Source organism: Mycobacterium lehmannii, assembly GCF_002245535.1.
GTDB classification, from domain to species: domain Bacteria; phylum Actinomycetota; class Actinomycetes; order Mycobacteriales; family Mycobacteriaceae; genus Mycobacterium; species Mycobacterium lehmannii.
In genome coordinates this window covers 1-56,671 of sequence record NZ_NKCN01000018.1, presented here as the reverse complement: position 1 = coordinate 56,671, position 56,671 = coordinate 1, and the positions used below count along the sequence as shown (strand labels likewise).

At 67.9% G+C, this 56,671-nt stretch carries 55 protein-coding genes, 1 pseudogene and 1 riboswitch (1 of these 57 cut by a window edge); of the genes and pseudogenes, 35 read left to right on the top strand and 21 right to left on the bottom strand.

Translation table 11 applies throughout. The features are described from left to right. Positions 1-578, bottom strand: partial view of a metal-dependent hydrolase gene (locus CEX87_RS18950; RefSeq protein WP_064427457.1) — the 5' portion only. The gene continues 376 nt to the left of window position 1, outside the view; only the first 578 of its 954 coding nucleotides appear in the window; it begins with the start codon at positions 576-578; its stop codon lies beyond the left edge, outside the window. An 87-nt stretch (positions 579-665) separates the two neighbouring features. Between CEX87_RS18950 and CEX87_RS18945 the strand changes: the two genes are divergently transcribed. After that, the gene (locus CEX87_RS18945) at positions 666-1,511 is read left to right on the top strand and encodes a lysophospholipid acyltransferase family protein (RefSeq protein ID WP_064393679.1); all 846 of its coding nucleotides are present in this window, start codon (positions 666-668) and stop codon (positions 1,509-1,511) included. Between the two features lie 5 nt (positions 1,512-1,516). After that, positions 1,517-1,951: an SRPBCC family protein gene (locus CEX87_RS18940; protein ID WP_064393680.1), complete on the top strand. Its 435-nt coding sequence runs from the start codon at positions 1,517-1,519 to the stop codon at positions 1,949-1,951. A 3-nt stretch (positions 1,952-1,954) separates the two neighbouring features. On the opposite strand, the gene CEX87_RS18935 is transcribed toward CEX87_RS18940, so the two are convergent. Both CEX87_RS18935 and malQ read right to left on the bottom strand, forming a co-directional pair. Continuing rightward, the gene (locus CEX87_RS18935; RefSeq protein ID WP_064393681.1) at positions 1,955-2,368 is read right to left on the bottom strand and encodes a hypothetical protein; all 414 of its coding nucleotides are present in this window, start codon (positions 2,366-2,368) and stop codon (positions 1,955-1,957) included. Positions 2,369-2,445: 77 nt separating this feature from the next. Continuing rightward, the gene (gene malQ, locus CEX87_RS18930; protein WP_094288640.1) at positions 2,446-4,587 is read right to left on the bottom strand and encodes a 4-alpha-glucanotransferase; all 2,142 of its coding nucleotides are present in this window, start codon (positions 4,585-4,587) and stop codon (positions 2,446-2,448) included. 120 nt (positions 4,588-4,707) lie between these two features. Here malQ and CEX87_RS18925 point away from each other — a divergent pair, with 120 nt between their 5' ends. Continuing rightward, entirely contained in the window at positions 4,708-5,907 is a 1,200-nt protein-coding gene (locus tag CEX87_RS18925; RefSeq protein WP_094288638.1) for an MFS transporter, read from the top strand. On the opposite strand, the gene CEX87_RS18920 is transcribed toward CEX87_RS18925, so the two are convergent. Continuing rightward, positions 5,876-6,199: a DMT family transporter gene (locus tag CEX87_RS18920; RefSeq protein WP_064418520.1), complete on the bottom strand. Its 324-nt coding sequence runs from the start codon at positions 6,197-6,199 to the stop codon at positions 5,876-5,878. The two genes, CEX87_RS18925 and CEX87_RS18920, sit on opposite strands and share 32 nt — an antisense overlap. Next, on the bottom strand, positions 6,199-6,534 hold the full coding sequence (locus CEX87_RS18915) for a DMT family transporter (protein WP_064393685.1): 336 nt from the start codon (positions 6,532-6,534) through the stop codon (positions 6,199-6,201). Before CEX87_RS18915 ends, CEX87_RS18920 begins: the two co-directional genes overlap by 1 nt. Positions 6,535-6,643: 109 nt before the next feature. On the opposite strand from CEX87_RS18915, the gene CEX87_RS18910 reads away from it, so the two are divergent. From CEX87_RS18910 to CEX87_RS18895, 4 genes are all read left to right on the top strand, one after another. Beyond that, complete coding sequence (locus CEX87_RS18910; protein WP_082694134.1) at positions 6,644-8,233, top strand: carboxylesterase/lipase family protein; 1,590 nt, start codon at positions 6,644-6,646, stop codon at positions 8,231-8,233. A gap of 70 nt (positions 8,234-8,303) precedes the next feature. Further along, on the top strand, positions 8,304-9,191 hold the full coding sequence (locus tag CEX87_RS18905; protein ID WP_064394138.1) for a sterol desaturase family protein: 888 nt from the start codon (positions 8,304-8,306) through the stop codon (positions 9,189-9,191). Positions 9,192-9,228: 37 nt separating this feature from the next. Next, the gene (locus tag CEX87_RS18900; protein ID WP_067394843.1) at positions 9,229-10,647 is read left to right on the top strand and encodes an NAD(P)/FAD-dependent oxidoreductase; all 1,419 of its coding nucleotides are present in this window, start codon (positions 9,229-9,231) and stop codon (positions 10,645-10,647) included. 185 nt (positions 10,648-10,832) lie between these two features. Next, positions 10,833-11,528 carry an Rv1815 family serine proteinase gene (locus CEX87_RS18895; RefSeq protein ID WP_064418517.1) on the top strand — a complete coding sequence of 232 codons (696 nt, stop codon included), beginning with the start codon at positions 10,833-10,835 and terminating at the stop codon, positions 11,526-11,528. Here CEX87_RS18895 and CEX87_RS18890 read toward each other — a convergent pair. After that, entirely contained in the window at positions 11,525-11,968 is a 444-nt protein-coding gene (locus CEX87_RS18890) for a nitroreductase/quinone reductase family protein (RefSeq protein ID WP_064425177.1), read from the bottom strand. The genes CEX87_RS18895 and CEX87_RS18890 overlap by 4 nt on opposite strands. Before the next feature lie 102 nt (positions 11,969-12,070). Here CEX87_RS18890 and CEX87_RS18885 point away from each other — a divergent pair, with 102 nt between their 5' ends. The 5 genes from CEX87_RS18885 to CEX87_RS18865 are packed head-to-tail and all read left to right on the top strand — an operon-like array spanning position 12,071 to position 15,785. Then, complete coding sequence (locus CEX87_RS18885) at positions 12,071-12,757, top strand: TetR/AcrR family transcriptional regulator (RefSeq protein ID WP_064393690.1); 687 nt, start codon at positions 12,071-12,073, stop codon at positions 12,755-12,757. Between the two features lie 31 nt (positions 12,758-12,788). Further along, positions 12,789-13,127, top strand: a complete 339-nt coding sequence (locus tag CEX87_RS18880; RefSeq protein WP_064393691.1) for an ArsR/SmtB family transcription factor — start codon at positions 12,789-12,791, stop codon at positions 13,125-13,127. Next, positions 13,124-13,762 (top strand): SRPBCC family protein, encoded by a 639-nt coding sequence (locus CEX87_RS18875; RefSeq protein WP_094288636.1) that lies wholly within the window; start codon positions 13,124-13,126, stop codon positions 13,760-13,762. Before CEX87_RS18880 ends, CEX87_RS18875 begins: the two co-directional genes overlap by 4 nt. Before the next feature lie 50 nt (positions 13,763-13,812). Continuing rightward, a complete protein-coding gene (locus tag CEX87_RS18870) occupies positions 13,813-14,283 on the top strand; it encodes a VOC family protein (RefSeq protein WP_064393693.1) in 471 nt (156 codons plus the stop codon). Further along, positions 14,280-15,785, top strand: a complete 1,506-nt coding sequence (locus tag CEX87_RS18865) for an FAD-binding protein (RefSeq protein ID WP_094288634.1) — start codon at positions 14,280-14,282, stop codon at positions 15,783-15,785. The genes CEX87_RS18870 and CEX87_RS18865 overlap by 4 nt, the downstream gene beginning before the upstream one ends. Here the strand turns inward: CEX87_RS18865 and CEX87_RS18860 are convergent. Further along, the gene (locus tag CEX87_RS18860; RefSeq protein WP_064393695.1) at positions 15,782-17,695 is read right to left on the bottom strand and encodes an ABC transporter ATP-binding protein/permease; all 1,914 of its coding nucleotides are present in this window, start codon (positions 17,693-17,695) and stop codon (positions 15,782-15,784) included. The genes CEX87_RS18865 and CEX87_RS18860 overlap by 4 nt on opposite strands. A gap of 205 nt (positions 17,696-17,900) precedes the next feature. Here CEX87_RS18860 and CEX87_RS18855 point away from each other — a divergent pair, with 205 nt between their 5' ends. The 13 genes from CEX87_RS18855 (at position 17,901) to gcvP (ending at position 32,170) form a co-directional block, all read left to right on the top strand. Continuing rightward, on the top strand, positions 17,901-19,547 hold the full coding sequence (locus CEX87_RS18855) for an acetolactate synthase (RefSeq protein WP_094288633.1): 1,647 nt from the start codon (positions 17,901-17,903) through the stop codon (positions 19,545-19,547). 131 nt (positions 19,548-19,678) lie between these two features. Further along, on the top strand, positions 19,679-20,539 hold the full coding sequence (locus tag CEX87_RS18850; RefSeq protein ID WP_067394834.1) for a GNAT family N-acetyltransferase: 861 nt from the start codon (positions 19,679-19,681) through the stop codon (positions 20,537-20,539). A 90-nt stretch (positions 20,540-20,629) separates the two neighbouring features. Continuing rightward, entirely contained in the window at positions 20,630-22,954 is a 2,325-nt protein-coding gene (gene secA2, locus CEX87_RS18845) for an accessory Sec system translocase SecA2 (protein ID WP_094288631.1), read from the top strand. A gap of 9 nt (positions 22,955-22,963) precedes the next feature. Further along, positions 22,964-23,590: a CDP-alcohol phosphatidyltransferase family protein gene (locus tag CEX87_RS18840; RefSeq protein WP_064393699.1), complete on the top strand. Its 627-nt coding sequence runs from the start codon at positions 22,964-22,966 to the stop codon at positions 23,588-23,590. Then, positions 23,587-24,504: a DUF881 domain-containing protein gene (locus CEX87_RS18835; protein WP_064393700.1), complete on the top strand. Its 918-nt coding sequence runs from the start codon at positions 23,587-23,589 to the stop codon at positions 24,502-24,504. Before CEX87_RS18840 ends, CEX87_RS18835 begins: the two co-directional genes overlap by 4 nt. A gap of 21 nt (positions 24,505-24,525) precedes the next feature. Further along, positions 24,526-24,858: a small basic family protein gene (locus CEX87_RS18830; protein ID WP_064393701.1), complete on the top strand. Its 333-nt coding sequence runs from the start codon at positions 24,526-24,528 to the stop codon at positions 24,856-24,858. 15 nt (positions 24,859-24,873) lie between these two features. Then, a complete protein-coding gene (locus CEX87_RS18825) occupies positions 24,874-25,725 on the top strand; it encodes a DUF881 domain-containing protein (RefSeq protein WP_094288629.1) in 852 nt (283 codons plus the stop codon). 47 nt (positions 25,726-25,772) lie between these two features. Then, positions 25,773-26,168, top strand: coding sequence for a glycine cleavage system protein GcvH (gene gcvH, locus CEX87_RS18820; RefSeq protein ID WP_064393703.1), 396 nt, complete (start codon positions 25,773-25,775; stop codon positions 26,166-26,168). Between the two features lie 132 nt (positions 26,169-26,300). Then, entirely contained in the window at positions 26,301-26,780 is a 480-nt protein-coding gene (gene garA / locus CEX87_RS18815) for a glycogen accumulation regulator GarA (RefSeq protein WP_064393704.1), read from the top strand. A 31-nt stretch (positions 26,781-26,811) separates the two neighbouring features. Continuing rightward, positions 26,812-27,561, top strand: a complete 750-nt coding sequence (gene ftsR / locus CEX87_RS18810; protein ID WP_067394799.1) for a transcriptional regulator FtsR — start codon at positions 26,812-26,814, stop codon at positions 27,559-27,561. 60 nt (positions 27,562-27,621) lie between these two features. Next, positions 27,622-28,116 (top strand): bifunctional nuclease family protein, encoded by a 495-nt coding sequence (locus CEX87_RS18805; RefSeq protein ID WP_059098552.1) that lies wholly within the window; start codon positions 27,622-27,624, stop codon positions 28,114-28,116. Positions 28,117-28,339: 223 nt separating this feature from the next. After that, entirely contained in the window at positions 28,340-28,975 is a 636-nt protein-coding gene (locus tag CEX87_RS18800) for a MerR family transcriptional regulator (protein WP_064418507.1), read from the top strand. 66 nt (positions 28,976-29,041) lie between these two features. After that, positions 29,042-29,140: riboswitch (glycine riboswitch) on the top strand. Positions 29,141-29,323: 183 nt separating this feature from the next. Further along, the gene (gcvP, locus tag CEX87_RS18795; protein ID WP_094288627.1) at positions 29,324-32,170 is read left to right on the top strand and encodes an aminomethyl-transferring glycine dehydrogenase; all 2,847 of its coding nucleotides are present in this window, start codon (positions 29,324-29,326) and stop codon (positions 32,168-32,170) included. Positions 32,171-32,250: 80 nt separating this feature from the next. Here the strand turns inward: gcvP and CEX87_RS18790 are convergent, their stop codons facing one another. From CEX87_RS18790 to CEX87_RS18745, 10 genes are all read right to left on the bottom strand, one after another. Beyond that, the gene (locus CEX87_RS18790) at positions 32,251-33,456 is read right to left on the bottom strand and encodes an IS30 family transposase (protein WP_094288625.1); all 1,206 of its coding nucleotides are present in this window, start codon (positions 33,454-33,456) and stop codon (positions 32,251-32,253) included. Between the two features lie 120 nt (positions 33,457-33,576). Further along, positions 33,577-35,625, bottom strand: coding sequence for a substrate-binding domain-containing protein (locus CEX87_RS18785; RefSeq protein ID WP_094288624.1), 2,049 nt, complete (start codon positions 35,623-35,625; stop codon positions 33,577-33,579). 37 nt (positions 35,626-35,662) lie between these two features. Next, positions 35,663-37,903 (bottom strand): malate synthase G, encoded by a 2,241-nt coding sequence (locus tag CEX87_RS18780; protein WP_064394139.1) that lies wholly within the window; start codon positions 37,901-37,903, stop codon positions 35,663-35,665. Positions 37,904-37,968: 65 nt separating this feature from the next. Beyond that, positions 37,969-38,862, bottom strand: coding sequence for a 3-methyladenine DNA glycosylase (locus CEX87_RS18775; protein ID WP_082694858.1), 894 nt, complete (start codon positions 38,860-38,862; stop codon positions 37,969-37,971). Then, positions 38,855-39,907, bottom strand: a complete 1,053-nt coding sequence (locus CEX87_RS18770) for a hemolysin family protein (RefSeq protein WP_064393709.1) — start codon at positions 39,905-39,907, stop codon at positions 38,855-38,857. Before CEX87_RS18770 ends, CEX87_RS18775 begins: the two co-directional genes overlap by 8 nt. Then, positions 39,900-41,270, bottom strand: coding sequence for a hemolysin family protein (locus tag CEX87_RS18765; protein ID WP_094288622.1), 1,371 nt, complete (start codon positions 41,268-41,270; stop codon positions 39,900-39,902). Before CEX87_RS18765 ends, CEX87_RS18770 begins: the two co-directional genes overlap by 8 nt. A 196-nt stretch (positions 41,271-41,466) precedes the next feature. Further along, a complete protein-coding gene (locus CEX87_RS18760; protein ID WP_094288620.1) occupies positions 41,467-42,903 on the bottom strand; it encodes a GuaB1 family IMP dehydrogenase-related protein in 1,437 nt (478 codons plus the stop codon). A gap of 52 nt (positions 42,904-42,955) precedes the next feature. Continuing rightward, a complete protein-coding gene (gndA, locus tag CEX87_RS18755) occupies positions 42,956-44,422 on the bottom strand; it encodes an NADP-dependent phosphogluconate dehydrogenase (protein ID WP_094288618.1) in 1,467 nt (488 codons plus the stop codon). A 53-nt stretch (positions 44,423-44,475) separates the two neighbouring features. After that, positions 44,476-45,417 (bottom strand): M56 family metallopeptidase, encoded by a 942-nt coding sequence (locus CEX87_RS18750; protein WP_064393713.1) that lies wholly within the window; start codon positions 45,415-45,417, stop codon positions 44,476-44,478. A 14-nt stretch (positions 45,418-45,431) separates the two neighbouring features. Beyond that, a complete protein-coding gene (locus tag CEX87_RS18745) occupies positions 45,432-45,848 on the bottom strand; it encodes a BlaI/MecI/CopY family transcriptional regulator (protein ID WP_064393714.1) in 417 nt (138 codons plus the stop codon). A 219-nt stretch (positions 45,849-46,067) separates the two neighbouring features. On the opposite strand from CEX87_RS18745, the gene CEX87_RS18740 reads away from it, so the two are divergent. Beyond that, a complete protein-coding gene (locus CEX87_RS18740) occupies positions 46,068-46,844 on the top strand; it encodes an iron reductase (protein WP_094288616.1) in 777 nt (258 codons plus the stop codon). 154 nt (positions 46,845-46,998) lie between these two features. Here CEX87_RS18740 and CEX87_RS18735 read toward each other — a convergent pair whose 3' ends face one another. After that, on the bottom strand, positions 46,999-47,391 hold the full coding sequence (locus CEX87_RS18735) for a rhodanese-like domain-containing protein (RefSeq protein ID WP_094288614.1): 393 nt from the start codon (positions 47,389-47,391) through the stop codon (positions 46,999-47,001). A gap of 63 nt (positions 47,392-47,454) precedes the next feature. Between CEX87_RS18735 and CEX87_RS18730 the strand changes: the two genes are divergently transcribed. Genes CEX87_RS18730 through CEX87_RS18700 form a run of 7 tightly spaced genes read left to right on the top strand, consistent with a single transcriptional unit; the run spans position 47,455 to position 52,277 of the window. Then, complete coding sequence (locus tag CEX87_RS18730) at positions 47,455-47,859, top strand: PaaI family thioesterase (protein ID WP_064393717.1); 405 nt, start codon at positions 47,455-47,457, stop codon at positions 47,857-47,859. 50 nt (positions 47,860-47,909) lie between these two features. Further along, a complete protein-coding gene (locus CEX87_RS18725) occupies positions 47,910-48,212 on the top strand; it encodes an urease subunit gamma (protein ID WP_064393718.1) in 303 nt (100 codons plus the stop codon). Between the two features lie 8 nt (positions 48,213-48,220). Then, on the top strand, positions 48,221-48,553 hold the full coding sequence (locus tag CEX87_RS18720) for an urease subunit beta (RefSeq protein ID WP_094288700.1): 333 nt from the start codon (positions 48,221-48,223) through the stop codon (positions 48,551-48,553). 28 nt (positions 48,554-48,581) lie between these two features. Further along, positions 48,582-50,315 carry an urease subunit alpha gene (locus CEX87_RS18715; protein WP_094288612.1) on the top strand — a complete coding sequence of 578 codons (1,734 nt, stop codon included), beginning with the start codon at positions 48,582-48,584 and terminating at the stop codon, positions 50,313-50,315. 5 nt (positions 50,316-50,320) lie between these two features. Continuing rightward, complete coding sequence (locus tag CEX87_RS18710) at positions 50,321-50,956, top strand: urease accessory protein UreF (protein ID WP_094288610.1); 636 nt, start codon at positions 50,321-50,323, stop codon at positions 50,954-50,956. Positions 50,957-50,976: 20 nt separating this feature from the next. Then, positions 50,977-51,651, top strand: coding sequence for an urease accessory protein UreG (ureG, locus tag CEX87_RS18705; protein ID WP_094288608.1), 675 nt, complete (start codon positions 50,977-50,979; stop codon positions 51,649-51,651). After that, positions 51,651-52,277, top strand: coding sequence for an urease accessory protein UreD (locus CEX87_RS18700; RefSeq protein ID WP_094288606.1), 627 nt, complete (start codon positions 51,651-51,653; stop codon positions 52,275-52,277). The genes ureG and CEX87_RS18700 overlap by 1 nt, the downstream gene beginning before the upstream one ends. On the opposite strand, the gene CEX87_RS18695 is transcribed toward CEX87_RS18700, so the two are convergent. The 3 genes from CEX87_RS18695 to CEX87_RS18685 all read right to left on the bottom strand — a co-directional run bounded on the left by CEX87_RS18695 (position 52,274) and on the right by CEX87_RS18685 (position 55,427). Beyond that, on the bottom strand, positions 52,274-53,647 hold the full coding sequence (locus tag CEX87_RS18695; protein ID WP_064393723.1) for an NAD(P)/FAD-dependent oxidoreductase: 1,374 nt from the start codon (positions 53,645-53,647) through the stop codon (positions 52,274-52,276). The genes CEX87_RS18700 and CEX87_RS18695 overlap by 4 nt on opposite strands. A 112-nt stretch (positions 53,648-53,759) precedes the next feature. Further along, positions 53,760-54,689 carry an LLM class F420-dependent oxidoreductase gene (locus CEX87_RS18690; RefSeq protein ID WP_094288604.1) on the bottom strand — a complete coding sequence of 310 codons (930 nt, stop codon included), beginning with the start codon at positions 54,687-54,689 and terminating at the stop codon, positions 53,760-53,762. Positions 54,690-54,755: 66 nt separating this feature from the next. After that, positions 54,756-55,427, bottom strand: a complete 672-nt coding sequence (locus CEX87_RS18685) for an SDR family oxidoreductase (protein WP_064393725.1) — start codon at positions 55,425-55,427, stop codon at positions 54,756-54,758. A gap of 138 nt (positions 55,428-55,565) precedes the next feature. Between CEX87_RS18685 and CEX87_RS18680 the strand changes: the two genes are divergently transcribed. Beyond that, positions 55,566-56,369, top strand: a complete 804-nt coding sequence (locus CEX87_RS18680; RefSeq protein WP_064393726.1) for an ABC transporter permease — start codon at positions 55,566-55,568, stop codon at positions 56,367-56,369. Further along, positions 56,366-56,530: pseudogene (locus CEX87_RS18675) on the top strand (ATP-binding cassette domain-containing protein); the annotation flags it as partial. The gene CEX87_RS18680 and the pseudogene CEX87_RS18675, both read left to right, overlap by 4 nt. Positions 56,531-56,671: the final 141 nt, after the last annotated feature.

Here is a 56,671-nt window from a genome sequence, read left to right as displayed (position 1 = left end):
TCGACCAGGGTCGGGTCCGCGCCGTGGTCGTCCCAGGTGGAGTTCAGCGCGAAGTCACCGAGCACCGCGGTGTAGTGCTCGATCGCCGCGATCAGCCACAGCCGCTCGCACAGGTTGCTGAGGCGCCGTTCGGGGTCGTCGAAATGCTTTGGCGCCAAGACCTTTTCGAACATGTATCCGACGAGGTCCAGCATCGGCTTCGGGTCGACCCCGTTGCCGATGAGGAAGTCGGAGATCACGTCATCGTGGGCTGCGGCGTGCGTCGCCTCCTGGCCGATGAAGCCGCGGATGTCGTCGGCGAGCTTGGGGTCCCTCACCAAGGGCAGCGCCTCGTTGTAGGTGCGGACGAACCAGTGCTCGGCGGCGGGCAGCACCACGTTGAACAGGTTGATCATGGTGGAGGCCACCGGATGGCCGGGGATCCACTCGAGGGGCACTCCGGACAGGTCGAAATGCACCTTGCGGGCCTGGATCTGGACCGGGCCGGGGTCGACCTCGTGTGCGAAACGGCGTGGACGTAGGGCTTCCACCGGCTGAGCCGGCAAATGGCCCCCAGGGCGGGCCGGCGATAGTGCCATCTCGGCTCCTCCTTCGTGCCGCACAGTCTACGTGCGGTAGGTCAGAAGGCAGGTTTGCGGTAGGCGGGGCGCGTCTATAACACGTTCATGGCTGCGATCGACGACGTTCTCGGATGGGCCAAGCAGCAGGTGGCCGACCGGGTTCCGAAGGCCGACCTGGACCAGCGCGATCCGGATTACATCCGTGAGCAGCTGCCGGGGTTGTGGCTGCTGGCTTCGTTGTACTTCCGCGCCGACGTCCGCGGCCTGGACCGCATCCCCGCCGACGGTCCCGTGTTGTTGGTGGGCAACCACAGCGGTGGCAATCTCCCGCCCGACACGTTCGTGTTCACGCTGGCGTTCAGCTCCTACTTCGGCGTCGAGCGGCCGTTCTATCAACTCGCACACAATCTCGTCGTCTCGATGCCGGGCCTGGGTTCGCTGCGCAAGTTCGGCACCGTGGCCGCCAACCACGAGAACGCCAAGCTGGCGCTGGAGTCCGGCGGGGCGCTTCTGGTGTACCCGGGCGGCGACTACGAGGTGTTCCGCCCGTCGTGGCACCGACACGAAGTCGATTTCGGCGGTCGCAAGGGTTACGTGAAACTCGCCCGCGACGCCGGTGTGCCGATTGTGCCCGTCGCCAGCGTCGGCGGTCAGGAAGCCGCGTTGTTCCTCGACCGGGGCCAGTGGTTGGCGCGACTGCTGAGGGCCGACCGGCTGGCCCGCCTCAAGAGCGTGCCCATCCTGCTGGCGCCGCCGTGGGGGCTGACCGTCAGCGACTTCATCCCGCGGCTGCCCCTGCCGACGAAGATCGCGATCGAGGTGCAGGATCCCATCGATGCCGACGACATCGCGGCCAGCGACGACGACGTCATCAACGACAAGGTGTTGAGCAGCCTGCAGGCAGGAGTCGACAAATTGGCCGCCACACGACGCTTCCCGGTTCTGGGCTGACGACGATGAGAGTTCAACGCCAATGCGTCATCGACGCCGACCGCGACCAGGTGTGGAAGGTGGTCAGCGACCCGGAGTGCTATCCGGACTTCATGGCCAGCCTGGAGCGCTGGGAGACGATGACCGATCCGCCCGCCGGCCTCGGGTCCCGCTACACCGTGCACTGGAAGGTCGGTTCGGTGCCGATCGGCGGCACCGTGGAGGTCGTCGAGTTCGACGCGCCGCGTGAGGTGTCCTGGATCGGCCTCACCGGGGTCTCACAACGCGGCCGGTTCCGGTTGCGCGAAACCGGGGACGGCCGCACCAAGGTGACGTTCCGGTTGTCCTACGAGTCCGCGGGCAACGTTTTGGGCCTGATCGCCGACCGGGTGGCCGCGCGCCAGGTCGGCCGCACGATGGGGCGGACGCTGACCAATCTGCGCAAGATGGTGGAGGGCTGACCGTTAGCCGGCCGGGGCCGGCGGCGGGGTGCCCGCGCCGGGAGCGCCCTGGATCGGCACCACCGGGGTCGGAGTGACGGTGGTGACGCCGTTTCGACCGACCGTCGGACCGCCCGAGGGACCTTGTTCGGCGATGAAGTCCGCCGCCTTCTGGCTGCAGTCCAGCATCAGCAGCATCCGGCCGCCCGAGGTGATCTTCTGCTGGTCGACCAGGCACTCCGCCTGGGGGAGCACGCTGCCGACCGAACCGCCGAAGTAGGCCTTGACGCCCTGGGACTTCAGGATCTGCAGCGCCCGGTTGTACGGTTCGCCGACCACGTTCAGACTGCTCGGTTGCGACATCGCGATGCCGGCTCCAACGAGCGCCGCCGAACCGACAGCCACGAACCCGCCGCTGAGCACAACAAGCTTGTTCACGTGATCTCCTCAGGTCGGTGCGGTGCGAACATATCGCAGCCGTGACGAATGTGAAACCGGAGCAGACGGCGTCGGCGTTACACCGCCGGGCGCACCGCTTTCCGCATGACCTCGCCGAGCCGCGCCGCGGTGACATCGTCGAAGACGTCCTCGAGCAGCAGTTTCTTACCGTCCGGCCCGGCCAGCGGCACTCGCCAGTTCGGATACTCGTCGGTGGTGCCCGGCTGATTCTGGGTGCGCAGGTCGCCGACGGCGTCGGCCAGCGACAGCGACAGCAACCGCGACGGCGTGCGACCGAGATAGCGGTGCAGGGCCTCGACGATCTGCGCGGCGTCCGCCTCGGTGTCGCCGTCCAGGAGCCCGACGCGGCGCAGCTCGTCCAGCCAGCTGTTCTGCTGCTCGCGGTCGTCGGCCAACTCCTCGGCGGCCGGCCGCGTCAGCAGCCCGAGTTCGTCGCGCAGGCGGACGTGCTCGCCGGCCAGATAGCCGGCGGTCGGAGGCAGGTCGTGCGTGGTGACGGCCGACAGGCAGTACTCGCGCCACCGCTCGGCGGCCAGCGGGGCCCCCGCCGGTCCTTGGGCGCCGTCGCGGTCGGCCTCGAACCACAGGATCGAGGTGCCGAACAGACCGCGCTCATTGAGGTAGTCGCGGACCCACGGTTCGACGGTGCCGAGGTCCTCGCCGACGACGACGGCTCCTGCCCGGTGGGCCTCGAGCGCCACGATGCCGATCATCGCCTCGTGGTCGTAGCGCACATACGTGCCGTCGGTGGGCCGCGCCCCGTTCGGAATCCACCACAGCCGGAACAACCCGATGATGTGGTCGATCCGCACGCCGCCCGCGTGCCGCAGCACCGAGTTGACGAGTGCGCGGAACGGCTCGTAGGCGAGCTGCTCGAGTTGGTCGGGCCGCCAGGGCGGTTGCGACCAGTCCTGGCCGAGCTGGTTGAACTCGTCGGGAGGAGCGCCCGCTGTGACGCCGAGCGCGAGCACATCCTGCAGGGCCCACGAGTCCGCGCCGTTGGGGTCCACGCCCACGGCGAGATCGTGCATGATGCCCAGGCTCATCCCGGTCTGTAGCGCGGTGGCCTGCGCCCCGGTGAGCTGGTCGTCGAGCTGCCACTGCAGCCAGCGATGGAAGTCCACGGAGTCGGCGTGCTCGGCGGCGAACTCAGCGACGGCCTCACCCGCAGGATGCTGCAGTTGCCTCGGCCACTGGTGCCAATCGGCGCCGTACCGTTCGGCCAGCGCGCACCAGCGGGCGAAGTCGTCGAGGCTGCGGCCCTCGCGCTCCCGGTAGGCGGCGTAGGCCAGGTCCCGCCCCGCCGAGCGGGGTACCTCGTAGACCGCTTCCAGCGCCGAGCGCTTCGCCTTCCACGCCGCATCACGGTCGACCTTCTCGGCGCGGTCGGCACGCGACTGCACGGCCTCGCGCAGTTTCCGTAACCGGTTGCGGCGGCGGATATAGGCGTATTCGGGAATCGCTTCGACCCGCAGATAGATCGGGTTGACGAACCGGCGCGAGGTCGGCAGGTACGGCGAGGGCTCCATCGGCGCGACCGGAGCGGCCGCGTGCAGCGGATTGACGAGGATGAATCCCGCGGCATGTCGGGCGGCCGACCATATTGCCAGGTCGGTCAGATCGGTCAGATCGCCGATACCCCAGGACTTTTCGGACCGCACGCTGTAGAGCTGGGTGGCCAGGCCCCAGTTCCTGCCGGAGGGGGGAACTAGCGACGCTGGGGAGACGATGACCGGGGTGCTGAACTCCGCCCCGTCGGCATGCAGCTCCAGGCGGTGGTATCCGATCGGCAGGTTGGCGGGTGTCTCGAAGGTCGCCTCGCCGACCAGTCGTCCGTCCAAATCGTAAGGGGACCTGTTGTTTTCGAGTTGGGTCAGGTTCGTCCGCATCGACCCGTCCTCCAGTCGGATCCGCAGCGACACCGGGTTTCCGTGCGTGACGTGCACCCAGAACGTCGAGGCGGCACCGGTGCGCCCGATGACCGTCGGCGGAAGGTGGCGTGACCAGTACTCGCGGTCGTGGGCGATGAGTGCGGCGGCGCGGTCGTCCTCCGTGCCCGCATCGACACCCAACGCGGCCAGCACCGAGATCAGCGTCGAGGAGGCCACGGCGATGCGCGTGCCCGTCCAGTCTTCGTAATCGGTTGCGACACCGTAGCGTCGCGCCAACTCCACTAGCGACGCGGCGGGCCCTGTCATGTCGCCAATCTTGCCCGGAATCGGTCACCACGTCTCATCACAGGCTCGCTCATACCCGATCTGCGCGAAGTCAACCGGCGCTGAATCCGGGCTCGGACCTGGTGGGTAGTGTCGGCCGGTATGGCGCCCGACCGACAGGAGACGGCGGAGCCGCAGAGTCGACGGGCCCGAACCGCCGTGGCAACCCTGTTCTTGACCAACGGCGCCGTGTTCGCGAACCTGCTGCCGCGCTACCCCGAGATCAAGACCGAGCTGGGTATGTCCAATTCGGCGTACGGGGCCGCGGTCGCGGCGTTCTCGGCGGGGGCGCTGGCGGCGGGACTGACCGCGGCCGCGCTCATCCGGCGCTACCGATCGTCGCGGGTGGCCGTCGTCGGCACCGTCGGAATCGGCGTCTTCGTGGCGCTCGCGGGCGTGGCGACGTCTCCGGTGTTGCTGGCCGCGGGGTTGTTCGCGGCGGGCGCCTGCGATGCGGTGACCGACGTCGCCCAAAACGCACACGGCTTGCGGGTTCAACGCATCTACGGTCGGTCGATCATCAACTCGCTGCATGCGGTGTGGGCGGCGGGCGCGATCATCGGCGGTGTGATGGGCGGGACGGCGCTCGCGTTGGGTATTCCGCGTGCGCCGCATCTCGGCTTCTCGGCGGTGTTGTGCAGCGTGGTCGTGCTCGTCGCGTACCGCTTTCTACTCCCCGGATCCGATCACGACGACCACCGGCAGGCGCGCGCCGACCGTCCGGGCCCTGCCGGCGGCGCGGTGTACGCCGCACTGCTCGCGCTGGTGCTGATCGCGGTGGCCGGTGCGATGGTCGAGGACGCAGGCAACTCCTGGGCCGTGCTGTATCTGCGCGACGCGCTCGGTGCGCCCGGGCCGATCGCGGTCTCGGGCTACATCGCCGTCGTCACATTCCTTTTCATCGGGCGATTGGTCGGTGACCGCCTAGTCGACCGGTTCGGGGAACGCACCGTGGTACGCACGGGTGGCTCGATCACCGCGATCGGTATGGGCCTCGCCCTCGCGTTCCCGTCCGTTCCGGGCACGATCGCCGGTTTCGCGATGGCCGGCCTCGGCGCGGCCACCCTGGTGCCGTCGGCCATGCACGCCGCGGATCAGCTGCCGGGCCTGCGACCGGGCAGCGGCCTGACGATCCTCACCTGGCTGATGCGCATCGGGTTCCTCGTCGCCCCGGTGCTCATTGGGGTGATCGCGGACGCGACGAGCCTGCGAACCGGCCTGCTCGTCGTGCCGATCGCCGGCATCGTGGTCGTGTTGTTGTCGGGTGTGCTCAGTGCGCGACGCCGGCAAATTCGATCGTGAGCACACCGCCGACGACGAGCGCGATACCCAGAGCCATCATCCACGTCAGTGGTTCGGTGAACACGAAGCGCGCGATGACCGCGACCAGCGCCACGCCGCACGCGGTCCACACGCCGTAGGCGATGCCGACCGGCATCCCGAGCGCCAGCGTCAGCCACAGCAGATAGAACGACGCCAGGTAACCCAGGACGATCGGTGCGATCCAGGCCTTCTTGCGGAACCCCTCCGAAGCCCGCAGCGACAGCGTCGCGAACACCTCGAAGACGATCGCGCCGGCCAGTGTCCAGTACATCACCGCTGTTCGACCGCCCCGTGCGAACCGAACTCGATCAGCAGCACACCGGCGATGATCAGGCCGATGCCGGCGACGATCGGCCAGGTGAACGGGTCACCGAACAGGACAGCGGCCAGAACCGCGGTACCCGCCGTGCCGACCGCTCCCCAGATTCCGTACGCCACCCCGACCGGCACTCCGGCGCGCAACACCAGCGTCAGGAATGCGAAGGCCGCGAGGTAGCCCCCGACGACGACGAGAAGCCACGCCGAATGATCCTGGGACGCCCGCAGCGACAGCGTCGCGGCGACCTCGACGATGATCGCACCGGCCAGCAGCGCCCACTTCTGCACGCGATCAAGTTAGCCGACCGGTGGGCTTTGCCCGTGCGGCGAGAGCGGAACCGCTGACCAGACGGCTCGGTCGGACGCGCGCGTAGCCTGAACTCGCTGTATTCCATCGATGGAGGAGTCCCATGCCGTACGACGTGGAGTTGCGGTGACCGCAGGGGCACGGGGCAGCGACGACGCGCTCGTCGTCGACACCGCGTATGGACCGGTCCGCGGCCTCGACGACGGCACCGTGAGGGTGTGGAAGGGGATTCGGTTCGCCGCCCCGCCGGCGGGTGAGCTGCGGTGGCGGGCGCCCGAACCGCCACAGCGCTGGTCCGAACCGGTGGACGCCACAAGGCTCGGCCCGGTGTGCCCGCAGCCGACGGACCCGCGCATCCCGATCGACCTCGGCGCTCCGCAGAGCGACGACTGCCTGAGCTTGAACGTGTGGGCGGCATCGAACATCGAGCCAGGCGCGGGCAAACCGGTGCTGGTGTGGGTGCACGGCGGCGCCTACGTGCTCGGTTCGTCGGCGCAGCCGCTGTATCACGGCCGCACGCTCGCCGCCGACGGCGACGCCGTGATCGTCACGGTGAACTACCGCCTCGGGGCGCTGGGCTTCCTGGACCTGTCGGCGGTGAGCGACGACTTCGCGACCAACCTCGGCCTGCGCGACGTACTGTTCGCGCTGCAGTGGGTCCGCGACAACATCGCCGGTTTCGGGGGAGACCCGAACCGCGTCACCGTCTTCGGAGAATCCGCCGGTGGCGGGATCATCACCACACTGCTGGCCAGCCCGGCTGCCGCCGGCCTGTTCGGCGCGGCGATCGCGCAGAGCTCACCGGCGACCTCGGTCTACGACCGCGAGCGCTCGCAACGGGTGGCGGCGCTGTTGCTCGACCGGCTCGGGCTGAGTCCCAGCGAGGCCCAGCAGTTGGTTTCGGTGCCCACTTCCGCGCTGATGACCGCCTCCAAGCACGTGTTCGACCACATCCCGGTGAGCACCCCGGGCACGCTGGCGTTCGCGCCGATCATCGACGGCGATGTGGTGCCTGCGCATCCGGTCCAGCTCGCCCGGGATGGGCGCACCCTCCCGGTGCCGCTGATCATCGGCACCAACAAGCACGAAGCCGCACTCTTTCGCTGGATGAAGTCGCCCCTGATGCCGATCACACCCAAGGCGATCCGGGCGATGTTCGCGGAGATCGCCGCCGAACAACCCGACCTGGAGCTGCCCGACGAACAGCAGATCCGCGCCGCATACCGGGGCCGAGGAAAGACCATCGGTATGGGCGTCGCGCGCGATATCGGGTTCCGGATGCCGTCGGTCTGGTTCGCCGAGGGTCATCGCGAGGTCGCACCCGTGTACCTCTACCGATTCGACTTCGCCACCCCGATGTTGCGGCTGCTGCGGCTCGGAGCCGCGCACGCGACCGAATTGCCGTACGTCTGGGGCAATCTGGTCGCCGGCCCCAAGGACCCGACCTTCAAGCTCGGCGGGCTGAAAACGGGGAAGGAGGTCTCGGCGCGCATCCGGCGGCGCTGGGTGAACTTCGCCGTCGACGGCACACCCGCGGGCTTCGCCGGCGACCCGGTGTGGCGGCCGTACCGCACCTCCGATCGCGCCACCTTGCTCATCGACGCCGAGGACAGGGTGGTCGACGACCTCGACCACGATCTGCGTACCGCGTGGGGCGATCAGGTGCTGAGCTTTCGCTGAGACGTATGCTGGGCCCGGAGGTTTCGAAGTGGATGTGAGTGGCGCCTTCTCGCACGTATTGCCACCGTTGATGCACGATCCCGTGGTCTTTGCGGTGCCGTTCTTCTTGTTGCTGCTGGTCATCGAGTGGGCGGCCGCCCGCAAACTGGCCCACGAGGAGGCCGAGCGTGCACCGGCCGGTGCGTACCAGCGCTCCGATGCGTGGGCGAGCATCTGGATGGGCGTGGTCTCGATCGGCACGAGCGGGGTGCTGAACTTCATCGCGCTGCTGGGCTATGCGGCGTTGTTCGTCTACGTCGCGCCGTGGCAGCTACCCGCGAACGCCTGGTACACGTGGGTGATCGCGATCGTCGGGGTGGACCTGCTCTACTACGTCTATCACCGGATGGCGCACCGGGTGCGGCTGATCTGGGCCACCCATCAAGCGCATCACTCCAGCCAGTACTTCAACTTCGCCACCGCGCTGCGCCAGAAGTGGAACATCAGCGGTGACGTATTCCTGCGGGCGCTGCTGCCGCTGTTCGGCGTACCGCCGTGGATCGTCTTCGCCAGCTTCTCGATCAACCTGATCTACCAGTTCTGGATCCACACCGAACGCATCGGGAAGCTCTGGGGCCCCATCGAATTCGTCTTCAACACGCCGTCGCACCACCGGGTGCACCACGGCATGGACCAGCAGTACCTCGACAAGAACTACGGCGGCATCTTCATCCTGTGGGATCGGCTGTTCGGCAGCTTCCAGGCCGAGACGGTCCGCCCGCACTACGGGCTGACCAAGCAGGTCGACACCTACAACATCTGGACGCTGCAGACACACGAGTACGTGGCCATCGCGCGCGACGTCCGCCAGGCGCGGCGGTGGCGCGACAGGCTGGGCTACATGTTCGGCCCGCCCGGTTGGACGCCGGCGCGACCGCCGCTCGTGGCGGAGCAGCCGTCGGCCCCCGTCAGCGCCTGAGCCACGCAGCACCTCTGCGCGCCGTAGTCTGCGCTGTGTGAAAACCGTCTTCGACGCCCCGGTCGACGCCGGTCTGGTCGAACGTTCGCTGGCGACAAGCACGTTGGGCTCGATGTGGCTGGACGAGCGCGTCGGCCCGCCGCGGCCGCAGTTCCCCGCCCTGACGAAGCCGGTCACCTGTGACCTGATCGTCGTCGGGGGCGGATACACCGGCTTGTGGACCGCGCTGCACGCCGCGCGACGCGACCCCGGTCAGCGCATCGTGCTCATCGAGGCCAACCGGGTGGGCTGGGCGGCCTCGGGCCGCAATGGAGGCTTCGTCGAGGCCAGCCTGACGCACGGTGCTGCGAACGGAAAGGCACGCTGGCCCAACGAATTCGACGTTCTCGAAGACATGGGCTTGGACAATCTCGACGGTATGCAGGGCGAGATCGCCGAGCTGGGCCTCGACACCGACTGGCAGCGCACCGGCACGCTGACGGTGGCCACCGAACCCCATCAGGTCGAGTGGTTGCGCCAGGCCGCGGCCGACGGCGAGGGGGAGTTCCTCGACACCACCCAGGTTCGCGACGAGGTGGCCTCACCGACCTACCTTGCCGGCCTGATCGACGCACAAACCTGCGCGATCGTGCACCCGGCCAAGCTGGTGTTCGAGCTCGCCAGGGCATGCGAGAACGCGGGCGTGCGTATCTACGAGCACACCAACGCCGCCCGGCTGGATTCCGGTGGCGTCGGGTTGCGCGTGCAGACCGGTCAGGCCGTCGTCACCGCCCGGCAAGCGGTGCTCGCGACCAACGCCTATCCGAGCCTGCTCAAGCGCAACCGGCTGTACACAGTGCCCGTGTACGACTACGTACTGGCCACCGAACCGCTCACCGACAACCAGCTGGGCCGCATCGGCTGGCGCGGCAGGCAGGGAATCGACGACTGCGCCAACCAGTTCCACTACTACCGCCTGACCGCGGACAACCGGATCGTCTGGGGCGGGTACGACGCCGTCTACCACTTCGGGCGCAAAGTGCGGCCCCGCTACGAGAACCGGCCCGCGAGCTACCGCCGGCTGGCCGAGCACTTCTTTCTGACCTTCCCACAACTTCACGACGTCCGATTCAGTCATCGGTGGGCCGGCGCGATCGACACCAACACCCGGTTCTGCGCGCACTGGGGACTGGCCAGGGACGGCCGCGTCGCATACGTCAACGGCTTCACCGGACTGGGCGTTGGCGCTTCCCGGTTCGCCGCCGACGTGTGCCTGGACCTGCTCGAGGGCAGACCCACCCCGCGCACCGAACTGCAGATGGTGCGCGAGCGCCCGCTGCCGTTCCCTCCTGAGCCGCTGGCCAGCGTCGGCATCCAGGCGACCCGGTGGTCACTCGACCGCGCCGACCACGCCGCCGGACGCCGGAACGCCTATCTGCGGACACTGGATGCGTTAGGCCTCGGTTTCGATTCGTAGCTGTCCCGTGCCGAAACCGCGGCCGGGGCGTAACGTCTCTGTGACCTTCACCGATGGGCAAGTGACGGGACCATCGTCGAGTGGTTGCTCCTGGTCGGGCGGTGATTGTCAGCTCTCCCGACCCGGTAGGCGGCTCGCAACGCGCCGGTTCCGAACCTTTATCGGCTCGACGAGCGGAGACGAGAGTGCGCCGACATTCGCTACGGGTACTGGCGGCGCTGGCCGCCCCGATCACTGCGGTCGCGCTGATGTCGGCGCCCGCGCAGGCCAACCCGGGCGTCCTCGTCTACCCCGGCATGGAGATCCGCCAGGACAACAACGTTTGCACGCTGGGTTATGTCGATCCGGCGACCCGCATCGCATTCACCGCAGGCCATTGCCGAGGCAGTGGGCCGGTGCGCGACCGCAACGGCAATCTCATCGGGATGCAGACGGTGTACCGCGACAACACCCCCAACGGTGCGACCGTCGACACCAATCACCAGATCGCCGATTGGGAGGCGATCGCGCTCGCACCCGACGTCGCGGTCAACAACGTGCTGCCGGGCGGCAAGGTGCTGGTGGCCGACCCCGGTGTCGTGCCGACGGCCGGGCAGCCGGTGTGCCACTTCGGCGTGGTCACCGGTGAGAGCTGCGGCAACGTCGAGGCTGTCAACAACGGCTGGTTCACGATGGCCAACGGTGTGGTCAGCCAGAAGGGCGACTCGGGCGGCCCGGTGTACGTGATCACCCCCGACAACCGGGCGGTGCTGATCGGCATGTTCAACAGCACCTGGGGCACGTACCCGGCCGCGGTGTCCTGGCAGACGGCGAGCCAGCAGGCCAGCGAGGCCGTCATCTCGGCCGCATCCGCCAACGTCGGCTCCGTATCCCTGCCCTAACGCACGAGCTCGAACACCGGAATCGACGGCGCCGCAGCGCGCAACTCCTCCGGTGAGGACGTCGGCGTCAGGCCGCCGACGTGTCCCTTGACCTCCCAGAACCAGCGGTCGAGGTAGCGGCTGAGCAGCTCGGGCTTGACCTCGTCGGGCACCTCGGCGATCCGCACCTCGCGGCGGCGCCACCGGGGACCGACGTCGACGACGCCGGCCGCCCTTGCGTTGCGGGCCCACTGGGTGTGACCGCGCGGGGAGACGAGGTAGTCGCGACCGCCGACCGTGAGCACGTTGACCACCACGCTTCGGCGCTTGCCCGTCTTGCGGCCTCGCACCGAGAGCGCCTTCGTCCCGGCGACACTGACACCGGCCTCAGCCAGCCAGCGGAAGACGTGGTTGACGACGCGGGCGGCCCGCGTCGGTTTGTCGTAGCGCGTTGTAGTCACAGGGGACCTCCTCAATCAGAGAGCGGTGCTCTCGTACTCAGAGTGCCACCTCGCGACGCCGAATTCAAGAGCACTGATCTCGCTTTGTGTCACACTCGGCACATGGGCAAACGGGCCGAGAGCCGGCAGCGGATCGAGGCGCAGATCATCGAGTTGGGTCGGCGTCACCTCGTGACCGACGGCGCGGCCGGGCTCTCGGTCAGGGCGATCGCCCGCGACCTCGGCATGGTGTCGTCAGCCGTGTACCGCTACGTGTCCAGCCGCGACGACCTGCTGACGCTGCTGCTGGTCGATGCATATTCCGAACTCGCCGATCACGTCGACCACGCCCGCGGCGAAGGCGCACCGTGGCACGAGCAGTTACGCGCGATGGCGCACGCCGCACGCGGATGGGCGGTCGACCGACCCGCCTCGTGGGCGCTGCTCTACGGCACCCCGGTTCCCGGATACCAGGCGCCCCGAGAACGCACCGTGGGCCCGGGAACCCGCGTCGTGGGCGCCTTGTTCGACGTGGTCGACGCCGGTATCGCCGCCGGCGACATCCCCTCGTCGAAATCGGTTGTCGACGAACCGTTGTCGTCGGATTTCGAGGCGTTGCGCGTCGAGTTCGACTTCGGGGGCGACGACGGTGCGATCGCCAGGAGCTTCCTGGCATGGGCGGCACTGGTCGGTGCGATCAGCCTCGAGGTGTTCGGCCAGTACGGGCCCGACACGCTGACCGATCCCGCGGCGCTCTTCGATCTGCAGATCGGCCTGCTGATCGACGCACTGCAATCGGATAAGTATTGACTTATATAAGTAGAGGCTTTAATTTGTAGGGGTGCACGCGTTCGACGTCCTCGGCGATCCGGTGCGCCGCCGGATCCTCGAGCTGTTGGCCGACGGCGAGCAGCCCGCAGGAGCCATCGCCGAGACCATCGGCGACGAGTTCGCGATCACCCAGCCCGCGGTCTCGCAACATCTCAAAGTGTTGCGCGACAACGGGTTCACTTCGGTGCGGCCGGACGGTCAGCGCCGTCTCTACGCGGTCAACGGGGCAGCGCTGCGCGACGCCGACGAGTGGCTCGCCGGCTTTCGGCGGTTCTGGTCACCGAAGCTCGATGCGCTCGGCACCGAGATCGCGCGCGGTAAGCGACAACGACGAAAGAAGGCAACATGACCGAGATCGACGTGGACCACCAGATCAGTGCCGTCGCACGCACGGTCGGGAAACGCACGATCGACGCGGGCGAGGCACACGTCGTCACCATCAAGCAGACCTACGACACCGATCAGGCGGATCTGTGGGATGCCGTGACCAACATCGAGCGCATCCCGCGGTGGTTGATGCCGATCTCGGGCGATCTGAAGGTCGGTGGCAGCTATCAGTTGCACGGCAACGCCGGCGGAACAATCCTGACGTGCGACCCGCCGAAGAGCTTCACCGCCACCTGGGAGTACGGCGGCAACACCAGTTGGATCGAGGTCAGCGTCGGCGACCAGGGCGCGGACCGGGCACAGTTGGTCATCGAGCACATCGCCGTCGTCGGCGACGAGATGTCGCTGCAGTTCGGCCCCGGCGCCGTGGGCATCGGCTGGGACTCGATGGTGCTCGGGTTGGCGCTGCATCTGTCCACCGGGGAGGCGGTCGACCCGGAGTTCGGGGAACAGTGGGTCACCACCGCCGAGGGTCGACGCTTTCTGGCGTTGTCCAATGACGCCTGGCACGAGGCGAACATCGCCTCCGGCGCCGAGCCCGCCGCCGCGCGGGCAGCCGCCGACCGGTGCCTGAAGGCGTACTACGGCGAGGCCTGAACTAGAACACGTTCTAGCCAAGTGAGCAGCCCGCGGATATTCTCGACGCGATGCTTGCCCAGACACCTGTCCAGATCGCGTGGGTGACGCGGGACCTCGAGGCCACCGAGAGCGCGCTCACCTCGATGTTGGGCGCCAAGAAGTGGGTGCGCATGCCCGGCGTCCACTTCGCCCAGGAGGCGTGCACGTATCGCGGCGAGCCCGCCGATTTCGTGGCCGACATCTCGCTGAGCTATGCAGGCGACATGCAGCTCGAACTGATCGCACCGGTCTCCGGGCGCAACATCTACTCCGACTTCCTCGATACCGCGGGCCCCGGCATGCACCACATCTGCATCGAGGTCGACGACGTGGAAGCGGCACTGGCCGAACGGAAAGCCGAGGCGGTGCAGCGCGGCGTGATGCCCGGCGGCATGGAGTTCGCCTACATCGCCGCCGCCGGCGTGCCGTACCTGGAGATCGCCCACATCCCCGACGAGATCAGGGCATTCTTCGACTACATCAAACAGGAGCAGCAGTGAGCACCATTGAAATTCCCGACACCGTCGACGCCGCCGATGTCGCGTCGTGGTCCGACGAATTCGATGTCGTGGTGGTCGGATTCGGTATCGCAGGCGGGTGTGCAGCGGTCAGCGCCGCCGCTGCGGGCGCTCGGGTGCTGGTGCTGGAGAAGGCCGCCGACGCCGGCGGGACCAGCTCGCTGGCCGGCGGACACTTCTATCTGGGTGGCGGGACCGCGGTGCAGCAGGCCACCGGTCATGAGGACAGCGCCGACGAGATGTACTCCTACTTGGTCGCGGTGTCGCGTGATCCGGAGCTCGACAAGATCCGCGCCTACTGCGACGGCAGCGTCGAACACTTCAACTGGTTGGAGGACTTGGGTTTTCAGTTCGAGCGCAGCTACTACCCGGGCAAGGTGGTGGTGCCGCCGGGCACGGAGGGCCTCTCGTATACGGGCAACGAGAAGGTGTGGCCGTTCTGCGAACAGGCCAAACCGGCACCGCGCGGCCATTCGGTGCCGGTGCCCGGTGAGCTCGGGGGAGCCGCGATGGTCATCGACTTGTTGGTCAAGCGCGCCACCGAGCTCGGTGTGCAGATCCGCTACGAGACCGGGGTGACCAACCTGGTCGTCGACGACGGGTCGGTGGCCGGCGTGCGTTGGAAGCACTTCGGCGAGACGGGCGCGATCAAGGCGAAGGCGGTGATCATCGCCGCGGGCGGATTCGCGATGAACCCCGAGATGGTCGCCGAGCTCACGCCGGCGCTCGGCCAGAAGCGCAAGACCAAGCACCATGGCGAGGTGGAGCCCTACATCCTGGGCAATCCGAACGACGACGGCCTGGGCATCCGGATGGGCATCTCGGCGGGCGGCGTCGCCAAGAACATGGATCAGCTGTTCATCACCGCCGCGGCGTATCCGCCGGAGATCCTGCTCACCGGTGTGATAGTCAACAAGTACGGCCACCGCTTCGTCGCCGAGGACTCATACCATTCGCGCACTTCGGCTTTCGTGCTCAAACAGCCTGAGCAGACGGCCTATCTCGTCGTCGACGAGGCCCACATGGAGATGCCCGAGATGCCGCTGATCAAGTTCATCGACGGTTGGGAGACCGTGGAGGAAATGGAAGCGGCGCTGGGTATTCCGCAGGGCAACCTGGTCGCGACCCTGAATCGGTACAACGAATTCGCCGCTCGCGGTGAGGATCCCGACTTCCACAAACAACCCGACTACGTCGCACCCCAGGACACCGGCCCGTTCGCGGCGTTCGACCTGTCGCTGGGGCGCGCGATGTACTCGGGGTTCACCATGGGCGGGCTTGCGGTGTCGATCGACGGAGAGGTCCTGCGCGAGGACGGCTCCGCCGTCTCAGGCCTCTATGCGGCGGGAGCGTGCGCGTCCAACATCGCCCAGGACGGCAAGGGCTACGCCAGCGGAACCCAACTCGGCGAAGGGTCGTTCTTCGGGCGGCGGGCGGGTGAGCACGCAGCCAGGCGCGCGGGCGCACACGCTGTGGCGCGTTAGACCTTCGCCGGTTCGTCACCCTCGACGCGACCCAGTCGCCAGTCGCCGTCGCCCAGCAGCTCGAGTTCGTGGGTGTGGTGCTGTTCGACCGTGCTGCGGTGGCTCACGCTGACCAGGATGGTGTCGGGCAGTTCGGTGCGAACCAACTGATAGAGCATGAACTCCAGGCCCTCGTCCAGGGCCGACGTGGACTCGTCGAGGAACACGGCCTTGGGTTTGGTCAACAGGATCCTGGCGAACGCGATCCGTTGCTGTTCGCCGGGGGAGAGCACCTTGGCCCAGTCGTCGACCTCGTCGAGGCGGTCCGCCAGATGCGGCAGCGCCACCTTGTGCAGCGTGTGTTTCAACGTCCTGTCATCGATCTCGCCGACTTCGTTGGGGTAGCTGACCACGGTGCGTAGATCGCCCAGCGGCACATACGGCATCTGCGAGAGGAACATCGTCTCGTTGGGCCCACACGGGCGAGTCAGTCGGCCCGAGGTGAACGGCCACAGCTGCGCAAGGCTGCGCAGCAGGGTGGTCTTGCCGCTGCCCGACTTACCGGTGACCACCAACGAGTCACCGACCTCCAGTCGCATGTCGAGCGGTCTGATCAGTTGTCGGCCATCGGGAGTGCGGACTTCGACGGCGGAGAGTTCGACGGTGCCGTCCACGCACGGCGCGGTGGTCAGTTCGGGCAGCGCCCGGCCCTCCTCGTTGGCGACCACCAGGCCGTGCAGCCGGATGATCGCCGCCCGGTAACCGGCGAACTGGTCGTAGACGTTGCGGAAGAACGACAGGCCGGCCTCGATGTTGCCGAACGCCGCCGCGGTCTGGCTCATCGCGCCGAGCGTGATCTCACCGGTGAAGAACCGGGGGAACTGCAGCAGATAGGGCGGCACGACGATGATCTGGTCCATCGACAGGTTCCAGCCGTAGAAGCCCATCATGCGGTTGATATAGCGCTTGTAGTTACTGACCACCGGCGCGAACAGCCGCCGCAGCCCTGATCTTTCGGCGATCTCGCCGCGGTAGAAGGCGACCGCCTCGGACGCGTCGCGCAGGCGCACCAGCGCATAGCGGAAGGCGGCGTTGAACTTCTCGTTGTAGAACGACAGCCAGATGATCGGCCTGCCGATCCAGAACGCGAAGACCGAAGCCAGCAGCACGTACGCCAACAGGATCCAGAACATCGCCCGCGGCACGTCGCCGATGAACGGCAGCGTGAGCGTCCCCGACAGGTTCCATAGGATCGCGGTGAAGGAGACCATCGAGACGATCGCACTGATCGCGCCGAACAGCAGCGTGGCCGTCGAGGTGTTGTTGGGTGTGTTCGGCAGGCCGCCGACGCCGGCGGTGAAGATGTCGATGTCGTACTGGATACGCTGGTCGGGGTTGTCGATGGTGTCGTCGATGAATCGGCCGCGGTAGTAGGCCTTATCGTCCAACCAGTCACTGGTGAGCCGGTCGGTGAGCCAGACCCGCCAGGCCAACATGAACCGCTGGGTCAAGAAGAGGTCGAGCATGATCCGCGCGACGTGGATGACGGCCAGGATCGCGAAGATCATCATCGACAACCAGAACCCGTCCCTGCCGGAGTTCCGGATGGCGTCGTCGCCGGTGCCCAGGCCGGACGCCACCACCTGGAAGCTGGTCATCATGTCGTTGCCCTGGAAGGTGAACAGCACCGTCAGGCGGACCCCGATGATCACCGAGAGCAGCAGCGTGCCCAGCCACAGCCAGATCCTGACGCTCTCCGGACCCTTGAAGTAGTCGCCGGTGATGCGCCAGAACTGACGGCCCCACTCGGTGAACTTCGCGATGAGCACCAAGACGATCAGAGTGCACACCGCGGTGATCGCCCAGGCCCGGGCGATCCACACCAGCGATATCCACAGTTCACTGCCCCAGTCCAGCGTCGGGGTGAACATTCCCTCATTCACTCCGGCAAGGTACCGCGACAACCCTTGTGCGACCGTCCAAAGGGTCGCGCCGGGCCGACGCGTCGCTCAGCCTCACCTTCGCCGATAGCACCGCCGATTTCTGCGCCAGGGCTGTGGAACGGCCGCATCCGCGACCCTCCTGCAGAAGTCGGCGACGGTCCTTACCGGTGATCCGCCTGCGTAAGCTGCCGACATGAGCAGCGACGCTCCGGTCACCGTGAACGCAGGGCATCTGGTCGCGCGGCGGTTGCGGGCGAGCGGGATCGACACGGTGTTCACGCTTTCCGGCGGGCACCTGTTCTCGATCTACGACGGTTGCCGGGCGGAGGACATCCGGTTGGTCGACACCCGCCACGAGCAGACCGCCGCGTTCGCCGCCGAGGGCTGGTCCAAGGTGACCCGGGTACCGGGTGTCGCGGCGTTGACGGCCGGGCCCGGCGTCACCAACGGCATGAGCGCGATGGCCGCCGCGCAGCAGAACCAGTCACCGCTGGTGATCCTCGGCGGTCGCGCGCCAGCCATGCGGTGGGGGCAGGGCAGCCTGCAGGAAATCGACCACGTCCCGTTCGTCGCGCCGTTGACCCGCTTCGCCGCGACCGCCCAGGCGCCGGATGCCGTTGCGGGACTGGTCGATGACGCGTTGCGCGCCGCGGCCGGGACGGCGGGCGGGCCCTCGGGTGTGTCGTTCGTCGACTTTCCGATGGACCACGTGTTCAGCGAGGCCGCGGACGCCGGCGCGCCAGGAGCGCTGAGTCAACCGACTCCGGTGGTGCAGGCCGACGGCGACGCCGTGGGCGCTGCGCTGGGCCTGCTCGCCGAGGCGCAACGGCCGGTCATCATGGCCGGGACCAACGTCTGGTGGGGTCATGCCGAGACGGCGCTGCTGAATCTGGCCGAGGCGCTGCGCATTCCGGTGCTGATGAACGGGATGGCCCGCGGCGCGGTCCCCGCCGACCACCAGCTCGCGTTCTCCCGGGCGCGGTCAAAGGCGTTGAAGCAGGCAGATGTTGCGCTGGTGATCGGCGTGCCGATGGACTTTCGTCTGGGCTTCGGTGGTGTGTTCGGCGCGGACACCGTGCTGATCGCCGTCGACCGTTGCCCCCCGGATCGACCGCAGCCTCGACCGGTCGCCGCCGGCCTGTACGGCGACATCAGCGCCACGTTGTCCGCCCTGTCGGCGGCCGGCGCCAACGATCACGAAGCCTGGATCGCCGACCTGCGTGCCACCGAGACCGCGATGCGTGCCTCCGAGGCCGATGAACTGTGCGACGACCGCACGCCGCTGCACCCCATGCGCGTGTACGCCGAGATCAGCGCCATGCTCGACCGCGACGCTATCGTGGTGGTCGACGCAGGCGACTTCGGCTCCTATGCCGGCCGCGTCATCGACAGCTACGTGCCCGGCGCCTGGCTCGACAGCGGCCCGTTCGGCTGCCTGGGTTCCGGACCGGGCTACGCCCTGGCCGCCAAGCTGGCCCGGCCCGATCGCCAGGTGATCCTGCTCCAGGGCGACGGGGCGTTCGGGTTCTCGGGCATGGAGTGGGATACGTTGGTGCGTCACGGGATTCAGGTCGTTTCGGTGATCGGCAACAACGGTGTCTGGGCGCTGGAGAAGCATCCGATGGAGGCGATCTACGGGTATTCGGTGGTGGCCGACCTGCGGCCGGGCACCCGGTACGACGAGGTCGTGACCGCGCTCGGCGGATACGGCGATTTGGTGTCGACACCGGCCGAACTGCGCCCCGCCCTCGAGCGCGCCTTCTCCTCGACGCTGCCCGCGGTGGTGAATGTGCTGACCGATCCGACGGTGGCCTACCCCCGTCGCTCCAACCTGGCCTAGCCCTAATTTCCGCGAGCGCGCGTGTCTGCCCACCGCACGCCGCCAAATCTCAGCACTTTGCGCACCCTCACACCGCAGCGAACGCGACGAAAATCGCTCGACCCGTTCGGCGTTCGGGCCATGCTGAACTGATGGAGGTGCACATTCACAATTCCGCCGACGAGTTCCGCGCAATCGCCGAACCGGTGTACCGGCGCGACCCGGTCGCCAACACCGTCGAGCTGACGGTCCTTGCCGCGGCGATCCCCGACGACACACTGCTGATGTCGGTGTGGCAGAACTCGGACGTCGTCGCTGTCGCAATGCAAACACCGTCATACCCGTTGGTGTGCAACGGTATTCCGATAGATTGCGCCGACGTCGTCGCCCGCGGTCTCCTCCAGAGGCGACCCGATCTGACCGGGGTGCGCGGGCTCCGTCAGGTCGCCGTCGCAATCGCCGACGCCTGGCAGTCGCACGGCGGGCATCCCGGCACCGTCACGCTCGAAGAGCGGCTCTACCGACTGGGGACCCTGCAGCCGCCGACCGGCGTTGCCGGAGCGCCGCGATGGGCCGACGAGACCGATCGCGCCCTCCTGACCGACTGGATGGAGCGCTTTTTCGGCGAGACGTTCGGCCACCCCCGCGACGACGCCGCGAGGGCTCGCTTCGTCGACGCCGCCGCCGTCCGGGGCGGCCGGTTTCTGATGTGGGACGTCGACGGCACACCGGTCAGCACGGCACTGCTGCATGCGCCGGTGGCGGGGGTGTCGCGCATCGGTCCGGTGTTCACACCGGCGGCGCACCGGGCCCATGGCTACGGCTCGGCCCTCACCGCCGCGGCCTCCCAGTCCTCGCTGGAGCGCGCCGACGCGGCGGTGGTGCTGTTCACCGATCGTGCCAACCCGACCTCGAACGCGATCTATCGAAAGATCGGCTTCGAGCCGGTGTGCGATTTCGCGCGCATCGACTTCCGCACGGTCGACCGACCCTGTGGGCTCACACGTGAGTAGGGGACGTGCGCAGACAGCCGCCGAAACACGGCGCGTCGCGAAGCGGGCACGTGCGCTCACGGCCAGGAGCGCAGCGCGTACGGTAGCGGTGTGGCAAAGACGAAGACCCGCACTTCAGGTCGTGTCAGCAATAGGTTCTGGAAGTTGCTCGGCGCCAGTACCGACCGGAGCCAGGCGCAATCGATGGCGCAGGTGCGCAGCTCGGCGGACTTCGACGAGAAGGCCGCGGCGCTCGACGACGAGAAGTTGGCCAAGGCCGCCAAGTTGCTCAACCTCGATGACCTCGCCGAGTCGAGCGACGTGCCGCAGTTTCTGGCGATAGCCCGCGAGGCCGCCGAGCGCAAAACTTCGCTGCGGCCATTCGATGTTCAGCTTCTGGGTGCCCTGCGCATGCTCGCGGGCGACGTGGTCGAGATGGCGACCGGTGAAGGCAAAACGCTCTCGGGTGCGATCGCGGCGGCCGGTTACGCCCTGGGCGGTCGCAGCGTGCACGTCATCACGATCAACGACTACCTCGCGCGCCGCGACGCCGAATGGATGGGCCCGCTTCTGGAGGCGCTGGGCCTGACCGTCGGCTGGATCACCGAGAGTTCGACGGCCGAGGAGCGCCGCTCGGCCTACCAGTGCGACGTCACCTACGCCTCGGTGAACGAGATCGGGTTCGACGTGCTGCGCGACCAGTTGGTCACCGACGTCGCCGATCTGGTCTCGCCGAACCCCGACGTCGCGCTGATCGACGAGGCCGACTCGGTGTTGGTCGACGAGGCGTTGGTCCCGCTGGTGCTGGCCGGCACCACCCACCGCGAGACCCCCAAGGTCGACATCATCCGCATGGTCGGCGAACTCACTCCCGGCGTGGACTACGACACCGACACCGACAGCCGCAACGTCCATCTCACCGAGATCGGTGCCCAGAAGATGGAGGCCAAGCTCGGCGGCATCGACCTGTACTCCGAGGAGCACGTCTCCGGCACGCTGACCGAGATCAACGTGGCGCTGCACGCCCACGTCCTGTTGCAACGCGACGTGCACTACATCGTCCGCGACGACGCCGTACACCTGATCAACGCCTCGCGCGGTCGCATCGCGCAGCTGCAGCGCTGGCCCGACGGCCTGCAGGCCGCGGTCGAGGCCAAGGAGGGCATCGAGACCACCGAAACCGGCGAGGTACTCGACACCATCACGGTCCAGGCGCTGGTGAACCGGTACGCGACGGTGTGCGGTATGACCGGCACCGCGCTGGCGGCCGGCGAACAGCTGCGCCAGTTCTACAAGCTCGGCGTGTCACCGATCGAACCGAACAAGCCGAACATCCGCGAGGACGAGCCCGACCGGGTGTACGTCACCGCGGCCGCCAAGAACGACGCGGTCGTCGAGCACATCAAGGAGGTTCACCAGACCCGGCAGCCGGTGCTCGTCGGCACGCGCGACGTCGCGGAATCCGAAGAGCTGCACGAGAAACTGGTCAAGGCCGGTGTTCCCGCAGTCGTGCTGAACGCCAAGAACGACGCCGAGGAGGCCGCGGTGATCGCCGAGGCCGGCACGCTGGGCAGCGTCACCGTGTCCACGCAGATGGCAGGCCGGGGTACCGACATCAGGCTCGGGGGCTCAGACGAGGCCGACCACGATGAGGTCGCCGAACTCGGCGGGCTGCACGTCATCGGTACCGGCCGCCACCACACCGAGCGGTTGGACAACCAGTTGCGCGGCCGCGCCGGGCGCCAGGGCGATCCCGGCTCGTCGGTGTTCTTCTCCAGCTGGGAAGACGACGTCGTCGTCGCGCATCTCGAACCCAACAAGCTGCCGATGGAGACCGACGAGGACGGCCGCGTCGTCAGCCCCAAGGCCGCCAGCCTGCTCGACCACGCACAGCGCGTCGCCGAAGGCCGGATGCTGGATATCCACGCCACCAACTGGCGCTACAACCAGCTGATCGCCCAGCAGCGCGCGATCATCGTAGAGCGACGAAACACCTTGCTGCGCACACCCACAGCGCGCGAGGAGCTCGCCGAGCTGTCGCCGAAACGCTACGAGGAGGTCGTCGAACGGCTCGGTGAGGAGAAGCTGGAGACGATCTGCCGGCTGATCATGCTGTACCACCTCGACCGCGGCTGGGCCGACCACCTGGCATACCTGGCCGACATCCGCGAGAGCATCCATTTGCGGGCGCTGGGCAACCAGACCCCGATCGACGAGTTCCACCGCATGGCCGTCGACGCGTTCGCATCGCTGGCCGCCGACGCGATAGAGGCGGCCCAGCAGACGTTCGAAACCGCGCCGTCGATCGAGGACGAGCCGGGCGTGGACCTGTCGAAGCTGGCCCGGCCGACCTCGACGTGGACGTACATGGTGCACGACAACCCACTGGCCGACGACTCGCTCTCGGCGCTGAGCCTGCCGGGCGTGTTCCGCTAGGTTTAGCCCATGACCGAGGCGCATGGCCAGGTGCCTTCGCCGCCGGAGGGGGCGGGTCAGGCCCGCGACCGGGTGCTCACCGTGCCCAACGTGCTCAGCGCGGTGCGACTGGTGCTGGTGCCGGTCTTCCTGTGGCTGCTGCTCGTGGTGCATGCCAACGCCTGGGCGGTGGCCGTGCTGATGTTCAGCGGGTTCTCCGACTGGGCCGACGGCAAGATCGCCCGGCTGGTCGACAACCAGTCATCGCGGCTGGGGGAGCTGCTCGATCCCGCCGTGGACCGCATCTACATGCTGACGGTCCCGATCGCCATGGGGCTGCACGGGTCGCTGCCGTGGTGGATTGTGCTCACCTTGATCGGGCGCGACGCCGTGCTGGCCGCGACGCTGCCGCTGCTGCGCAGCCGTGGCCTGACCGCGCTGCCGGTCACCTACATCGGCAAGGCCGCCACGTTCGCGTTGATGTCGGGTCTGCCGCTGATCCTGTTGGGGCAGTGGGACGCCACGTGGAGCCGGGTGGTGCTGGCCATCGGGTGGGGCTTTCTGATCTGGGGCCTGCTGATGTACCTGTGGTCAGCGGTGCTCTACCTGATCCAGGTGGGCATGGTGATGCGCCAACTGCCGAAGGTGTCGCGATGACGCAGAGTTTCCGCAACACCCTCGGCGGCTATGACCCGGAGTCGGGCCGCAACGCTCACGAGGCGAACCGGCCGACCAAGATTCCGGTGCCGTCGCTGCTGCGGTCGCTGTTGACCGATCACCTCGATCCGGGGTACGCCGCGGCCGCCGAGGCGAAGGCCGCCGGCCGCGAGCGGCCGAGGTGGCAGCAGTGGGCCTGGCAGCTGGCGGGTGCCTTGCTGCTGGTGGTGGTGTTCGCCGCCGCGGTGGCCCAGGCGCGCGCGACCGCACCCGGTGTCCAGGAGACGCAGCATGTGCTTGCGGGCAGCGTGCGGACGGCGCAGGCCGACACCACCGCGGCCGCCGAGCGCCGGGACACGCTGGCGGCCGAGGTCGACGACGAACGCCGCAGGCGCCTGGAGGGCGACGCACGGGGCCAGCAGTTGCTCAGCCGCCTCGACGAGGCGAGCTTCGCCGCCGCGGCCACGCCCGTGATCGGGCCCGGGCTGACGATCACCGTCACCGACCCGGGCGCGTCGTCGGCCAACCTGAGCGACGTCTCCAAAGAACGGGTCCCGGGCAGCAGGCAGGTGATTCTCGACCGCGACCTGCAACTGGTCGTCAACTCGTTGTGGGTCAGCGGCGCCGAAGCGCTGTCGGTCGGCGGCGTGCGGATCGGCCCCAATGTCACTATCCGACAGGCGGGCGGCGGCATCCTGGTCGACAATCAACCGATCAGCAGCCCTTATGTCGTCCTCGCGATCGGACCGCCGCACGCGATGCAGGAGGTATTCGACCGCAGCCCGGGCCTGCAGCGGCTGCGGCTGCTGGAGGCCTCCTACGGTGTCGGGGTGAGCGTGAGTACCGGCGACGGGCTGAAGCTGCCCGCGGGCTCGGTTCGAGAATTGAACTTCGCCAAGCAGATTGGGCAATGACACGAACATGAAGTCAGACACATGATCGGAATCGCCGCACTGATCGCGGGAGTGGTGCTCGGCCTGGTGTTCCACCCCGACGTGCCCGAGTTCGTCCAGCCCTACCTGCCGATCGCGGTGGTCGCCGCGCTCGACGCGGTTTTCGGCGGCCTGCGCGCGTACCTCGAGCGCATCTTCGACTCGAAGGTGTTCGTGGTGTCGTTCGTGTTCAACGTGTTGGTCGCCGCGCTGATCGTCTACCTCGGCGACCAGTTGGGGGTCGGCACGCAGTTGTCGACGGCGATCATCGTCGTGCTCGGAATCCGGATCTTCGGCAACGCAGCCGCTTTGCGCCGCAGGTTGTTCGGCGCGTGATGACGAGGCATGCCCATGAATGAGCACACACCGCAGCATTCCCTACCCGATGACAACGACGACCGTCGCGCCGGCGGCGGCCGCCACGAACTGCCGACCGACGAGCCGTCTCGGGAGATCGGCGACCTGCGCGCGGGCGGAATCGGCGGGGTGATGCGGAGGGGCCGCTCCCAGGTGGTGTTCGGGGCGCTGGCCGTGGTGCTGTGCGTACTGCTCGGTGTGGCGATCGTGACCCAGGTTCGGCAGAACGAGTCCGGTGACTCGCTCGAGACCGCCCGGCCCGCTGACCTGTTGGTGCTGCTGGACTCGCTGCAACAGCGGGAGGCTGCGTTGAACACCGAGGTGAACGATCTGCAGCGCACCCTGGCGCAATTGCAGGCGTCCGGCAGCAGCGACCAGGCCGCCATCGAGAACGCCCAGGCCCGTCTGGCCGCGCTGTCCATCCTGATCGGCACGGTTCCCGCGACCGGGCCTGGTGTGACGTTGACGATCACCGACACCGCGCCCGGCGTGCCCGCCGAAACGCTGCTCGACGTGATCAACGAACTGCGCAACGCAGGCGCCGAGGCAATGGAGATCCGGGGTGGGGGAACCGACGCGCAGACCGCGGTGCGCGTCGGCGTCGACACCTGGGTCGTCGGCAACCCGGGCGCGCTGGTGATCGACGACGTCACCATGAGCCCGCCGTATTCGGTTCTGGCCATTGGCGATCCGCCCACCCTGGCCGCCGCCATGACCATTCCCGGTGGCGCCATGGACAGCGTCGAACGGGTCGGCGGCAGCATGGCTGTGCAGCAGTCCGACCGCGTCGACGTGACCGCCTTGCGGCAACCGAAACAGCGCCAATACGCTCAGCCAGTCAAATGAGGGTCAGTTGCCAACCCGGGCCGAACCGCTGAACAACGAGGAGCGCCGTGAGCGAAATCCCAGCCGACCTGCACTACACCGAAGAACACGAGTGGGTGTTGCGTACCGGCGACGACACCGTGCGCGTCGGTATCACCGATTACGCCCAGTCGGCGCTCGGTGACGTGGTGTTCGTCCAGCTGCCCGACGTCGGTGCCGAGGTGACTGCCGGCGAGTCGTTCGGCGAGGTGGAGTCCACCAAGTCGGTGTCGGACCTGTACGCCCCCGTCACCGCGAAAGTCGTTGCGGTCAACGGTGATCTCGAGGGGAGTCCCCAGCTCGTGAACTCCGATCCCTACGGGGAGGGTTGGCTGGTCGAGCTGCAGGCCGACCCCGCCGCCCTGGAGCAGGGGCTGGGCACGCTGCTGGACGCCGACGGCTACCGCAGCACAGTGAGCGAGTGACGGGTTGTTAGGGTTTTGCAGACCGGACGCCAACTAGGGCGGATCCGGCGGTGGTGGGCACAATCGCGCTCGCCGCGCGGTACGGTCGACATCAGACGCGGTATCGCCACAGCAGCCAGTTAGGAGCAGCGGGTGACGGAAAACGACCAGAACTCTGGGACCGACCAGACGTCTGACGAAGTCACCGTGGAAACGACGTCCGTCTTCCGCGCCGACTTCCTCAATGAACTGGACGCCCCGGCCACGGCTGGCACCGAGGGCGCCGTTTCGGGCGTCGAAGGTCTGCCCGCCGGATCGGCGCTGCTGGTCGTCAAGCGCGGGCCGAACGCGGGATCGCGGTTCCTGCTCGACCAGCCCACCACGTCGGCCGGTCGGCATCCCGACAGCGACATCTTCCTCGACGACGTCACGGTGAGCCGCAGGCATGCCGAGTTCCGCCTCGAAAGCGGTGAGTTCCAGGTGGTCGACGTCGGCAGCCTCAACGGCACCTACGTCAACCGCGAACCGGTGGACTCGGCGGTGCTGGCCAACGGCGACGAGGTGCAGATCGGGAAGTTCCGCCTGGTGTTTCTCACCGGCCCGAAGAACGACGACAGCGGTCAGGCCGGCTAGTGGTCGACCAACGCATGCGCGAAGAGTAACCATGGGCGCACCCGACACTCCCGCGCTCACTGGGATGTCGATCGGAGCGGTCCTCGATCTGCTACGACCGGACTTCCCGGACGTGACCATTTCCAAGATCCGGTTCCTGGAGGCCGAAGGCCTGGTCACCCCCGAGCGCACCGCGTCGGGTTACCGGCGGTTCACCGCCTACGACTGCGCACGTCTACGGTTCATCCTCACCGCCCAGCGCGACCAGTACCTGCCGCTGAAGGTGATCAAGGCACAGCTCGACGCACAGCCCGACGGCGAGCTGCCCCAGAACGGATCGGCATACGGCGTACCGCGTTTGGTTCCGGTGTCCTCAGACGGCACAGAGGGCACCGACGCTCCCGGGGGTGCGGCGGCGGTGGCCCCGACGCAGGTGCGCCTGTCGCGGGAGGATCTGCTGGCCCGCTCAGGCGTCGGAGAAGAACTGCTGGGCGCGCTCGTCAAGGCCGGCGTCATCACGCCCGGACGAGGCGGATTCTTCGACGAGCATTCCGTGGTGATCGCCCAGTGCGCCCGCGCTCTGGAGGACTACGGTGTCGAGCCCCGGCACCTGCGGGCGTTCCGGTCGGCGGCCGATCGGCAGTCCGATCTGATCGCCCAGATCGCAGGGCCTATCGTCAAGGCCAACAAGGCAGGCGCCCGCGACCGGGCCGACGATCTGGCACGTGAAGTGGCGGCCTTGGCGATCACATTGCACACATCGTTGATCAAGTCGGCTGTGCGCGACGTACTGGATCGCTGAGGATTAGACTCGAAGCGATGGCTATGAAGCTCGCTTCTTCGGTGCGGAGGGCAGACGCAGATGGGTGAGGTTCGTGTGGTCGGCATTCGCGTGGAGCAGCCGCAGAACCAGCCGGTCCTGCTGCTGAGGGAGTCCAACGGCGACCGGTATCTGCCCATCTGGATCGGCCAGTCGGAGGCCGCCGCGATCGCGCTCGAACAGCAGGGGGTCGAGCCGGCCCGGCCGCTGACACACGATCTGATCCGAGATGTCATTGCCGCGCTTGGCCATTCGCTCAAAGAGGTGCGCATCGTCGACCTGCAGGAGGGCACCTTCTACGCCGACCTGATCTTCGACCGCGACATCAAGGTGTCGGCGCGTCCGTCGGATTCCGTGGCGATCGCGCTGCGGGTCGGGGTGCCGATCTACGTCGAGGAAGCGGTGCTGGCGGAGGCCGGGCTGATCATTCCCGACGAGAACGACGACGAAGCGGCGGGCGCAGTGCGCGAGGACGAGGTCGAGAAGTTCAAGGAGTTTTTGGATTCGGTCTCTCCGGACGACTTCAAGGCCACCTAGAGGCGGCCGTCGTCCTGCGGGTTTGTCACGGAAACGTCTCGTCCCCTCGACACGCGGTACCGGGTTTCCCCGTCGGCGAATCGGGCAGCCATACTTTGGGGGCCGGACCACTGATGGGCAGTCCGCGGACGGCGAGAAGCGTATGCTCGACACACTCGGGCTTGGCAAATGTGTGCCCACGTAGGTCACAGAGGCGGGTTCGATCGGCGAGAGGAATCTGGAAGTGGGAGACACGCCACGTCAGGAGCAGCTGGACCTCACCGCTGCTAGCGGCCCCGCGGATTCGGAACTGACCACCACTCCGGAGCCGGCCGGAGAACCCGTCCAGGCCGGGCTGTTCCCCGACAACTCCGTTCCCGACGAGCTCGTCGGCTACCGCGGCCCCAGCGCCTGCCAGATCGCCGGCATCACCTACCGCCAGCTCGACTACTGGGCTCGGACGTCGCTGGTCGTACCGTCCATCCGAAGCGCGGCAGGCTCCGGCAGCCAGCGGCTGTACTCGTTCAAGGACATCCTGGTCCTCAAGATCGTCAAACGCCTGCTCGATACCGGTATCTCGCTGCACAACATCCGCGTCGCCGTCGACCACCTGCGCCAGCGCGGGGTTCGCGATCTGGCCAACATCACGCTGTTCTCCGACGGCACCACGGTCTACGAGTGCACGTCGGCCGAAGAGGTCGTCGACCTTCTGCAGGGCGGTCAAGGCGTGTTCGGCATCGCGGTTTCGGGTGCGATGCGGGAGTTGACCGGCGCTATCGCCGATTTCCCCGGTGAGCGCGCCGACGGGGGCGAGTCGATCGCGGCTCCCGAGGACGAGTTGGCCTCGCGGCGCAAGCACCGCGACCGCAAGATCGGCTGACATTTCGGGCCACGCACCCGCTCGCTGCCGAGGCCAGCGCCTCTGACGGTAAACTCGTGAACGCATCGCGCTTGTGCGGGAGAGTTTCGTGGCGGCCAGTCACGGACGCCGAAGGAGCAACACCTCTCCGTCAACCTCTCAGGCACCCAGGACCGCACGAGACCCCGATGCCTCTGGAAAGCGGTGAGCTCTCCGGTCGGGTCCGCCCGGCCGCCCTCGCCCGCCCATGGGGAAAGGCGAATCTCGCACCGTCGTGATCGCCGAATCTCTCAGGCGCCCGCACCGGGTCGACGACAGAGGGGGAGGAACCCAGCGGTCCTCTGCCTGAACGCGTCTGGAGTAGCCCGAGTGTTCGATCACCATCAGCCCAATTTCGCCGACCGCCACATCGGACCGGATGCCGACGCCGTCGCCACCATGCTCGAGACGATCGGCGTCTCCTCACTCGACGAACTCGCCGAGAAGGCGCTGCCATCGGGCATCCTCGACCCGCTGTCGGCCGACGGTTTGGCCCCGGGACTCGACCGGCTACCCGCGGCCGCCTCCGAGGACGAGGCGCTGGCCGAACTGCGCACGCTCGCCGACACGAACACCGTGGCCGTGTCGATGATCGGCCAGGGCTACTACGACACGCTGACCCCACCGGTGTTGCGCCGCAACATCCTTGAAAACCCCGCCTGGTACACCGCCTACACCCCGTACCAGCCGGAGATCAGCCAGGGCCGCCTCGAGGCGCTGCTCAACTTCCAGACGATGGTGACCGATCTGACCGGCCTCGAGGTCGCCAACGCGTCCATGCTCGACGAGGGCACGGCGGCCGCCGAGGCGATGACGCTGATGCACCGCGCAGTGCGCGGACCGTCGAACCGGCTGGCCGTCGACGCCGACCTGTTCCGCCAGAGCGCCGCGGTGCTGGCCACCCGCGCCGAACCGCTCGGCATCGAGATCGTCACCGCCGATCTGACCCGGGGACTGCCCGACGGCGACTTCTTCGGCGTCATCGCTCAACTGCCGGGGGCCAGCGGCGCCGTCGTGGACTGGAGTGATCTCGTCGCCCAAGCCCATGACCGCGGCGCTTTGGTCGCGATCGGTGCGGATCTGCTGGCGTTGACGCTGCTCACCCCGCCCGGTGAGATCGGCGCCGACGTCGCGTTCGGAAGCACCCAGAGGTTCGGTGTGCCAATGGGTTTCGGTGGACCCCATGCCGGATATCTGGCCGTGCACGCCAAGCACGCGCGCCAGCTGCCGGGCCGCCTTGTCGGGGTGTCGCTCGACGCCGACGGCGCGCCGGCGTACCGGCTGGCGTTGCAGACCCGCGAACAGCACATCCGCCGCGACAAGGCCACCAGCAACATCTGCACCGCGCAGGTGCTGCTCGCGGTGATGGCCGCGATGTACGTCAGCTACCACGGCGCCGACGGCCTGACCGGGATCGCCGATCGGGTGCACCAGCGGGCGCGCGCGGTGGCGGCCGGGTTGACGGCAGCAGGGGTTGAGGTCGTACACCGCGAGTTCTTCGACACCGTGCTGGCCAAGGTGCCCGGCCGGGCGGCGGCGGTGTGCGAGACGGCCAAGGCGCGCGGCATCAACGTCTGGCTGGTCGACGACGACCACGTCTCGGTGTCCTGTGACGAGGCGACCACCGCCGCGCATGTCGAGGCGGTGCTGTCGGCCTTCTCGGCGACGCCGGTCGATTCGGAGTTCGACGGCCCCGGAATCGCCACGCGCACCTCGGAGTTCCTCACCCATCCGGCGTTCACGCGGTATCGCACCGAAACCGAGATGATGCGTTACCTGCGGTCGTTGGCCGACAAGGATATCGCCTTGGACCGCAGCATGATTCCGCTCGGATCGTGCACGATGAAGCTCAATGCGGCCGCCGAGATGGAGCCGATCACCTGGCCGGAGTTCGCGCGCCAGCATCCGTTCGCACCCGCATCCGACACCCCGGGGCTGCGGAAGCTGATCGCCGACCTGGAGCAGTGGCTGATCGACATCACCGGATACGACGCGGTGTCGCTACAGCCCAACGCGGGCTCGCAGGGCGAGTACGCCGGCCTGCTGGCGATCCAGGCCTATCACGCCGAGCGCGGTGAGCCCGACCGCAACGTCTGCCTCATCCCGTCCAGCGCGCACGGCACCAATGCGGCCTCGGCTGCGCTGGCGGGCATGCGTGTCGTGGTGGTGGCGTGCCGACCCAACGGCGACGTCGACCTCGACGATCTGCGCGCAAAGGTGAGCGAGCACGCGGATCGACTGTCGGCGTTGATGATCACCTACCCGTCGACGCACGGGGTGTACGAGCACGACATCGCCGACATCTGCGCGGCGGTCCACGACGCGGGCGGTCAGGTGTACGTCGACGGCGCCAACCTCAACGCGCTCGTCGGCCTGGCCCGGCCCGGCCGGTTCGGCGGCGACGTGAGCCACCTCAACCTGCACAAGACGTTCTGCATTCCGCACGGCGGCGGCGGCCCCGGCGTCGGCCCGGTCGCGGTGCGCGCGCACCTGGCGCCGTTCCTGCCCGGCCATCCGCTCGCCGAGGAGTTGCCGGATGCGTACACGGTGTCGGCGGCGCCGTACGGGTCGGCGTCGATCCTGCCGATCAGCTGGGCCTACATCCGGATGATGGGCGCAGCCGGATTGCGTGCCGCCTCGCTGACCGCCATCGCGTCGGCCAACTACATCGCGCGCCGCCTCGACGAGTACTACCCGGTGCTCTACACCGGCGAGAACGGCATGGTCGCCCACGAGTGCATCCTCGACCTGCGTACCATCACCAAGCAGACCGGCGTGACCGTCGACGATGTGGCAAAACGATTGGCGGACTACGGTTTCCACGCGCCGACGATGAGCTTCCCCGTGGCGGGCACGCTGATGGTCGAACCCACCGAGAGCGAGAGTATCGCCGAGGTCGACGCGTTCTGCGAGGCGATGATCGCGATCCGCTCGGAGATCGACAAGGTGGGCGACGGCACCTGGCCCGCCGAGGACAACCCGCTGCGCAACGCACCGCACACCGCGGAGTCCCTGCTGGTCGACGATTGGAAGCACACCTACACCCGCGAGCAGGCGGCCTATCCGCTGGGCAAGAACTACCGCCCGAAGGTGTGGCCGCCGGTGCGTCGCATCGACGGTGCGTACGGCGACCGCAACCTGGTCTGCTCGTGCCCGCCCATCGAGGCGTTCGCGTAACCACTCAACTGCCCGCCGAACGTGGGTTACCCGCACGCCAGAGTGGTCTGAAGTCAAGTGGTTGGTGCAACACTCGGGGTTCATGCTGCTGGTTGGGTGATGAGTGCGTTGAGGCGGTCGGCGGGGGTGTCGAGGTTCAGGGTGGGTCGTGGCCGCGTGTTGAGGGTGTCTTGGATGCGTTGGAGGTCGCTTTTGGAATGCACGCGCAGGTCGGTGCCCTTCTCGAACCAGAACCGCAGTAGCCGGTTGGTGTTCTCGTTGCTGCCGCGCTGCCAGGGTGAGTGGGGATCGCAGAAGTAGACCGGGGCCTGTAGTTGCAGGCTGATGTCTTGCCAGCCGGCCATCTCTGAGCCGCGGTCCCAGGTGATGGTGCGGCGCAGATGGGCCGGCAGCTCGCTCATCGCCGCGATCATCGCGGTGGCCACCGATTCGGCGGTGTGATCGTGGGGCAAGTGCAGCAAGATGGTGAACCGGGTGCTGCGCTCGACCAGCGTGCCGATCGCCGAACCGCTATGGGCACCGATGATCAGATCGCCTTCCCAGTGCCCGGGCACGGCCCGATCATCCACTTCCGGGGGACGCTTGCTGATGGTGATCACGTCCCTAAACGGTGAGCGTCGCGGGGCGGCATCGCGTGATTTACGTGCTGCACGTTTGGTTGAGAGCCGCTTGTGCAGATCAGCGCGCAGCTGCCCGCGGCCTTGGACGTAGAGGCACTTGTAGATGGTTTCGTGACTCACCCGCGCCAGCCTGTCATCGGGGTGATCGCGGGCCAACACGTCGGCGATCAGCTTGGGGCTCCACCCCTGGTCCATCCATATCTGGATCCGCGCGCACAACCTGGCGTCGTTGAGCTTGAACCCTTTGGGTCGCTTGGCGTTTTGCGCTGCACGGCTATGGGCCATGCGGGCGTGGTAGTCCCCGTCAGCATTACGGTTGCGGCGCTTTTCGCGCCACACAGTGCTGCGCTCACGCCCGATCTGCTCGGCGATGGCGGCGTCGCTGAGCCCGGCATCAAGACCACGCATGATCGCGATGCGCTCGTCCAAACTAAGGCGATGTCCTTTACCGCCTGGTCGATCAGGATCGCCCGGCTCAACGACGCCATGGCCAGCACGATTGTTACCCCTCAATAGCTGCATCGCTCCAGCTTGACGCCACCACAACGTCGCCGCAGTCGTTGACACACCCATCTCCCGGGCAGCTCGCTCGACCCCCACGCCCTGACACACCCGATCAAACAACTCCCGACGCGTCGACCGCGGATGCGGGTAACCACTCGGCATGTACAACCTCCAAATCCAAGGATGTTGCACTGACCGTATGAATCTGCCCGAGAAAAGTGTGCCGGTAACCCACGTTCGGCGACTAGGGGCGCGGCGTGTGAGTCGGGTGTTCGCCGGGCGCTAACCGAGGAAGTTCGCGATCGCCGCCGTCAGCTCCGGGGAGTCGGAGCTGGCGAGGTTCTGGTAGGTGCCGCCGCTGATGTCGGCAACGGCCTCCCAGGTCGCGCGATCGGAGTCCGACCCGAAGTCGATGACGTTGACGGCCACCGGCTTGGCATCGTCGAAGGCGCCGCGGATGTACTGCTGCAAGCCTTCTCCGTTGAGGGTCTGGTCGGTGTGCGGCCCGGTGGTGATCACCAGGACCGAATTCTCTTGTCCTTCACGGAAGTTCGCCATCGCTTCGGTGTAGACCAGCCGCAGCGTGGTGAACGAGACCGCACCCCCTCCGGAGGCGGACTGTTGGTCCAGTGCTGACGTCAACGCCGCCGAGCGGGACTGGCCGTCGACTTGGTCGCTCAACGGTCCGGTGCTCACCTCCGAACGGCCCGCGGTGCCGTCGAATGTCCACAGGCCCACCGCAGACGAGGCCGGCAACGCCTGCAACCGGGCGTTCAGCGCGGCAACGACGTTCTGCAGCCGAGACCGTCCGCCCTCATCGGTGGGCATCGACTGGTCGAGCATGATCGTCACCGCCGGGTTGGCCGCCGGGGCGGTCAGCGCGTTGGCCAGTTGCGCGCGTGTCTGGTCGTCGCCCACCGACATCGGAGCAGGCATCGGCCCGAAGTCCACGACGTCGCTGTCGGGCAGCGTTCCGCCTTCTGTGCGGAAACCGGCCTTGCCCAACTCCGCGAGCTGTTCGGGTTTGCGCATGAACCGGGCGAATTCGCTGGCAGCGCTCTTCTGTTCCTGCGACAGCCAATCGCCCGACACCAACACGGCCGGGTAATCGGCCACCGCCGCGGGACCGGGCGGCAACCATCCCGAGACCGCACCCGCTCCATTGGGCAGACCGGCGCTGCGCTGATACAACTGCTGTTCGGTGATGGCGACGGCGTGCACGGGAGCCGCCGCCGGATCGGATGCGTTGACCAGCGCGTCGAACGCGGTCGAGGTCTTCTTGTCCGGCAGCTGCGGTTGGCCCGCCACGACGGTGTTCACCGCGCGTATGCCCTCACTGGCGGGCGCACCGGCGGGCACCGACGCGGCCGCGATCGCTTCCGCGGCGAGATACGACGCATCGCTGTCGCCGCTCAGTGGCAGCGCCAGCCGCAGCGCGCCCCAGCCGGCCAGATTCAGCCCGTCCAATGAAGCCGGATTGCTCTGTAATGCCGGAATGGTCGACCAGTTCTGTTGCGCCAGAGCGTTCTTCAACTCCGGCCGAACGGCCAGCACCACCGGCGACGTGGCCAGTGACCGGCTGTCGATGATCGCCTGTGCACCCGACGAAGCCTCGAGCCGCGCCGCCGAGACCGAGCTGCCCGGCACCCACAATGCGGGACGATCGCCCAACTCTTTAGGCCACGCCTCGGTGAAACCGTTGACCACCTGGTCGGATTCGGCCGGTTTGACGCCGACCTTCACGCATTTGTCGGCCACCGGGGCGGCGGTCTCGTTGTACCGGTTGGCCAGCGACTGGATCGGCTCGGCAATGTTCGGGTCGACCACCACCGCGACGGACAGCTCACCGTCGACGCACCGCGCGGCGGCCTGATCGGTGCGGTCGGACAAGGCGTCACCGAAGAATCGCCACAGGATGACCGCGCCGACGAGCACCACGACCGCGACCAGGGCAGCGATGACGCCGACGCTGACACCACGCCTGCCCGGGGTGACCGCGCGATGGCTACCGGTCCACTCGCCGCCCTCCCACTCACCGCTGTGCGCCGGGCCCGAGCGCGGCGGGACTCCCGGCGGGGGAGTCGATGCGCCGGTCTCGGGCTCCGAGTAGTTGCGTTCGAAATCCGAGTAACCGGGGTCTTCCGGACCATCCGCATAATCGGGACGGTCGACGTCGCCGTACTCGGAGCCATAGCCCGCGTCATAGCTCCCGGGTCCCGGTTCCGGACGGTCGCCAAGATAACCGAAGCGTTCGGTCTCCGAGTCGTCGTGACGATCGCCGAACTCCCCGCCTGCCGAATCTTCGGGATCCGGTTTACTGTGCCTGCCCACTTCCGCCCTCTACTTGCGACGCCGACCGGTCACCGGATCACGCACCGCCGTGTTCGGCCTTGTACTCGCGGCGGCGGCGATGCAGGATCGGCTCGGTGTAGCCGTTGGGTTGTTCGGCGCCCGAGAGGATCAATTCCTGCGCGGCCTGGAATGCGATGTTGTGGTCCGGATCCGTTGCCATCGGCTTGAATTCGGGATCCTGCTCATTCTGCTTGTCGACGATTGCGGCCATCCGCTTGAGGCTGGCCACCACATCGTCGGGCGTGATGACGCCGTGGCGCAGCCAGTTCGCCAGCAGCTGACTCGAAATGCGCAGCGTCGCACGGTCTTCCATCAGCGCGACGTTGTGGATGTCGGGCACCTTGGAGCAGCCGACCCCCGCGTCGATCCAGCGCACCACGTAGCCGAGGATGGACTGGCAGTTGTTGTCGACCTCTTCGCGGATCTCCTCGGGCGCCCACGCGAGCTCCTTGGCCAGCGGCACGGCCAGCAGCTGCTCGACGCTGGTGCGCTTCTCGCCTTCCAGCTCCTTGTGCACCGCGTAAACGTCGACCTCGTGGTAGTGCATGGCGTGCAGCGTGGCCGCGGTCGGCGACGGCACCCACGCGGTGGTGGCGCCGGCCTTGGGCTGGCCGATCTTCTGCTCGACCATGTCGGCCATCAGGTCGGTCATCGCCCACATGCCCTTGCCGATCTGGGCCTTGCCGGAGAAACCGGTCGCCAGCCCGATGTCGACGTTCTGGTCCTCGTAGGCCTGGATCCACTGGGTGCTCTTCATCGCGCCCTTGCGGATCATCGGGCCGGCTTCCATCGAGGTGTGGATCTCGTCGCCGGTGCGGTCGAGGAAGCCGGTGTTGATGAACACCACCCGGTCGGCGGCGGCCTTGATGCAGGCCTTCAGGTTGACGGTGGTGCGGCGCTCCTCGTCCATGATGCCGACCTTGAGGGTGTTGGCGGGCAACCCGAGCACATCCTCGACGCGGCCGAACAACTCGACGGTGTAGGCCACCTCGTCGGGGCCGTGCATCTTGGGCTTGACGATGTACACCGAGCCGGTGCGACTGTTGACCAGCGGGCCGTTGCCGTCCCCGGACTTCAGGCCGTGGATCGCGACCAGGCTGGTGAACAGCGCGTCCTGGATGCCTTCGAAGACTTCGACTTCTTCGCCATTGCCGTCGGTTCTCACGATCGCGTCGTTGGTCATCAGGTGTCCGACGTTGCGCACGAATAACAGGCTGCGTCCGGGCAGCGTCAGCTCGCCCTCGCCGCCCGGGGTGGTGTAGGTGCGGTCCTCGTTGAGCTTGCGGGTGAAGGTCTTACCGCCCTTGCTCACCTCTTCGGTGAGGTCACCGCGGTTGAGGCCCAGCCAGTTCCGGTAACCGAGCACCTTGTCCTCGGCGTCGACGGCGGCGACCGAATCCTCGAAGTCCATGATCGTGGTGACCGCGGATTCCAGGACGACGTCCTTGATGCCCGCGGCGTCGGTCGAACCGATGGGCGATTCCGGGTCGACGAGGATCTCGACGTGTAATCCGTTGTTGCGCAACAGTACCGACCACTGGGGCGAGCCGAGGTCTCCGGTGTAACCGACGAACTGCTCGGGCTCGGCAAGCCCGACCGACGAGCGCTCGCGCGAGGAGTCAGCAGACGAAGCGTTGTCGTCGCCCAGGTCGACAAGCAGCTGGCCGTCGTCGATGCGCAGACCGGTGGCCTCGCTCCAGTTGCCGGAGGCCAACGGCGCAGCTCGGTCGAGGAATCGGCGGGCGTAGGCGATGACCTTGTCGCCGCGAACCTTGTTGTAGCTGGAACCCTTCTCGGCGCCGTCGTCCTCGGAGATCACGTCGGTGCCGTAGAGCGCGTCGTAGAGCGAACCCCAGCGGGCGTTCGCGGCGTTCAGCGCGAACCGGGCGTTGAGGATCGGCACCACCAGCTGAGGTCCGGCGGTCGTGGTGATCTCGTCGTCGACGCCCGCGGTGGTGATCGTGAAGTCGTCGGGCTCGGGGAGCAGGTAGCCGATCTCGGTGAGGAACGCCTTGTACGCGTCATGGTCGAGCGGTTCGATGACCCGCTGCCGGTGCCACTTGTCGATGCGGGCCTGCAGGTCGTCGCGTCTGGCCAGCAGTTCTTCGTTCTTGGGCGTCAGATCGGCGACGACCTTGTCCACGCCGGACCAGAAGGTGTCGGGGTCGATGTCGGTGCCGGGCAATGCCTCGTTGTTAACGAAGTCGTACAGCACCCGGGCCACGCGCAGGTTTCCCACCGTCACGCGATCGGTCATCATTCCTCCTCGAACTGTCGTCCCAGCTTACCCAGCGGTAACCCGGCTTATCCGCAGCCGGCTGGTCAGCCGTCCCGGGCTGCTGCGGTAAGAAGCCGTTCGCACCGATCGGCGAGGTCGTCCCGCAGCGGCGCGGCCCGCTCCGCAATGGTCTGCTGGATCCGCACGTATTCGGCTCGACCGGCCGGTGTCTCGATCGCGATCGGCTCGAATCCGTATTCGCGGAGATCATAGGGGCTGGCCCGCATGTCGAGTTCGCGGGCTTGGGCGGCCAGCTCGAGGCAGTCCATCACGAACTCCGAGTTGACCAGCGGGCCGAGCTTGAACGACCACTTGTACAGATCCATCGCGGCGTGCAGACAGCCAGGCTGTTCGGTGGCGACCTGGCTCTGCCGGGTCAGCTGTTCGGCGTTGCGTCCGGCGGCCGGTTCGGTGAAAAAGCGGAACGCGTCGAAGTGACTGCAGCGCAGAGGCATCGACTCGACGACCGCGTCGGTGCCGGCCGCGCCGAGCCGCAGCGGCACCCGGTCGTGGCGCACCGTCGACGACCGGTAGACCATCGCCCACTCGTGCAGCCCGAAACAGTTCAGCCGGGCCGGGCGCGCCGCCGTGGACCGCAACAGCCGGCCGACGAACCGCACGGTGTCGATCCGCGCCGCCAGATACTCCGGGCTCACCGTCACACCGTGGTGGTCACTCGCGTACCCCGTCCGGCCCAGGAAGCGCTGTGCGCCCCCGGCCAAAGCGAAGCCGAAGCCGGGGTGCCAGACCCGCAACTTGGCGGGCCGCAGGCTGTAGTAGGTGAACAGAAAGTCCCAGACCGGGTGCTTCTCGCCGCAACGGGCCCGACGACGGTGCGGTGCGCAGAACGCGTCGGCGCGCCGCTGATGCGCCTGCTCGCGGGTGCTCCAGTCCGATTCCTCGAGCACGGCAGCGGCGCACACTGCGACGTCAGACACGATGGGTCCCGTCGCGCACGGTGCCCACCAGGTCCTCGACGAGATCCTCGAGCGCGACCATCGCCTCCACGCTGCCGTCGGGTGCGGTCACCAGCGCCAAGTGGCTGTTGGTTCGCCGTAGCCGCGACAACGCGTCGGGCAACGGCAGCGACGACGGAACCACCGGCAGCGGGCGCACCATCGACAGGTCCAGCACGGCGTCGGGGTCGTTGACGAACGCCAGCACGTCCTTGATGTGCAGGTACCCCAGGTAGGTGCCGGAGGCGTCGGTGATCGGGAAGCGCGAGTAACCGGTCTCGGCCAGCGCCTCTTCGACGGCGCCGACGGTCGGCCCCGCCCCTTCGCGCGCCACCGACACCGTCCGAATGTCGCGCAGCGGGAATGCGACGTCCTTGACCGCGCGGTCGCGGATCTGCAGGGCGCGGGTGAGCCTGCTGTGTTCCTCGGGGTCGAGCAGCCCCTCGGACAGCGATTCGGCGATCATCTCCGACAACTCGACTGTGGACACCGTGACGTCGAGTTCGTCCTTGGGCTCCACCCCGAACACCCGCAGGGTCACGTTGGCGCACCAGTTGTAGAACGCGATCAAGGGGCGTGCCACGCGGATGTACACCAGATACGTCGGTATCAGCAGCATGGCCGCCGACTCCGGGCCCGCGATCGCGATGTTCTTCGGCACCATCTCGCCGAGCAGCACGTGCAGGACGACCACGATGGCCAGAGCGACGACGAAGGACACCGAGTGCAGCACGGCATCGGGCACACCGACGGCGTCAAACGGCTTCTCCAGCAGATGCGCGACGGCGGGTTCGCCGACGCGACCGAGCAGGATCGAGCAGATCGTGATGCCCAGCTGAGCGCCCGCGAGCATGAGCGACAGGTGTTCACCGGCGCGGATGACGGTGACGGCGCTCTTCTTGCCTTGTTCGGCCAACGCCTCCAGGCGATCGCGCCGCGCGGAGATCAGCGCGAACTCCGAGGCGACGAAGAACGCGTTGACGGCGAGCAGCACCACCGTCAGCAGCACGCCAAAGAGGTCACCCATCGACGCTCCTCCCGTCGGCCTCGCCGCTGCGGCCCAGTTCGGTCAGCTCCAGCAGGTCGATGCGGCGGCCGTCCATCCGCAGCACGGTGGCCAGCCAGCGGTTCGGATCCTCGAGCGGGCCGTCCGGGTCGAACGCCTCAAGCTCGACCGACTCGCCTTCGTCGGGGATGTGCCCGAGCTTCTCGAGGACCAGGCCGCCGATCGTCTCGTAGTCGCCCTCAGGGGCGCGGAACGCGGTAGCGCTTGCGACCTCGTCGATGCGCAAGAGGCCCGATATTCGCCAGCCGCGTCCCGCGGGCACCACATCGGGGGCCTCGTCGTCATGCTCGTCGCGGACGTCGCCGACGATCTCCTCGATCAGGTCCTCCACGGTCACCATGCCCGCCGTCCCGCCGTACTCGTCGACCACCAGCGCGGTCTGCAGGCCGTTGGCGCGGATCTGGGTCATCACCGTGTCGCCGTCCAGAGTCGAGGGCACCTTGGCGACCGGCAGCGCCAGCGTGGCCAGCCGGGTGGTCGCGCGTTGGTCGATCGGCACCTCGAAAACCTGCTTGACGTGCGCGATCCCGATCGTCTCGTCGAGGTCTCCGCGGATGATCGGGAACCGCGAGAACCCGGTCCTGATCGCGGCGGTGACCAGCTCGGCAACGGTCGCGTCGGCGTCGAGGGCCTCGATCTTCTGTCGGGGGGTCATGAGCTCCTCGGCGGAGCGATCGCCGAACCGCAGGGATCGGTCGACCAGGACCGCGGTGACGGGATCCAGTGCGCCACTGCGAGCCGAGCTGCGCACCAACGACACCAGTTCCTGTGGGGATCGCGCCGAGCGCAGCTCCTCGGCGGGTTCGATACCGAGGCGACGCAGGATCATGTTGGCGGTCCCGTTGGTCAGCCGGATCAGCGGGGTGAACAGCGCGGAGAACAGCAGCTGCGGTCCGGCCGACCAGCGTGCCGTCGGCACGGGCCGGGCGACTGCGAGGTTCTTGGGCACCAGCTCGCCGAACACCATCGAGATCGAGGTGGCGATCGCGATCGCCAGCACCAGCGCCAGCCCGCCGGTGTAGGCCGGGGGGATGCCGATCGCATCCAGGCCGGGGTGGATCAAGCGCGCGACAACGGGTTCGGCCAGGTAGCCGGTCGCGAGCGTGGTGATCGAGATGCCCACCTGGGCCCCGGACAGCTGGAACGACAGCGTGCGGTGCGCCCGTCGGACCATCTTGTCGCGGCGGTGCCCGCTGCGTGCGTTGGCGTCCACCGTGCTGCGCTCGAGCGCGGTCAGCGAGAACTCGGCGGCGACGAAAACCGCGGTGCCCGCCGTCAGCAATACGATTGCGAGCAGCGACAGCACCGTCGTGGCGATGCTCATCGGGGTGTCCTCGCGCTGGTGCCGGACCTGTTGTCCGGCCGTCTAGAGGAGGGCTCGGCGTCGGGAGGCTCGGGCCGCTCGGCCCGGTGGGCCCCCTCTGCAACCCGGGCCTCGACGGGTGCCTGCGGCACGGGATCCCTTTCGCGTAGAGGACTGAAGGAAACCCATGGTAACGGGTGATCTTGCGGGGGAGGGATCACCAACCCGTGGGCAGCGGATGCCCCTCGGCGAAGCCGGCCGCCGACTGCACGCCGAGCACCACCCTCTCGTGCAGTTCAGCCAGATTCGCCGCGCCCACGTAGGTGCAGGTGCTGCGCACCCCGGATGTGATGTGGTCGAGCAGGTCCTCGACACCTCCACGGGACGGATCCAGGCCCATCCTTGACGTCGAGATGCCCTCCTCGAACAGCGCCTTGCGGGCCCGGTCGAACGACCCGTCGCCGGCGGTGCGCGCGGCCACCGCGCGTTTGGACGCCATCCCGTAACTCTCTTTGAACGGCTGGTTGTCGCGGTCGCGCATCAGGTCGCCGGGGGACTCGTAGGTGCCCGCGAACCACGAGCCGATCATCACGTTGGATGCGCCCGCGGCCAATGCCAGTGCGACATCGCGCGGATGCCGGATACCGCCGTCCGCCCACACGTGCGCGCCCAATTGCCGTGCCGCAGCGGCACATTCGAGGACCGCGGAGAACTGGGGTCGCCCGACCCCGGTCATCATGCGCGTGGTGCACATCGCGCCCGGTCCGACACCGACCTTCACGATCGACGCGCCTGCGCTGAGCAGATCCCTGGTGCCCTCGGCGGAGACCACGTTGCCCGCAGCCAGCGGCAGCCCGAGATCCAACGACGAGACCGCCTTGATCGCATCGAGCATCTTGACCTGGTGTCCGTGGGCCGTGTCGATCACCAGCAGGTCCACCCCGACCTCGGCCAGGCTGCGCGCCTTGGCGCCGACATCGCCGTTGATCCCAACCGCGGCAGCGATCCGCAGGCGGCCCCTGTCGTCGACCGCGGGTGTGTAGATGCCCGCCCGGACCGCACCGGTGCGCGTCAGCACGCCTGCCAGCGTCCCGTCGCTCTCGGTGAGCACCGCCACGTCGACCGGTGCGTGCTCGAGCAGGTCGAACACCTTGCGCGGCTCGGTGCCCACCGGCGCGGTGACGAAGTCGGAGACCGCGACGTCGCGCACGCGGGTGAACCGGTCGACGCCCTCGCAGTTCGCCTCGGTGACCAGGCCGATCGGCCTGCCCTCGAAGGCGACGACCGCGACGCCGTGGGCACGTTTGTGGATCAACGCGGTCGCATCGGACACCGAGTCGTCGGGGGAGAGCACCACGGGGGTGTCGACGACGAGGTCGCGGCTCTTGACGAAGTCGACGGTCTCTTTCACCGCGGAGATCGGCAAGTCCTGCGGCAGCACGACGATGCCGCCGCGACGGGCCACCGTCTCGGCCATCCGCCGGCCGGCGACGGCGGTCATGTTCGCGACGACGACCGGGATCGTGGTGCCCGAGCCGTCGGCGGTCGACAGGTCGACGTCCATCCGGGACTGGACATCCGAGCGTCCAGGGACGATGAAGACGTCGTTGTAGGTCAGGTCATAAGCGGGCCGGTGGCCGTCCAGAAATCGCATGTCGGTCCAAGTCTAGTGGCCCGACGGCGCCCGGTTCCCTGCCGAGAGAACGCTAGGCCTCGACCTCGCTGAGGTCCCCGCTCCACAGCGTGTGGAACCGCTTGGCGGGGTCGGTGTCGATGCGGCCGTAGGTGTGCGCGCCGAAATAGTCCCGCAGGCCCTGGGTGAGCGCAGCGGGCAGGCGCTCCTGGCGCAGTCCGTCGTAGTAGGACAGTGCCGAGGAGAAACCGGGGATCGGGATGCCCAGCTCGGTGGCGGTGATGACGACGCGGCGCCAGCTGTCGATCGCCGCCTCGATCGCGCTGCGGAAGTAGGGCGCGACGATCAGCGTCGGCAGGTCGGGGTCCTCGTCGAAGGCCTCTTTGATCCGGTTGAGGAACTTGGCCCGGATGATGCAGCCGCCGCGCCAGATGGTGGCCATGTCGCCGGGGGTGATGCCCCAGTCGTATTCGGCGCTGCCGGCCTGGATCTGGTTGAAGCCCTGCGCGTAGGCGATGATCTTCGACGCGTACAGGGCTTGGCGGATGTCCTCGACGAAGTTCTCGGCGTCACTGGGCTTTTCACCGAGGTCGCCGGAGGCCAGGCCGGTGGTGGCCTTGCGCTGGGCCACCGATCCCGACAGAGCGCGCGCGAACACGGCCTCGGCGATACCGGTCACTGGGACGCCGAGGTCGAGCGCCGATTTCACCGTCCAACGTCCGGTGCCCTTCTGCTCGGCCTCGTCGAGGATGACGTCGACGAGCGGCTCACCGGTCTTGGCGTCGGTCTGGCGCAACACCTTGGCGGTGATCTCGACCAGAAAGCTGTCCAGATCGCCGGAATTCCATTCGTCGAAGACGTCGGCGATCTCGCCGGCCGACTTGCCCAGCCCGTCGCGCAGCAGTTGGTAGGCCTCGCCGATCAGCTGCATGTCGGAGTACTCGATGCCGTTGTGCACCATCTTCACGAAGTGGCCCGCGCCGTCGGGGCCGATATGGGTGCAGCAGGGGACACCGTCGACATGCGCCGAGATCTCCTCGAGCAGCGGACCCAGCGATTTGTAGGACTCGGCCGGGCCGCCGGGCATGATCGACGGCCCGTTCAGCGCACCCTCCTCGCCGCCGGAGATGCCGGCGCCCACGAAGTGCAGCCCGCGTTCGCGCATCGCCTTCTCGCGGCGGATCGTGTCGGTGTAGAGGGCGTTGCCGCCGTCGATGATGATGTCGCCTTCCTCCATCGCGTCGGCGAGTTCGTTGATCACCGCGTCGGTGGGGTCCCCGGCCTTGACCATGATCAGCACCCGTCGCGGCTTCTCCAGGGCGTCGAGGAATTCGGCGATGGTCTCGCTGCGCACGAACTTGCCTTCCGAGCCGTGCTGGTCGAGCAGCGCGTCGGTCTTGGCGATCGAGCGGTTGTGCAGCGCGACGGTGTACCCGTGCCGGGCGAAGTTGCGCGCGATGTTGGATCCCATGACGGCAAGCCCGGTCACCCCGATCTGAGCGGTACCGGTGGTCGCGGAAGCAGATGCGTCAGAGCTCATGCGGGCAGCCTTTCGTTGTTTTGTTGTGAACGCCTCGTTCGCGCGGCTTGTCCCTAAGCGGTGAACAGCCGCTGCAGTTCGGTCAGCCACGGAAGCACCACCGCAAAGGTGGGCACCACGAGCACCGCGGCCGCGGCGGTGTACGCGCCTGCGGCCAGCACGCGGCTGTTGGGCCGGCCTCCGAGCCGACGTACCCGTAGCACGGTGGTGGGTCCGCCCGCGGCCAGCGCACCCGACGGCGTACGACCGGCCGCGCACGCGACGAGCGCGCGGGCCAGCGGAGTGGGACCGGCGATGCGCACCGCCGCGTCGTCGGCCAGCATCTCGACCAGCAGTCTCACCGCGTGCAGCGCGCTTCCGCTGCGAACGAAGCGCGGGAACGCCGCGTTCACCGCGGTGAACATCTCCAGCACGAGATCGTGCCGGGCGCGCAGGTGCGCGCGTTCGTGGGTGAGGATCGCCGCAACTTCGTTGTCCGCCAACGTCGTCAGCGTGCCCTCGCTGACCACGACGCGGCTGCGCACGCCCGGCAGGCAGTACGCCAGCGGCTGGTCCACGTTCAGGATGCGCAACCCGTCACCGGCGTGGGCGTGCGCCCACTTCTGCGACTTGCCCACGAGGTCGACGACCATCCGGTGGTGGGCGCGACGGCGCCGCGTCGCGATGGCCACCTGCAAGACCGCCGCGATAAGCCGCGCACCGATCACCAGCGTCAGCGCGAAGACCACGACGTAGGCGATCCACACCGGCCAGCCCATGACGGCGATCTCGCTGGTGATGGTGGCGGTCGGCCGACCGTCGGGACCCGGCGCGAAAAGCCTGCTCGCAATGGCGATTCCAGCTGAGAAGGCCGACAGGACGGCGGCCAGCGCGATCGCCTGCCACAGCACAATGGCCGCTCGCGGTGCGCGGAACGGCCACGACGCGCGCGCCAGGACGGCGGGCACCGGTCCCGACAGGACCAGCGCCAGGACGGTGAAGGCCAGCGCGGACACGCCGTCAGTCTCTCTCAGCCGGTGCCCGAATTACCAGCGGGCGGCGCAACGCGAACCTTGCTCTCCAGTTCGGTCAGTGCGCGACGCAACGCCGCGGCTTCGTCTGCGCCGACGCGCTCGACAAAATGCACCAGCGCGGCTTCCCGGCTGCCCGAGTCGGCGGCCTGGTCGAGCGCGTCGACCATCAGGCCCGCGACGAGTTCGTCGCGGCCGTGGGTCGGTGCGTAGCGGTGGGCGCGGTCATCGCGGTGCTGCACGACGAGGTTCTTCTTCGCCAGCCGCTGCAGCACGGTCATGATCGTGGTGTACGCCAAGTCGCGTTGGGCGGCGAGCGCCTCGTGAACTTGGCGCACGGTTTGGGGTTCGCGAGAGGACCACAAATGATCCATCACCGCGCGTTCCAGTTCCCCCAGACGCGTCAACTTCGCCATGGTCCGTTCATCTCCTAGAGGCTATTGATCCAGCGTACTACGTCTTACTACGGTGCGTCGTATTTCGCCTGGCGGACAAGGGCCCACCGACGCCCGGCCCGAACCTCCGCCCGTGGTCACCCCCCACTCGAAGGGTGGTGTGAAAGCAGTCACAGGGCCTGGTCGTCATGACGCGCCTAGCTATAGTAAGCCTTACCTAACTTGAATATGGGAGGCCCTATGACGGTATTGGTCGACGATCCACTCATCGCGAGCATGGCGATCCACAGGACGTTGCCGCTGCATGAGTCGAGTCGACGACTCCGTGAGCTCTATCCCGAGTGTCCGCGGGTCTACGGAGTCGCGGTCATGCGGGACCTGTCCCGGCGGCGGTGGTGGCCGCTGGCCGACGCGCTGAGCACAGACCGCCTGCAGACGATGTTCGATCTGGCCGCCGAGGAGACCGACAGCCGCGCTGCCGTGGCACACCAATTGGCGGCCACCCTCGCCCACGTGGTCGTCGGCCGCGTCGTGCCGCTGGTCGTACTCGAAGGCCGCGCATGGGACACCGGCCTGGAGAACCTGTGGGTGCACGTGGATTCCGAAGGTGCGATCGATTGGGTCGGCGTCGTCGACCCGACGCTGCGGGCCCTTCCCGACGATCCGTACTTCGACCACAGGTCCAACCGCGCCGGAAGCTCGACGCGCGACGGCATCGTGGCGCTGCCCAGCGAGGCGGCGTTGACGACGTGGGTCGCGCACCGCAGCCACCGCGCGCTGGCGCCGCTGTTCGCCAAGCTGGTCGAGATCAGCGGCGGAGCGATGTCGGTCGCCTCGATGTGGCACGTCGTGGGCGGGGCGGTCGTCAGCGCCGCCACGCAGGTTCCGCTGCTCGCCGGCTCCAGCGAGTGGACGAGCATGCGGCGCGGGCAGGCCGTGCTCGACGCGCTCGTCGGCTTCGGACTTCCGGTCCGGGGCACTTCACGACCAATCGCGGGGAAAGTCTTGCTAAATTAGGCAAGCCTTGCCTATTCTATCGACCAGAGATCGACACGAACCACCGGACCGCGCCGGAGTCCTGAGGGCTGCAGAGACCCCCGGTCCACACGGAGGACGAGCCCCGCACCATAGGTGCGGGGCTCGTCCGCGTGTGCACCGAATGCCTTGGGCGTCAGGCGTTTTCGCCGCCGGTATTTTCGACGGCGCCACCGCTGTCGGCCCAGTCGCCGAACGCACCGAGGTTGTACACGTCCGGATAACCGAGCTCTTTGAGCGCCTGCCCCGAGAGCGCCGAGCGCCCACCGGATGCGCAATACACGATCACCGGCTTGTCCTTGGCGAAGTTCTGATCGTGATACGGCGACTCGGGGTCGGCACGGAACTCGAGCATGCCGCGGGGCACGTGCACAGCGCCCGCCACCTTGCCGCTCTTCTCCAGTTCGGGTGCGTCGCGGACGTCGACGACCAACGCACCCTTGTCGATCAATTCTTTCGCCTCGCCGGGGGAGATCTTGGGCACCACGGCGTTGGCGGCTTCAACGAGGTCTTTCGCGGTCTTGGCCATGGCTGACCCTAACTCCGCGCACCCGGCGCGGTCACGGTGTTCGACAGCGTGTAGACACGATCCGTGACTTCCGACCTGCCTTCCGACCTGGGTAAGGGCTTCGACACCGAGCTCGGCCTGACCTATCTCGAACTCGGTCCCGACGGCGGCCGCGCACAGCTGACAGTCACGGACAAGCTGCTTCAGCCCTACGGCATCGTGCACGGCGGCGTGTACTGCTCGGTCGTCGAGAGCCTGGCGAGCGTGTCCGCCGCGGTCTGGCTCGCCGACAACGGCGGCGGCAACGTCGTCGGCGTCAACAACAACACGGACTTTTTGCGGGCCATCTCCTCGGGAACCGTCACCGCGGTGTCCACCCCGATCCACCGCGGCCGGCGTCAGCAGCTGTGGCAGATCACCATCACCGCCGAGGACGACAAGCTCGTCGCGCGCGGACAGGTGCGGCTGCAGAACATGCCGGCGGCGTAAGACATCGCGTGCGCTGCTGATCGCCGCGCTCCGTGGCAATATCGCCCACTATGCGTTTATCCCCGCATGAGCAGGACCGCCTGCTGATCTCCTACGCAGCCGAGCTCGCCCGGCGCCGACAGGGCCGTGGCCTGAAGCTCAACCACCCCGAAGCGGTTGCGCTGATCACCGACCATCTCCTCGAAGGTGCCCGCGACGGCCGCACGGTCGCCGAGCTCATGGCCAGTGGCCGCGAGGTGCTGCGCCGCGACGACGTCATGGAGGGCGTGCCCGAAATGCTCGAGGACGTCCAGGTCGAGGCGACGTTCCCCGACGGCACCAAGCTCGTCACCGTCCACCACCCGATCCCGTGACCGGACCGATGGTGCCCGGCGAAATCCTGTACGGGGACGGCGACATCGAGATCAACGTGGGCGCCGAGCGGCTCGCGATGGAGATCGTCAACACAGGAGACCGGCCGGTGCAGGTCGGCAGCCACCTCCACCTGCCCCAGGCCAATGCCGCGCTGTCCTTCGACCGCACAGCCGCGCACGGCCGCCGGCTCGACATCCCCGCCGGGACCGCGGTGCGGTTCGAACCCGGTGTCGCCCAGAGCGTCTCGCTCGTCCCGCTGGGAGGCGCGCGCGAGGTGCACGGGCTGAACCTGGACCCGCCCGGTCGGCTGGACCCGCCCGGCCGTCTGAACAACCGATGAGCACGCCCGCCGAGAGCAGAGGAGCCCGATGACCCGGTTGCCACGCGCCAGGTACGGCGCCCTCTTCGGGCCGACCACCGGCGACCGGATCCGACTGGCCGACACCGACCTGTTCATCGAGATCACCGAGGACCGCAGCGGCGGACCCGAACTCGCCGGGAACGAGGCCGTCTTCGGCGGGGGCAAGGTGTTGCGCGAATCCATGGGACAGGGACGCGCAACACGTGCCGACGGGGCTCCCGACACCGTCATCACCGGTGTGGTCATCCTCGACTACTGGGGAATCATCAAGGCCGACATCGGCATTCGTGATGGCCGCATCACTGCGATCGGCAAGGCCGGCAACCCCGACATCATGTCGGGTATCCATCCCGACCTCGTGGTCGGGCCGTCGACGGAGATCATCGGGGGCAACGGCCGCATCATCACCGCAGGCGGCATCGACTGCCATGTGCACCTGATCTGCCCGCAGACGATGGCCGAAGCGCTCGGCGGTGGTATCACCACGATGATCGGGGGCGGAACCGGCCCGGCGGAAGGCAGCAAGGCCACCACGGTCACCCCCGGGGCATGGCATCTGGCCCGCATGCTCGAGTCGCTGGACTCCTGGCCGATGAACATCGCGCTGCTCGGTAAGGGCAACACGGTCAGCACCGATGCCATGTGGGAGCAATTACGCGGTGGCGCTTCGGGATTCAAGCTGCACGAGGACTGGGGTAGCACCCCTGCCGCGATCGACGCCTGCCTGACCGTTGCCGACGCGTCGGGCGTACAGGTCGCACTGCATTCGGACACCCTCAACGAGGCCGGCTTCGTCGAGGACACCGTCGGCGCGATCGCGGGCCGGTCGATCCACGCCTACCACACCGAGGGTGCAGGCGGCGGGCACGCTCCCGACATCATCACCGTCGCCGCACAACCGCACGTGCTGCCCAGTTCGACCAACCCGACGCGCCCGCACACGGTCAACACGCTCGACGAGCACCTCGACATGTTGATGGTGTGCCACCACCTCAACCCCAGTGTCCCCGAGGATCTCGCGTTCGCCGAGAGCCGCATTCGGCCCTCCACCATCGCCGCCGAGGACCTGCTGCACGATATCGGCGCGATCTCGATGATCGGCAGCGACGCGCAAGCGATGGGCCGCATCGGCGAAGTGGTCATCCGCACGTGGCAGACCGCGCACGTCATGAAACGCAGGCGCGGTGCGCTGGACGGCGACACCTCGGGGGCCAGGGCCGCCGACAACAACCGCGCTCGACGCTACGTCGCCAAGTACACGATCTGCCCGGCGATCGCGCACGGTCTCGACGCCGAGGTCGGATCGATCGAGGTGGGTAAGCTCGCCGACCTGGTGCTGTGGGAACCCGCGTTCTTCGGTGTGCGCCCCCACGCGGTACTCAAGGGCGGCATGATCGCCTGGGCCGCAATGGGAGACGCCAACGCGTCGATCCCGACCCCGCAGCCGGTGCTGCCGCGCCCCATGTTCGGCGCGGCGCCGTCGGCCGCCGCCGCCACGTCGGTGCACTTCGTCTCGCAGCAGGCCGTCGACGACGGCCTGGCTGACCGGATCGATGTGAAACGGCGCCTCGTGCCGGTGAAAGACGTTCGGCAAGTCGGTAAGGCCCAGATGCCACTCAACGACGCGCTGCCGCGCATCGAGGTCGATCCCGACACCTTCACGGTCCGCATCGACGGAGACGTCTGGCAGGAACAACCGGCGGCCGAACTGCCGATGGCACAACGGTATTTCCTCTTCTGAACCCGATGACGAACCTGACCACGCTTCTCGCACTGGCCGACTCGCGGTTGCCGACCGGCGGGCACGTGCACTCCGGCGGCATCGAGGAAGCGATCACCAGCGGGCTGGTCGCCGACGTGACGACGCTGCGGGCATACCTGCGACGACGCATCCGAACCCAGGGCCTGGTGACCGCCTCGCTGGCCGCGGCCGTGCACACGGGAACCCTCGAGCCCGAGCAGGCCGAGCACGAAACCGACGCCCGCACACCCGCACCCGCCGCCCGCCAGGCGTCGCGCGCCCAGGGGCGGGGCCTCGTGCGGCTGGCCCGCCGGGTGTGGCCCGCCGACGACTGGGGCGCGCTCGGCGCGACCCCACACCTGTCGGTCGCGGCGGGATGGGCCGGACGCGCGGCGGGGCTGAGCGCTGAGCAGACCGCCCTCTCGATGGTCTACACGACGATGACCGGTTCGGCGACCGCCGCGCAGCGCCTGCTCGCGCTCGATCCCGCCGACGTCGCCGCGCTCACGTTCGAGCTGTCGGCGCTGTGTGACCAGACCGCGGCCACCGCGGCAAAGGAACTGGCCGACCTGTCCGACCCGTTGCTCGACGTGCTGGCCCAGCGCCACAGCAGGCGCGAGCGCCCCCTCTTCGTCTCGTAATCCGCCCCGAAAGGATCGTCATGCCACCGCATTTCACCGACGGCGAGCCACACCACCACCTCGAACGACCCAAGCGCGCGCGCCGCCAGGGGGAGCCGTTGCGCATCGGCGTCGGCGGTCCGGTCGGTTCGGGGAAGACCGCACTGGTCGCGGCGTTGTGCCGACAGCTGCGCGACGAACTGTCGCTGGCCGTGCTGACCAACGACATCTACACCACCGAGGACGCGGACTTCCTGCGGCGCCATGCCGTGCTGTCCGACGAGCGGATCGCCGCGGTGCAGACCGGCGGCTGCCCGCACACCGCGATCCGCGACGACATCACCGCCAACCTCGACGCGATCGACGACCTCATCGCCGCAAACGACCGGCTGGACCTCATTCTCGTCGAGTCCGGCGGGGACAATCTGACGGCGACGTTCTCCTCGGGGCTGGTCGATGTCCAGATCTTCGTCATCGATGTCGCAGGCGGCGACAAGGTTCCCCGCAAGGGCGGTCCCGGGGTGACCTACTCAGACCTGTTGGTGATCAACAAGACCGACCTCGCTCCGCTGGTAGGAGCCGACCTCGGCGTGATGCGGCGCGATGCGGCGGCCGTGCGCGGTGAGCGCCCATTTGTGATGATCTCGCTGACCGAGGACCCCGCGGCCTCCGCGGTGGTGGACTGGGTGCGTGCCCAACTCCGGGTACCCGTCTAATGCGGTCCGAGGTGCTGATCGTCGCGCGGCGGGACCGCCGGCCGCGCCTCGAGTGCGCCGGCGGTCTTGCCGCCCGGCTCACCGGGCCCGATACCGTCCATCTGGTGTCGGCGGCGGCGACCCCGCTGGGTGGCGACGTCCTCCACTTCCGCGTCGTCGTCGAACCGGACGCTCGGCTGCGGATACGCACCGTCGCCGCGACGGTGGCCCTCCCCGGGGCGAAAACCCTTGACTCTTGCTCGATCTGGGAGCTCGACATCGCCGGAGAGCTGGACTTCGACCCCGAACCTACGATCGTGGCAGCCGACTCGCGTCACCACACCTCGGTCCGCCTGGATGTCGGCGCCCATGGACGTGTCAGGCTCCGCGAGCGGGTGCAGATAGGCAGATCCCATGAGCACCACGGGTTCTGGTCAGGGTCGCTGCACGCCGACGTCGACGGCACTGCACTGCTGCGGCACCGCATCGAGTTGGGCAGGGGTTCGGTCAGCGACGACGAGATCGGCGCACCGATGGCCGCGATCAGTGAACTGAGCTATCCAGACGCCGACGTCGACACGGCGGGTGAACCGCTGGCACTTGCCGCCGGCGGCTGCCTGGCGACCTGGCAGGGCGTGCGGCTCTAGCCTGCGACCTTCTCGGTGTCGCGCACGCCCGCGGCGATCTCCTGAAGCTCCTCTATTCGGGTGCGGGCGTAAGCCTGCTGCTCGGTGATCGTCAGGTTGCCGCGCTGCGTCGACAGGAACGTCACCGTCCACGACACCAGCGTGGTGAGCTTGCGGCGGAAGCCGACCAGATACACCAGGTGCAGCACCAACCAGGCCAGCCAGGCGATGAAGCCGCCGAACTCCAGCGGGCCGATCTTGGCGACGGCGGAGAACCGCGACACCGTGGCCATCGAGCCCTTGTCGAAGTACTGGAACGGTTCGCGCTGGGTGGGGTCCGCGCCCTTGAGCTCGGCCCGGATCGCGTTGGCGGCATACCGGCCACCCTGGATGGCGCCCTGCGCCTGGCCGGGCACACCTTCGACATGGGCCATATCGCCGACCACGAACACGTTCGGATGGCCGGGCAGCGTCAGGTCAGGGTTCACGAGCACGCGCCCGGCCCGGTCGACCTCACCTTCGGACTGCTCTGCGAGGTCCCGGCCCAGCGGGCTGGCCTGCACACCGGCCGACCACACCTTCGTCGCGGACTCGATACGCCGGATCGTGCCGTCGGAGTCCTTGACGGTGATGCCGTTGCGGTCGACGTCGGTGACCATGGCGCCGAGCTGGATGTCCACGCCCATCTTCTCGAGCCGGGCCTGCGCCTTCTTGCCCAGCTTCTCGCCCATTGGGGGCAGGACGGCGGGTGCGGCGTCGAGCAGGATCACCCGTGCGGTGGTCGAATCGATATGGCGGAACGCACCTTTGAGGGTGTGGTCGGCCAGTTCGGCGATCTGCCCGGCCATCTCGACGCCGGTCGGACCCGCGCCCACGACGGTGAACGTCAGCAGCTTCTCGCGTCGCGCCGGGTCACTGGACCGCTCCGCCTGCTCGAACGCGCTGAGAATGCGCGCCCGCAGCTCCAGCGCATCGTCGATGGACTTCATACCCGGCGCCCACTCCGCGAAATGGTCGTTTCCGAAGTAGGACTGGCCGGCACCCGCGGCGACGATGAGCGAGTCGTACGGGGTCACGTAGGTGTGGCCCAGCAACTCGGAGGTGACCGTCTGGTTGGCCAGGTCGATGTGGGTGACGTCGCCGAGGACCACCTGGCAGTTCTTCTGCTTGCGCAGGATCATCCGCGTCGGCGGCGCGATCTCGCCGGACGGGATGATGCCGGTCGCCACCTGGTACAGCAGCGGCTGGAACAGGTGGTGGGTGGTCTTGGCGATCAGCTTGACATCGACGTCGGCTCTCTTAAGCCTCTTGGCAGCGGTCAGCCCGCCGAACCCTGACCCGATGATGACGACCTTGTGCCGATCAGATGCAGTGGCTCCGGGATGGCTCATATTGGGCTCCTCGACGGTGCTTCCACGTGCAGTTCACTACCCGTAACGGTAGTCGCCTGAACACCCGATCAGTGAACGGGTTCGTTGTGTTATATCCCACCCGGGGTCCGGATCACCCGCCAAGCAGCGGCCGGAGGGCTTCGCCCACCGCGGTGACCCGGCCGGGGTGGTACCCGTCCAGGCTCGTCACCGGGCTCAAGATCACCCCGTCGACACCGGCGTCGAGGACCTTGGTCTTGATCTGCTCGGCGATCTGATCGGCACTGCCGAACACCGCTTGCTGCTTGTAGTCGTCGGGGATGATGTCGCCGGTGACGTTCTCGTCGATGATCGCGACGACGAGCATGCTGGTCTCCAGCGTCGCGGGGTCGCGACCGATCGCCTCGCAGCGCTCCTTGACCACCTGCAACTTGCGCGGCAGCTCGTCGAAGCCGGCGATGATGTTGAGGTGGTCGAAGTGCCGGGCCGCCAGCGGAATCGTCTTCTTCTCGCCGCTGCCGCCGATCATCAGCGGGATGTGGTCCCGGAACCGCGGTTCGGCCATCGCGTCTTTGGCGCGGTAGTACTTGCCGTCGAACGTCGGGCGCTCGCCGCGCAGCATCGGCAGGATGATCTCCAACGCCTCGCCGAGCTTGTTGAAGCGGTCGGTGAAGGTGCCGAACTCGTAGCCAAGGCTGTCGTGTTCGAGCTCGTACCAGCCGGTGCCGATGCCGAGGATGGCGCGTCCCTGGCTCATCACATCCAGCGTGGTGATCGCCTTGGCCAGCAGCGTCGGGTTGCGGTAGGTGTTGCCGGTCACCAGGGTGCCGAGCTGGACCCGCTCGGTGGCCGTGGCCAGCCCGCCCAGCGCGGTGTACGCCTCGAGCATGGGCTGGTCCGGCGTGCCGAGCCCGGGCAGTTGATAGAAGTGGTCCATCACAAAGACCGAGTCGAAACCGGCGGCCTCGGCCTCCTGCGCCTGTGCGATGACGGTGGGGAAGATTTCGGCGACGCCCGTGCCGTAGGAGAAGTTCGGGATCTGGAGTCCGAGTCTGATGGTCATGAGAGCACGAAACCACACCTAAGCGGAGCGGTCATCCCGTTTAGCTCCGTGCGAACAGCGGAATAGTCAGCCGAAGTTTGCGAGCGCGCCCTTGCTGACGTGTAGCACCTGGCCGGTGATATGCCGCGCCGCCGGCGTGGTGAGGAAAAGGGCCAGGCGCGCGATCTCGTCGGCGACCGGCGGCGGCGTGCGCGACAGGCCTTCATAGCCGGGCTCGGCGTTCCGTCCCGAGGCCACCGCGTTGACAGTGATCCCGCGAGTGCCGAAGTGCTCGGCCTGACCCGCGGTCCAGTCCGCGAGCGCGGCCTTGATCGCCGCGTCCGCGCTGCCGACGGCCGGGTTTTCGGGGACCACGTTGACGATCGAACCGCCCGAGCGCAGATGGTCACCGAGAATCTGCACCGTCAGCACGGCGGAGACGACGGTCGAGTCAAGTGCCGCACGCCATGCCCGAGCCACGTCGGACAGTGAATAGGTGCGCGGATCGCCGCCGTCCCACCCGGGGGCGGGCACGTTGACGATCGTGTCGAGGTGATGCGGTAACTGCTGTCGCGCCGCTTCCAGGCTGTCGGGATCGGTGTTGTCGAGCACGCTGGCGTCGACGTCGAGTTCCTTCGCGGCAACCTCGAGTTCGTCGCGGCGGGCGCCCACGATCACGACGCGGTGACCGGCGTCGCGGAAACCTTCGGCGATCGTGCGGCCCAGATCGGTGTCACCTGCGGTGACGAGCACCTCCATCGCGAGGACCTCCCTGTCGTGTTCGACGCTGCACGCAGCGATCCTCCGAAATGTTACTGGACAGTAGCTACAGCACGAAACCGGCGCGCAGGCGCGAGTCCCATAGGGTTTGGCCTGTGGAGTGCGAGGCGGGACGGGTTGAGTAACCCGGCTGGTCTGCCGCGTTGGCTGTATCTGCCCGCCGCGGTCGGCGCGCTGTTCGTCGCGGTGCCGCTCGTGGCGATCGCGGCCAGGGTGGACTGGCTGAACGTCGTGCAGCTGATCAGCAGCGAGTCTTCAGTCAACGCCCTGCTGCTCAGCCTGCGCACGGCGACCGCCAGCACGTTGCTATGCCTGCTGGTGGGCGTTCCGATGGCGCTGGTCCTGGCGCGCAGCGACAGTCGACTTGTCCGAACCGTGCGGCCCCTCATCCTGCTTCCGCTCGTGCTGCCTCCGGTGGTCGGCGGGATCGCGTTGCTGTACGCATTCGGCCGGCTCGGCCTGCTCGGCCAGTATCTGGAGGCCGCGGGTGTCCAGATCGCGTTCACGACGACGGCGGTCGTGCTCGCGCAGACGTTCGTGTCGCTGCCCTTCCTGGTCATCGCGCTCGAAGGGGCCGCCCGTACGGCCGGAACCGGCTACGAAACCGTGGCCGCCACTCTGGGCGCCCGCCCGTCCCGGGTGTGGTGGCGCGTCACGCTTCCGCTGTTGACGCCCGGCCTGGTCTCGGGCGCGGTGCTGGCGTTCGCCCGGTCCCTCGGCGAGTTCGGTGCGACGCTCACGTTCGCTGGCTCCCGCGAGGGCGTCACTCGGACGCTGCCGCTGGAGATCTACCTGCAGCGGGAGAGTGACCCCGAGGCCGCGGTGGCGTTGTCGCTGCTGCTCGTGGTGGTGGCAGCCGTGGTGGTGCTGGGGTTGGGGAGTCGACGGCTGCGCGGTGACAGTGCGTGGAGCGCGGCGTGACCGGTATCAGCGTGCGTGCGGTCGTCGAGCAGCGCGGCGTCGACGTCGCGTTCGACGTCGCCGGTGGTGAGGTGCTGGCCGTGCTGGGCCCCAACGGCGCGGGCAAGTCGACGATTCTGCACGTCATCGCGGGACTGGTCCGTCCCGACGAGGGTGTTGTACCTGCTCCTTATACACATCCCCGAGCCCACGAGACGTAGCTGAAGCTCGTACGCCGTCCTCTGCTTGAACAAACAGCAGACTCCTTCGCGGTTCGTCCTCTCCACTGTCTCATGAGACCTCCGTGAGTGATACTGTCATCG

What these genes read in the sequence shown, in the direction of transcription:
- CEX87_RS18945 (WP_064393679.1), top strand. Translation starts at nt 666, where the DNA reads ATGGCTGCGATCGACGACGTTCTCGGATGGGCCAAGCAGCAGGTGGCC.
- CEX87_RS18940 (WP_064393680.1), top strand. Translation starts at nt 1,517, where the DNA reads ATGAGAGTTCAACGCCAATGCGTCATCGACGCCGACCGCGACCAGGTG.
- malQ (WP_094288640.1), bottom strand. Translation starts at nt 4,587, where the DNA reads ATGACAGGGCCCGCCGCGTCGCTAGTGGAGTTGGCGCGACGCTACGGT.
- CEX87_RS18925 (WP_094288638.1), top strand. Translation starts at nt 4,708, where the DNA reads ATGGCGCCCGACCGACAGGAGACGGCGGAGCCGCAGAGTCGACGGGCC.
- CEX87_RS18920 (WP_064418520.1), bottom strand. Translation starts at nt 6,199, where the DNA reads ATGTACTGGACACTGGCCGGCGCGATCGTCTTCGAGGTGTTCGCGACG.
- CEX87_RS18910 (WP_082694134.1), top strand. Translation starts at nt 6,644, where the DNA reads ATGGAGGAGTCCCATGCCGTACGACGTGGAGTTGCGGTGACCGCAGGG.
- CEX87_RS18905 (WP_064394138.1), top strand. Translation starts at nt 8,304, where the DNA reads ATGCACGATCCCGTGGTCTTTGCGGTGCCGTTCTTCTTGTTGCTGCTG.
- CEX87_RS18885 (WP_064393690.1), top strand. Translation starts at nt 12,071, where the DNA reads ATGGGCAAACGGGCCGAGAGCCGGCAGCGGATCGAGGCGCAGATCATC.
- CEX87_RS18875 (WP_094288636.1), top strand. Translation starts at nt 13,124, where the DNA reads ATGACCGAGATCGACGTGGACCACCAGATCAGTGCCGTCGCACGCACG.
- CEX87_RS18870 (WP_064393693.1), top strand. Translation starts at nt 13,813, where the DNA reads ATGCTTGCCCAGACACCTGTCCAGATCGCGTGGGTGACGCGGGACCTC.
- CEX87_RS18860 (WP_064393695.1), bottom strand. Translation starts at nt 17,695, where the DNA reads ATGTTCACCCCGACGCTGGACTGGGGCAGTGAACTGTGGATATCGCTG.
- CEX87_RS18855 (WP_094288633.1), top strand. Translation starts at nt 17,901, where the DNA reads ATGAGCAGCGACGCTCCGGTCACCGTGAACGCAGGGCATCTGGTCGCG.
- CEX87_RS18850 (WP_067394834.1), top strand. Translation starts at nt 19,679, where the DNA reads ATGGAGGTGCACATTCACAATTCCGCCGACGAGTTCCGCGCAATCGCC.
- CEX87_RS18840 (WP_064393699.1), top strand. Translation starts at nt 22,964, where the DNA reads ATGACCGAGGCGCATGGCCAGGTGCCTTCGCCGCCGGAGGGGGCGGGT.
- CEX87_RS18835 (WP_064393700.1), top strand. Translation starts at nt 23,587, where the DNA reads ATGACGCAGAGTTTCCGCAACACCCTCGGCGGCTATGACCCGGAGTCG.
- CEX87_RS18830 (WP_064393701.1), top strand. Translation starts at nt 24,526, where the DNA reads ATGATCGGAATCGCCGCACTGATCGCGGGAGTGGTGCTCGGCCTGGTG.
- CEX87_RS18825 (WP_094288629.1), top strand. Translation starts at nt 24,874, where the DNA reads ATGAATGAGCACACACCGCAGCATTCCCTACCCGATGACAACGACGAC.
- ftsR (WP_067394799.1), top strand. Translation starts at nt 26,812, where the DNA reads ATGGGCGCACCCGACACTCCCGCGCTCACTGGGATGTCGATCGGAGCG.
- CEX87_RS18805 (WP_059098552.1), top strand. Translation starts at nt 27,622, where the DNA reads ATGGGTGAGGTTCGTGTGGTCGGCATTCGCGTGGAGCAGCCGCAGAAC.
- CEX87_RS18790 (WP_094288625.1), bottom strand. Translation starts at nt 33,456, where the DNA reads ATGCCGAGTGGTTACCCGCATCCGCGGTCGACGCGTCGGGAGTTGTTT.
- CEX87_RS18780 (WP_064394139.1), bottom strand. Translation starts at nt 37,903, where the DNA reads ATGACCGATCGCGTGACGGTGGGAAACCTGCGCGTGGCCCGGGTGCTG.
- CEX87_RS18770 (WP_064393709.1), bottom strand. Translation starts at nt 39,907, where the DNA reads ATGGGTGACCTCTTTGGCGTGCTGCTGACGGTGGTGCTGCTCGCCGTC.
- CEX87_RS18765 (WP_094288622.1), bottom strand. Translation starts at nt 41,270, where the DNA reads ATGAGCATCGCCACGACGGTGCTGTCGCTGCTCGCAATCGTATTGCTG.
- CEX87_RS18760 (WP_094288620.1), bottom strand. Translation starts at nt 42,903, where the DNA reads ATGCGATTTCTGGACGGCCACCGGCCCGCTTATGACCTGACCTACAAC.
- gndA (WP_094288618.1), bottom strand. Translation starts at nt 44,422, where the DNA reads ATGAGCTCTGACGCATCTGCTTCCGCGACCACCGGTACCGCTCAGATC.
- CEX87_RS18745 (WP_064393714.1), bottom strand. Translation starts at nt 45,848, where the DNA reads ATGGCGAAGTTGACGCGTCTGGGGGAACTGGAACGCGCGGTGATGGAT.
- CEX87_RS18740 (WP_094288616.1), top strand. Translation starts at nt 46,068, where the DNA reads ATGACGGTATTGGTCGACGATCCACTCATCGCGAGCATGGCGATCCAC.
- CEX87_RS18735 (WP_094288614.1), bottom strand. Translation starts at nt 47,391, where the DNA reads ATGGCCAAGACCGCGAAAGACCTCGTTGAAGCCGCCAACGCCGTGGTG.
- CEX87_RS18725 (WP_064393718.1), top strand. Translation starts at nt 47,910, where the DNA reads ATGCGTTTATCCCCGCATGAGCAGGACCGCCTGCTGATCTCCTACGCA.
- CEX87_RS18720 (WP_094288700.1), top strand. Translation starts at nt 48,221, where the DNA reads ATGGTGCCCGGCGAAATCCTGTACGGGGACGGCGACATCGAGATCAAC.
- CEX87_RS18715 (WP_094288612.1), top strand. Translation starts at nt 48,582, where the DNA reads ATGACCCGGTTGCCACGCGCCAGGTACGGCGCCCTCTTCGGGCCGACC.
- CEX87_RS18710 (WP_094288610.1), top strand. Translation starts at nt 50,321, where the DNA reads ATGACGAACCTGACCACGCTTCTCGCACTGGCCGACTCGCGGTTGCCG.
- ureG (WP_094288608.1), top strand. Translation starts at nt 50,977, where the DNA reads ATGCCACCGCATTTCACCGACGGCGAGCCACACCACCACCTCGAACGA.
- CEX87_RS18700 (WP_094288606.1), top strand. Translation starts at nt 51,651, where the DNA reads ATGCGGTCCGAGGTGCTGATCGTCGCGCGGCGGGACCGCCGGCCGCGC.
- CEX87_RS18695 (WP_064393723.1), bottom strand. Translation starts at nt 53,647, where the DNA reads ATGAGCCATCCCGGAGCCACTGCATCTGATCGGCACAAGGTCGTCATC.
- CEX87_RS18690 (WP_094288604.1), bottom strand. Translation starts at nt 54,689, where the DNA reads ATGACCATCAGACTCGGACTCCAGATCCCGAACTTCTCCTACGGCACG.
- CEX87_RS18685 (WP_064393725.1), bottom strand. Translation starts at nt 55,427, where the DNA reads ATGGAGGTGCTCGTCACCGCAGGTGACACCGATCTGGGCCGCACGATC.